At 38.6% G+C, this 57,671-nt stretch carries 55 protein-coding genes and 1 pseudogene (2 of these 56 running past the window's edge); 9 read left to right on the forward strand and 47 right to left on the reverse strand.

The genetic code is table 11. From position 1 onward, the window contains the following. The 4 genes in view from LC040_14900 to LC040_14915 are tightly spaced (at most 30 nt apart) and all read left to right on the forward strand, a layout consistent with a single transcriptional unit that may run on beyond the window. Positions 1-730, forward strand: the final stretch of a protein-coding gene (locus tag LC040_14900) for a spore germination protein (GenBank protein WLR50535.1). 854 nt of this gene lie to the left of the window's left edge; only the last 730 of its 1,584 coding nucleotides appear in the window; its start codon lies off the left edge, out of view; the stop codon is at positions 728-730. Between the two features lie 22 nt (positions 731-752). After that, positions 753-1,937 carry a Ger(x)C family spore germination protein gene (locus tag LC040_14905; protein WLR50536.1) on the forward strand — a complete coding sequence of 395 codons (1,185 nt, stop codon included), beginning with the start codon at positions 753-755 and terminating at the stop codon, positions 1,935-1,937. Positions 1,938-1,955: 18 nt separating this feature from the next. Beyond that, entirely contained in the window at positions 1,956-2,189 is a 234-nt protein-coding gene (locus tag LC040_14910) for a hypothetical protein (GenBank protein ID WLR50537.1), read from the forward strand. 30 nt (positions 2,190-2,219) lie between these two features. Then, positions 2,220-3,320 carry an endospore germination permease gene (locus LC040_14915; protein WLR50538.1) on the forward strand — a complete coding sequence of 367 codons (1,101 nt, stop codon included), beginning with the start codon at positions 2,220-2,222 and terminating at the stop codon, positions 3,318-3,320. 6 nt (positions 3,321-3,326) lie between these two features. On the opposite strand, the gene LC040_14920 is transcribed toward LC040_14915, so the two are convergent. Then, entirely contained in the window at positions 3,327-4,229 is a 903-nt protein-coding gene (locus LC040_14920) for an EamA family transporter (protein WLR50539.1), read from the reverse strand. 111 nt (positions 4,230-4,340) lie between these two features. Here LC040_14920 and LC040_14925 point away from each other — a divergent pair, with 111 nt between their 5' ends. From LC040_14925 to LC040_14940, 4 genes are all read left to right on the forward strand, one after another. After that, positions 4,341-5,777 (forward strand): PLP-dependent aminotransferase family protein, encoded by a 1,437-nt coding sequence (locus tag LC040_14925; GenBank protein ID WLR50540.1) that lies wholly within the window; start codon positions 4,341-4,343, stop codon positions 5,775-5,777. A 63-nt stretch (positions 5,778-5,840) separates the two neighbouring features. Beyond that, on the forward strand, positions 5,841-6,404 hold the full coding sequence (locus tag LC040_14930; protein ID WLR50541.1) for a hypothetical protein: 564 nt from the start codon (positions 5,841-5,843) through the stop codon (positions 6,402-6,404). Positions 6,405-6,496: 92 nt separating this feature from the next. Beyond that, a complete protein-coding gene (locus LC040_14935; protein ID WLR50542.1) occupies positions 6,497-7,177 on the forward strand; it encodes a response regulator transcription factor in 681 nt (226 codons plus the stop codon). Then, the gene (locus LC040_14940) at positions 7,167-8,591 is read left to right on the forward strand and encodes a HAMP domain-containing sensor histidine kinase (GenBank protein WLR50543.1); all 1,425 of its coding nucleotides are present in this window, start codon (positions 7,167-7,169) and stop codon (positions 8,589-8,591) included. The genes LC040_14935 and LC040_14940 overlap by 11 nt, the downstream gene beginning before the upstream one ends. A gap of 34 nt (positions 8,592-8,625) precedes the next feature. Here LC040_14940 and LC040_14945 read toward each other — a convergent pair whose 3' ends face one another. The 19 genes and pseudogenes from LC040_14945 to LC040_15035 all read right to left on the reverse strand — a co-directional run bounded on the left by LC040_14945 (position 8,626) and on the right by LC040_15035 (position 30,130). Continuing rightward, positions 8,626-9,588, reverse strand: a complete 963-nt coding sequence (locus LC040_14945; GenBank protein ID WLR50544.1) for an NlpC/P60 family protein — start codon at positions 9,586-9,588, stop codon at positions 8,626-8,628. Between the two features lie 277 nt (positions 9,589-9,865). Continuing rightward, positions 9,866-11,047, reverse strand: coding sequence for a PDZ domain-containing protein (locus tag LC040_14950; GenBank protein ID WLR50545.1), 1,182 nt, complete (start codon positions 11,045-11,047; stop codon positions 9,866-9,868). 137 nt (positions 11,048-11,184) lie between these two features. Further along, positions 11,185-12,649: pseudogene (locus LC040_14955) on the reverse strand (S41 family peptidase). Between the two features lie 188 nt (positions 12,650-12,837). Further along, positions 12,838-14,124, reverse strand: a complete 1,287-nt coding sequence (locus LC040_14960; GenBank protein ID WLR50546.1) for a peptidoglycan DD-metalloendopeptidase family protein — start codon at positions 14,122-14,124, stop codon at positions 12,838-12,840. Positions 14,125-14,166: 42 nt separating this feature from the next. Continuing rightward, on the reverse strand, positions 14,167-15,063 hold the full coding sequence (gene ftsX, locus LC040_14965) for a permease-like cell division protein FtsX (GenBank protein ID WLR50547.1): 897 nt from the start codon (positions 15,061-15,063) through the stop codon (positions 14,167-14,169). Then, positions 15,053-15,739, reverse strand: a complete 687-nt coding sequence (gene ftsE / locus LC040_14970; protein WLR50548.1) for a cell division ATP-binding protein FtsE — start codon at positions 15,737-15,739, stop codon at positions 15,053-15,055. Before ftsE ends, ftsX begins: the two co-directional genes overlap by 11 nt. Before the next feature lie 839 nt (positions 15,740-16,578). Further along, a complete protein-coding gene (locus tag LC040_14975) occupies positions 16,579-16,980 on the reverse strand; it encodes a cytochrome c (protein WLR50549.1) in 402 nt (133 codons plus the stop codon). A gap of 115 nt (positions 16,981-17,095) precedes the next feature. After that, positions 17,096-17,959, reverse strand: coding sequence for a YitT family protein (locus tag LC040_14980; GenBank protein ID WLR53312.1), 864 nt, complete (start codon positions 17,957-17,959; stop codon positions 17,096-17,098). A 244-nt stretch (positions 17,960-18,203) separates the two neighbouring features. Continuing rightward, positions 18,204-19,308 (reverse strand): peptide chain release factor 2 gene (gene prfB / locus LC040_14985; GenBank protein ID WLR50550.1). Its coding sequence is split into 2 segments (ribosomal slippage): positions 18,204-19,235 and positions 19,237-19,308, totalling 1,104 coding nucleotides; the frame shifts between segments, so codons are not numbered across the junction. 48 nt (positions 19,309-19,356) lie between these two features. After that, positions 19,357-21,867 carry a preprotein translocase subunit SecA gene (secA, locus tag LC040_14990; GenBank protein ID WLR50551.1) on the reverse strand — a complete coding sequence of 837 codons (2,511 nt, stop codon included), beginning with the start codon at positions 21,865-21,867 and terminating at the stop codon, positions 19,357-19,359. A 317-nt stretch (positions 21,868-22,184) separates the two neighbouring features. Then, entirely contained in the window at positions 22,185-22,364 is a 180-nt protein-coding gene (locus LC040_14995; GenBank protein WLR50552.1) for a YjfB family protein, read from the reverse strand. An 89-nt stretch (positions 22,365-22,453) separates the two neighbouring features. Further along, complete coding sequence (locus LC040_15000; GenBank protein WLR50553.1) at positions 22,454-23,608, reverse strand: ATP-binding protein; 1,155 nt, start codon at positions 23,606-23,608, stop codon at positions 22,454-22,456. Positions 23,609-23,924: 316 nt separating this feature from the next. Continuing rightward, the gene (gene raiA, locus LC040_15005) at positions 23,925-24,476 is read right to left on the reverse strand and encodes a ribosome-associated translation inhibitor RaiA (protein WLR50554.1); all 552 of its coding nucleotides are present in this window, start codon (positions 24,474-24,476) and stop codon (positions 23,925-23,927) included. Positions 24,477-24,615: 139 nt separating this feature from the next. Further along, complete coding sequence (locus LC040_15010; protein WLR50555.1) at positions 24,616-24,963, reverse strand: hypothetical protein; 348 nt, start codon at positions 24,961-24,963, stop codon at positions 24,616-24,618. Further along, the gene (fliS, locus tag LC040_15015; GenBank protein WLR50556.1) at positions 24,963-25,364 is read right to left on the reverse strand and encodes a flagellar export chaperone FliS; all 402 of its coding nucleotides are present in this window, start codon (positions 25,362-25,364) and stop codon (positions 24,963-24,965) included. Before fliS ends, LC040_15010 begins: the two co-directional genes overlap by 1 nt. Positions 25,365-25,394: 30 nt before the next feature. After that, on the reverse strand, positions 25,395-27,323 hold the full coding sequence (locus tag LC040_15020; GenBank protein ID WLR50557.1) for a flagellar hook-associated protein 2: 1,929 nt from the start codon (positions 27,321-27,323) through the stop codon (positions 25,395-25,397). A gap of 157 nt (positions 27,324-27,480) precedes the next feature. Next, positions 27,481-27,876 (reverse strand): flagellar protein FlaG, encoded by a 396-nt coding sequence (gene flaG / locus LC040_15025; protein ID WLR50558.1) that lies wholly within the window; start codon positions 27,874-27,876, stop codon positions 27,481-27,483. A gap of 107 nt (positions 27,877-27,983) precedes the next feature. Continuing rightward, the gene (gene pseC, locus LC040_15030) at positions 27,984-29,153 is read right to left on the reverse strand and encodes a UDP-4-amino-4,6-dideoxy-N-acetyl-beta-L-altrosamine transaminase (protein ID WLR50559.1); all 1,170 of its coding nucleotides are present in this window, start codon (positions 29,151-29,153) and stop codon (positions 27,984-27,986) included. Positions 29,154-29,188: 35 nt separating this feature from the next. Further along, entirely contained in the window at positions 29,189-30,130 is a 942-nt protein-coding gene (locus tag LC040_15035; GenBank protein ID WLR50560.1) for a GDP-mannose 4,6-dehydratase, read from the reverse strand. A gap of 54 nt (positions 30,131-30,184) precedes the next feature. Here LC040_15035 and LC040_15040 point away from each other — a divergent pair, with 54 nt between their 5' ends. Then, positions 30,185-31,165 (forward strand): sialidase family protein, encoded by a 981-nt coding sequence (locus LC040_15040; GenBank protein WLR50561.1) that lies wholly within the window; start codon positions 30,185-30,187, stop codon positions 31,163-31,165. Positions 31,166-31,195: 30 nt separating this feature from the next. Here the strand turns inward: LC040_15040 and pseI are convergent, their stop codons facing one another. The 27 genes from pseI to LC040_15175 form a co-directional block, all read right to left on the reverse strand. After that, the gene (gene pseI, locus LC040_15045) at positions 31,196-32,248 is read right to left on the reverse strand and encodes a pseudaminic acid synthase (protein WLR50562.1); all 1,053 of its coding nucleotides are present in this window, start codon (positions 32,246-32,248) and stop codon (positions 31,196-31,198) included. Between the two features lie 3 nt (positions 32,249-32,251). Further along, positions 32,252-33,304: a UDP-2,4-diacetamido-2,4,6-trideoxy-beta-L-altropyranose hydrolase gene (pseG, locus tag LC040_15050; protein ID WLR50563.1), complete on the reverse strand. Its 1,053-nt coding sequence runs from the start codon at positions 33,302-33,304 to the stop codon at positions 32,252-32,254. Further along, positions 33,305-34,030, reverse strand: a complete 726-nt coding sequence (locus LC040_15055; GenBank protein WLR50564.1) for a glycosyltransferase family protein — start codon at positions 34,028-34,030, stop codon at positions 33,305-33,307. After that, positions 34,027-34,560 carry a UDP-4-amino-4,6-dideoxy-N-acetyl-beta-L-altrosamine N-acetyltransferase gene (pseH, locus tag LC040_15060; protein WLR50565.1) on the reverse strand — a complete coding sequence of 178 codons (534 nt, stop codon included), beginning with the start codon at positions 34,558-34,560 and terminating at the stop codon, positions 34,027-34,029. The genes LC040_15055 and pseH overlap by 4 nt, the downstream gene beginning before the upstream one ends. A 13-nt stretch (positions 34,561-34,573) precedes the next feature. Beyond that, complete coding sequence (locus LC040_15065) at positions 34,574-35,788, reverse strand: acyl-CoA reductase (protein ID WLR50566.1); 1,215 nt, start codon at positions 35,786-35,788, stop codon at positions 34,574-34,576. Continuing rightward, positions 35,785-36,870 (reverse strand): acyl-protein synthetase, encoded by a 1,086-nt coding sequence (locus tag LC040_15070; GenBank protein WLR50567.1) that lies wholly within the window; start codon positions 36,868-36,870, stop codon positions 35,785-35,787. The genes LC040_15065 and LC040_15070 overlap by 4 nt, the downstream gene beginning before the upstream one ends. 5 nt (positions 36,871-36,875) lie before the next feature. Continuing rightward, entirely contained in the window at positions 36,876-38,258 is a 1,383-nt protein-coding gene (locus LC040_15075) for an AMP-binding protein (protein WLR50568.1), read from the reverse strand. Positions 38,259-38,354: 96 nt separating this feature from the next. After that, on the reverse strand, positions 38,355-39,098 hold the full coding sequence (locus tag LC040_15080; protein ID WLR50569.1) for an SDR family NAD(P)-dependent oxidoreductase: 744 nt from the start codon (positions 39,096-39,098) through the stop codon (positions 38,355-38,357). Continuing rightward, complete coding sequence (locus LC040_15085) at positions 39,095-39,334, reverse strand: acyl carrier protein (GenBank protein ID WLR50570.1); 240 nt, start codon at positions 39,332-39,334, stop codon at positions 39,095-39,097. Before LC040_15085 ends, LC040_15080 begins: the two co-directional genes overlap by 4 nt. Before the next feature lie 2 nt (positions 39,335-39,336). Then, complete coding sequence (locus LC040_15090) at positions 39,337-40,455, reverse strand: DegT/DnrJ/EryC1/StrS family aminotransferase (GenBank protein ID WLR50571.1); 1,119 nt, start codon at positions 40,453-40,455, stop codon at positions 39,337-39,339. A 39-nt stretch (positions 40,456-40,494) separates the two neighbouring features. Then, positions 40,495-41,838, reverse strand: coding sequence for a nucleotide sugar dehydrogenase (locus LC040_15095; protein ID WLR50572.1), 1,344 nt, complete (start codon positions 41,836-41,838; stop codon positions 40,495-40,497). Positions 41,839-41,869: 31 nt separating this feature from the next. Beyond that, positions 41,870-42,892, reverse strand: coding sequence for a Gfo/Idh/MocA family oxidoreductase (locus LC040_15100; protein ID WLR50573.1), 1,023 nt, complete (start codon positions 42,890-42,892; stop codon positions 41,870-41,872). An 82-nt stretch (positions 42,893-42,974) separates the two neighbouring features. After that, entirely contained in the window at positions 42,975-44,147 is a 1,173-nt protein-coding gene (locus LC040_15105) for a glycosyltransferase (GenBank protein WLR50574.1), read from the reverse strand. Between the two features lie 389 nt (positions 44,148-44,536). Further along, complete coding sequence (locus LC040_15110; GenBank protein ID WLR50575.1) at positions 44,537-45,808, reverse strand: IS110 family transposase; 1,272 nt, start codon at positions 45,806-45,808, stop codon at positions 44,537-44,539. A 136-nt stretch (positions 45,809-45,944) separates the two neighbouring features. Then, positions 45,945-47,036, reverse strand: coding sequence for a DegT/DnrJ/EryC1/StrS family aminotransferase (locus LC040_15115; protein WLR50576.1), 1,092 nt, complete (start codon positions 47,034-47,036; stop codon positions 45,945-45,947). Then, positions 47,036-47,605, reverse strand: a complete 570-nt coding sequence (locus LC040_15120; GenBank protein WLR50577.1) for an acyltransferase — start codon at positions 47,603-47,605, stop codon at positions 47,036-47,038. The genes LC040_15115 and LC040_15120 overlap by 1 nt, the downstream gene beginning before the upstream one ends. Then, positions 47,602-47,997: an FdtA/QdtA family cupin domain-containing protein gene (locus LC040_15125; GenBank protein ID WLR50578.1), complete on the reverse strand. Its 396-nt coding sequence runs from the start codon at positions 47,995-47,997 to the stop codon at positions 47,602-47,604. The genes LC040_15120 and LC040_15125 overlap by 4 nt, the downstream gene beginning before the upstream one ends. Positions 47,998-48,011: 14 nt before the next feature. Further along, positions 48,012-49,049 (reverse strand): SDR family oxidoreductase, encoded by a 1,038-nt coding sequence (locus LC040_15130; protein WLR50579.1) that lies wholly within the window; start codon positions 49,047-49,049, stop codon positions 48,012-48,014. 3 nt (positions 49,050-49,052) lie between these two features. After that, the gene (locus LC040_15135) at positions 49,053-49,784 is read right to left on the reverse strand and encodes a sugar phosphate nucleotidyltransferase (protein ID WLR50580.1); all 732 of its coding nucleotides are present in this window, start codon (positions 49,782-49,784) and stop codon (positions 49,053-49,055) included. Between the two features lie 53 nt (positions 49,785-49,837). Continuing rightward, positions 49,838-51,097 carry a glycosyltransferase family 4 protein gene (locus tag LC040_15140; protein WLR50581.1) on the reverse strand — a complete coding sequence of 420 codons (1,260 nt, stop codon included), beginning with the start codon at positions 51,095-51,097 and terminating at the stop codon, positions 49,838-49,840. 623 nt (positions 51,098-51,720) lie between these two features. Next, positions 51,721-52,740 carry a glycosyltransferase gene (locus tag LC040_15145; protein WLR50582.1) on the reverse strand — a complete coding sequence of 340 codons (1,020 nt, stop codon included), beginning with the start codon at positions 52,738-52,740 and terminating at the stop codon, positions 51,721-51,723. 15 nt (positions 52,741-52,755) lie between these two features. Then, positions 52,756-53,805, reverse strand: a complete 1,050-nt coding sequence (locus tag LC040_15150; protein WLR50583.1) for a DegT/DnrJ/EryC1/StrS family aminotransferase — start codon at positions 53,803-53,805, stop codon at positions 52,756-52,758. Further along, positions 53,805-54,560 (reverse strand): formyltransferase family protein, encoded by a 756-nt coding sequence (locus LC040_15155; protein ID WLR50584.1) that lies wholly within the window; start codon positions 54,558-54,560, stop codon positions 53,805-53,807. Before LC040_15155 ends, LC040_15150 begins: the two co-directional genes overlap by 1 nt. Positions 54,561-54,563: 3 nt before the next feature. Further along, positions 54,564-55,613, reverse strand: coding sequence for a GNAT family N-acetyltransferase (locus tag LC040_15160; protein ID WLR50585.1), 1,050 nt, complete (start codon positions 55,611-55,613; stop codon positions 54,564-54,566). A gap of 33 nt (positions 55,614-55,646) precedes the next feature. Further along, the gene (locus LC040_15165; GenBank protein WLR50586.1) at positions 55,647-56,372 is read right to left on the reverse strand and encodes a hypothetical protein; all 726 of its coding nucleotides are present in this window, start codon (positions 56,370-56,372) and stop codon (positions 55,647-55,649) included. Further along, positions 56,369-57,295 carry a formyltransferase family protein gene (locus LC040_15170; GenBank protein ID WLR50587.1) on the reverse strand — a complete coding sequence of 309 codons (927 nt, stop codon included), beginning with the start codon at positions 57,293-57,295 and terminating at the stop codon, positions 56,369-56,371. The genes LC040_15165 and LC040_15170 overlap by 4 nt, the downstream gene beginning before the upstream one ends. Beyond that, positions 57,288-57,671, reverse strand: the 3' portion of a protein-coding gene (locus tag LC040_15175; protein WLR50588.1) for a DegT/DnrJ/EryC1/StrS family aminotransferase. Its footprint extends 735 nt past the window's final position; 384 of the gene's 1,119 nt are visible here — the last part of the coding sequence; its start codon lies off the right edge, out of view; it ends in the stop codon at positions 57,288-57,290. The genes LC040_15170 and LC040_15175 overlap by 8 nt, the downstream gene beginning before the upstream one ends.

The following is a 57,671-nucleotide window of genomic DNA, read 5'->3' on the forward strand; positions in this document are numbered from 1 at the left end:
AACTGACGGAACACCGTTCGTGTTAATTGTGCCAGCACTGTTTGTTCAATTTTTTCAAGCGAATGAAGATTACTATCAGCGGTTTGATATTAGTACAGCGATTCGAATTTTACGTTTCTTATCCTTTATCTTGGCATTATTAATGCCTTCTCTCTATATTGCGGCAACAACCTTCCATCAAGAAATGATCCCAGCCCCGCTCCTTATTAGCCTGGCAGCTCAGCGTGAAGGTGTTCCATTCCCTGCTTTTATCGAAGCATTGTTAATGGAGCTTACGTTTGAAATTTTACGAGAAGCAGGCGTACGCATGCCTCGGGCTGTCGGGGGAGCCATTTCAATTGTTGGTGCGCTCGTTCTTGGAGAAGCCGCCGTTCAAGCAGGGCTTGTCTCTCCGGCAATGGTGATTGTTGTATCCATTACAGCCATTGCAAGCTTTGTTATTCCAGCGTTTAATATGAGCATTTCCATTCGCATGCTGCGGTTCGTATTCATGGGGCTTGCTGCAAGCTTCGGCTTATTCGGCATCATTCTTGGTCTTATCGCCACGTCACTGCACTTATGCAGCTTGAAATCATTCGGCATTCCATACATGTCACCACTTGCACCAATCATTCCGAAGGACCAAAAAGACGTCGTCATTCGTTTTCCACACTGGGGGCTATTTTCTCGCCCAACCTTCCTTAGCCGCAAAAATGAAAAGCGCAGCAACACTGGATTTAAAGGAAGATAATCAACTTAAAGGAGCTAATCTTATGAAGAAGTGGCAGACAACTTTATTATTCATCCTTTGTCTTACCCTTCTGACTGGATGCTGGAATAAACGTGAATTGAATGACTTAGGGGTCGCTGTGGCTGTTGGGATCGATAAAACAGAAGACGAAAACTTTAAAATTATCGTTCAGCTCATTAACCCTGGTGAAGTTGCCACACAAACACCAACAACACGACCTCCCGTTTCGACATATGAAATTGAAGGTGAAAGTGTCTTTGAAGCCTTTCGAAAGCTTACCATTAAATCTCCGCGGAAAATCTACCTATCACAACTCCGGTTAATTGTATTAGGTGAAAAGCTTGCAGAAGAAGGCATTCAAGAAACACTGGACTTCTTATATCGTGATCATGAAATGCGAACAAGCTTTTTCTTAATGGTCGCAAAAGACGAACAGATGGAAGACATCTTAAATGTTCTTACATCCTTCGAAAAAATCCCAGCAAACAAAGTTCTCTACTCGTTGCAAGCATCAGAAACAAACTGGGCTCCAACGAAAGGGGTTAATTTGGATGATGTCGTCTCTGCAATTATGAGCAAGGGAAGCGAACCTGTCTTAACAGGCATCTATATTTCCGGCGTCACGGATGGTTCAGATATTACAAATGTGCAACGAGTAAATGCACCTACCCAGCTTACAATTGATAATTTAGCTATTTTCAAAAATGATGAGCTCGTTGGCTGGCTAAGTGAAGATGAAAGTAAAGGCTACAATTATGTAAAAGGGAATGTTCACAGTACGATCGTAACTGTCCCTTGCCACAAGGATAATGGAATTATCAGCGTGGAAATGATTCGAACAGCTGCTGAATCCACTGCCATATTAAAAGATAATAAGCCATTTATTAAAGTCAAAATTACAGGTGAAGGAAATGTTGGAGATGTAGAATGCAAAATCGATTTAACGAAAGATAAAACGTTAAAAGCGATTGAAAAGAAAGTAAACAATGATATTAAAGATAAAATTAACGCTGCACTCAAAACAGCACAACAAGATTACAAAAGCGATATTTTCGGTTTTGGGGAAGAAGTACGTCGTTCAGAGCCTAAGTATTGGCACAAAGTCGAAGATAACTGGTCTAACATTTTTGCCGAAATGGAAGTGGAAGTGGATGTTGAAATCAAAATTAGACGAACAGGCACGATTATTCGATCCATTGAGCAATAAAGAAAGTGGTGACGCGGAATGTGGGCGACCCTCGGCATCTTAACGACAACAGCCATTATTATCGCGCTAGAAGTGCCTTCCATGAAGAAAAACAAAAACACAAAAGGACTTTTTTTCTTCTCGTTCTTTTTAATCATCGGAACGGTTTTAAGTCTTGCAGAAAGCAGTGGTGTTAACATCCCGAACCCGCTTGACTTTCTTCGCTTCATGTATGAGCCAATGCATACAACCATTCAAAAATTGTTTTCATAACCTGGGAAAGACAGCTGGAGGAGGGATCGAATGATCGAAAATGGCAAAATCAGCGCTCGACAGTTTATGTACTTAGTGATTTTATTTACAATTGGCAGTTCAATCTTAATTGTCCCTTCCCCACTTGTCGGCGGAGCAAAACAAGATGCGTGGATAGCAGGGTTATTTTCGGTCGGTGTCGGTCTGCTTGTTGTTCGGCTATACCATGCAATCGAAACAAATATGCCAAACAAAACATTTGTACAAATAAGTGAAGCGATTTTCGGAAGATGGTTCGGGAAGTTTCTCGCCTTTCTGTTCTTCAGCTTTACGTTCTTGCTCGCGGCTCTTGTGCTTCGAAACATTGGTGATTTCATGACGACTCAGATTCTTCCTGAAACACCGTTACAATACACGCATCTTCTCTTTCTATTTGTAGCTATCTTTGGTGTTAAGCTAGGATTAGAAGTTATCGGACGAGCATCTGAATTGTTTCTTCCATGGGTGATTTTCCTTTTGTTATTTCTGTTTGTCTCTCTAACTCCGAAATTTAAGCCGGAAAACCTACAGCCTGTATTTGAATTTGGATTTAAGCCGATTATTTCGACGTCACTTCCTTTTATTGGATCGCCATTTCTGGAGCTAGTTGTCATGCTGATGCTCTTCCCTTATGTCAACAATGTGAAAGAAGCAAAGAAAGGATTCTATCTCGGCACATTAATCGGTGGTGTTATTCTTACAGCAATTACTTTACTAAGCATTATCGTTATTGGTACTGATTTATCCGCATTGAATGCTTATCCGAGCTATGTGTTAGGAAAGAAGATCGAAATCGCTGGTTTCCTTGAAGGAGTCGAAATCATTGTCGCGGTCATTTGGATGATTACGATTTACTTCAAACTAGCTGTCTTACTCTATGCTTCTGCACTCGGAATCGCGCAAATTATAGAATTAAATGATTACAAGCCGCTCCTCTATCCGCTCGGAATGATTATGGTTGTCCTTTCGATTATCTCTTACCCGAACGTCGCCTACTTTCAAGAATTCATCGGGGAAATATGGTATTTATTCGCAGCAACTTTCGGGCTTTTTCTTCCATTTATCTACTGGATCGGTTCAGCGGTTAAGAAGCGCCGGGAGAAGAAAGCGTGACACTATTCAGCTACTAACAGCTCGGGTAGCGTCACGACTTTCTTTTTTCATTTTTCCAGGGGTTAAATGGGCAATAAGTACACCAATGATTGTAATGAGGGCTCCAATAAGCACGAAGGCTGTCGGCATTTCACCAAGCCAAATCCACGCAATTAGAAAAGCCGTCACAGGAGTTAAATACAACGAGCTTGTCGCCTCAGAAGCGCCAGAACGAGACGTCACATACGCCATCGCAAAGTATGGCAGAACCGTCGGGAAGATACCTAAATAAAGCACAGTCATGTTCACATAGTGAGAAGCTTCCGCAACCGCTTCCCATAAGCCAGGCGTAAAGATAAGCATCCACAACGTCCCTGCCCAAATTGTATACGTTGTGAAAGGAAGAAAGCCGTATTTCTTCAAATAATTCGTTTGAAAAACGAAATAAATACTTTCAGACACTGCCCCTAATAAAATAAACAACGTTCCAATATTAAATTGAAAATTCCCTCCACTTCCAAATGAAATGAAGCAAATCCCAATGAGGGCGACAATCCCTCCAATCCAACCAAACCAAGATAATTTATCCTTCAGGAACAAACTGGCAAAAGCCGCCGCAAAAATCGGTGTTGTCGAGACAATTACACTCGCCGTTCCTGCATTCACCATCGTTTCCCCGTAATTTAGCCCGATATGATAACCTGCAAACCCTAATCCACCAAGTAATAGAATAGCCGGAATATCTCTTCGCTTAGGAAGTTTCATCTTGACCATTAACGCAAAGACAAGCAGCCCAGCTGAACCGATTAACAGACGTAATAATGACAGATGTTCAGGTGTATATTCTTCTAACCCCACTCGTATGCCGGGAAATGCTGATCCCCACAATAGAATCGTTAAGGCGTGTGCGCAAATGATCCGAAAGTCCATTTCGTTTCCCTCCTTTTGCTATGCATCGTACCCTTGATTTGGTAAAATGTCTGCAACCAAATTGGATGTTTTCTAACCCAACCAATTTTATAAAAGGAGTCTTCAAATCGAATGAATTGGAAACCAACTAAGCAGGACAAAGCACCGATGTATGAGCAAATCATCAATTATATAAGAGAAAAAATCACAAATGGTGAATGGCCTGTTGGAAGCCGCCTTCCTTCTCAACGAAAACTAGCGGAACAGTTTTCGGTGAACCGAAGCACGGTTGTAACAGCGATGGAGGAGTTAGCTGCAGACGGCTTAATCGAAGGGAAGACAAGCCGCGGAACTATCGTTATTAATAATACGTGGACAATCCTCGCCGCAACACCCCCGCCCGATTGGAATGCCTATGTAAAGTCAGGAGCACATAAGCCTAACCGTCCAATTGTTCAAGAGATTAACCGCGTGGAAGCAGAGACAGAACTGATTCAACTCGGCAAAGGGGAAATCGCACCAGAACTATTCCCAACTGAAGAGTTCGCGAAGGTCCTCGGACTCGTTGCAGGACAAGTGCAATCACTCGGATATATGGAACCAAAGGGGCTGTTTCCTTTACGCCAAGCAATCAGTCATCATCTACAAACGATTGGGATTCACGCATCACCTGCTTCGATTCTTGTCGTTTCAGGCGCTCTGCAGGCTCTGCAATTGATTGCCATTGGCCTTCTGCACAAAGGCTCAACAATTCTTCTGGAAAAGCCGTCTTACCTGTATTCTGTCAATGTGTTTCAATCAGCAGGGATGCGGATGTTCGGTCTGCCTATGGATGAAAACGGAATATCACCACAACACATCTCTGAACAAAAAAGACAACGAAATGCAGCGATGTTATATACGAATCCTTCCTTTCAAAATCCAACAAGCATTTTGATGTCAGAGAAGCGACGGAAGCAGTTACTGCAGGTTTGTGAGGACGAACAACTCCCAATTGTTGAGGATGATGTGTATCGTGAATTGTGGCTCAACGCCCCACCTCCCGCTCCACTTAAGGCATATGATCGGAATGGACAAGTCTTATATGTCAGCAGCTTATCAAAGACGTTAGGCCCCGGCCTGCGGATCGGTTGGATTACTGGCCCTGAGCCAGTCATTGACAGGCTGGCAGATATTAAGATGCAAACAGATTACGGTTCAAGCTCCCTATCACAATGGACAGCAGCAGAATGGCTATCAAGCGGCTTATATGCAACACATCTTGACCACGTCAGAAAACAACTAAAGATTAGAAAGCAAACAGCAATTAAGGCTCTCGAAAAGCATGTAAATGGACTGGCAGAATGGCATGAACCCCAAGGAGGCTTCTTTATTTGGGTGAAAGCAACCTTCCCACTATCAATGGAAGCGTTATTTGAAGAAGCATTAGCACAAGGGGTACTCCTTTATCCGGGAACAATTTATGCAAGTGAGCAAACATTCCGCATCTCTTACTCATTTGCCTCCTTAGAAGACATTGAACAAGGAATTGAAATCATCGGAAATATTCTGAAGTGTTTCGCCCTTTGACATCTGCCTGACACAATACAGGTGTACATTAAGGGTGTAGGAAGTATCGAAGGAGGAAGAGAGATGAAAATAAAATTATTGAGCTTAGCAATCGGCGGACTGTTGGCACTTAACACAATGGGAGGAGCAGCATCTGCAGCAAATATCATTGCTGACACAAATACAGAGAAACCACAGCTAGAAGAGCGCGGCTTCCACCAAGGCATGAAGCAACACTTTGCCCGCGGAATGGGTATGAAAGGACAGCACGTGCAATTCCACAAAGAACATCTTCTTCAAAAAGCAAAAGAACTTGGCATTGAAACAGAAGGAAAGGAACTACAAGACGTAGCAAATGAAGTTCGTCAAGCTGCCATGAATACTGCAGCGAAGGAGCTTGGAATCGAAGTCGCTGATAAAACACCACAAGAACTCCATCAAGCAATCCATGAAGCAAAAATTCTCCAAGCAGCTGAAAAGCTTGGCGTAAAAACAGAAGGAAGAGAATTGAACGAGGTTATGGCTGACATTCACACAAACCATGCTGAAGAAGCACGTGAGATGGGATTGTTCGGCAAGATGAAACAGCACCGCATGAAAGGTCAGCACGGCAAAGGAATGGGCGGTTATTTTCAAAATCAATCATAAAAGTGTTACATAGAGGTTGCCCCAAGGGTTAACCTCTTTTCTTTTGAGTCAGCTCTTTTCGTTGTATACTTTTGTACAAGAGGTGTTTGACGATGAAAAAAATTCTAATTATTGAAGATGAAATCGCCATTTCTAGAGTGTTGAAAGCTTATCTTGAAAAAGCAAATTATGAAGCAACCATTGCCCATAATGGTGAAGAAGGCCTTCGCTTATTCCATGAAACTCCTCCGTCTCTCGTTCTATTAGATATTATGATGCCAGGAAAAGATGGCTGGGAAGTGCTAGAGGAAATACGCGAGGTCAGCTCTTGCCCTGTCATTATGCTGTCTGCCCTAGGTGAAGTTGACCATCGGCTTAACGGGCTTAACAGCGGCGCAGATGATTATATTACGAAGCCATTTGTAGCAGATGAAGTAATCGCTCGGGTAAATTCTGTGCTTCGACGCTCTGCTTATCTATTAGAACAAGAAGATGTTAAATATATTGGCAGTTTGAAAATGAACTACAAAGCGCATTCCGTCTCATTAAACGGCATTACCTTAACGCTCACGCCGCGAGATCTGTCACTACTTATCTACCTATCTCAACACCCGAACCAAACCTTTACGAGAGAACAGCTGATTGAAAATGTATGGGGGATTGATTATGAAGGAAGTGACCGCGCTGTCGATTTAGCGATAAAACGTATTCGAAAATCACTAGCGAACTGGCCTTCTTCAGAAGGTGAAATCAAAACCATTCGCGGATTGGGGTATCAACTAAGTGTTTACTAAACTAACTCACAAGCAATCCATGCTACGCTACTGGACCAACCGTTATTTGCTTACACTTTGTATCGGACTTGTCATTATCGGTTTCGTTTCTGTGCTTTGGATTCGCCATACAACACTTGAAAACCGTCTGAACCTAACCGAGATTCTAGCAGAAGAAATCGCAGACCGTGTAATTAATCAGAACGGAAGCATCCACTTCGGGCCCATTATGGACCGCGTTCTGGAGGAAAGACAAAAGCTGCTCAACCTTAACAGCGAACTAAACATCTATATTACAGACAATCACGGTAACCTATTTTTCAAAAAGCCAAAACAATTCCTCCCTTCTACTCAGCCTTTCATTGATACGGTCCTTCAGAACGAGGAACGCTTACAAAAGCTAAAAGCACGGAATGATATGGTATATGTTCAAAAGGTTCCGATTGAAAATGAAAACGGAAGACTTGGCTGGGTCATTACTGCCCAAACAAAAAGCAGCTTAACGGCAGTCAACCAAGAATATCGCTTACTTGCAATTCTCCTAATCAGTCTCGGCTTACTTGGCTGGGGTGTCATCTACTTCCTGCTACGGAAGCTCACAAAACCGATCGAAAAAGTCTCCAGTGCGGCGAAAGACATTCAAGTCGGCAACTACGACATTCAACTAACTGAATCCATGCCTGAAAAAGAACTAGATGAACTGATTCATTCATTTAAAGACATGTCACAACGCCTGCAGCAATTAGAAGACTTGCGTGCTGAGCTGTTAGCCAGCGTGACACATGAATTAAAGACACCTGTCACTTCAATCAGCGGTCTTATTCAAGCCTTGAAAGACGAGGTTGTAACAGGAGATGAAGCAAAGGAATTTCTCGATATTTCATTAAAAGAAGCAACCCGCTTACAGCACATGGTTCATGACTTACTGGAGTTCAACTCCTTTGCAGCTGGCTCTATTTCAATTCAAACCGAAACGCACAGTGTCAGCCAGCTTGTTAATGAAATTCTCTACCAATGGAACATGACAAACGAAGATAACAAAATCGAAACAGACGTGACACTCCCTAGTGAACCGATTTATGCTGAAGTTGATGCAAGCCGCCTTCAGCAGGTGCTCATTAACCTCTTTAAAAACGCTCAGCAAGCGATGGAAAACGAAGGCTACATTCATACGAAAATCCACAAGAAAAGTGAACAATACTTCTACATTGATATACAAGACAACGGACCAGGGATTCCAGAGGCTGAACAAAGCTTAATCTTTGAGCGTTTCTATCGCGGAGAAGCGAAGAAACACAAGGTACGTGGCTTAGGAATCGGCCTTCCATACAGTAAGCTTCTTGCAAAAGCAATGGGTGGCGATTTATTTCTATCTGAAACATCATCAGCCGGCACAACGTTTACAATTAAACTACCGTATACAAAAAAGCCTTAATGTTCGAGCTGAACATTAAGGCTTAAACTTTTTCTTATTTAACAGCAACTTGCTTGTTTAAGTTCAATGCACGATGAACTAATACAGCAAATTCTGATTGCTTTATTTTATCATGCGGTTTGAATGAACCGTCTGCATAGCCTGTAATAAGCTGCTGCTCAATCGCTACTGCTACTTCTGCGTAACCGCGATGTGAAGTATCGAAGTCGACAAATGTAAGCTGCTTGTCTGATTGACGTTCTTCATCAGCGAGCAATGTTTGAACGAGCATCATTGCTGCCTTCTCACGTGTTACATCATCTTTAGATGTGTAGGCTGTGTTATCAATAATCTTGCTGTTCTTTAATTTAGCAGCTGCTTGTGCATTAGAGAAGCCATTTTGTTTCAAAGATTGCTTCAGCATCTTAACAGCTTGTCCTTCTTGTAACTTTTCTTCAGGGTTGAAATTGTTTCCGTCGACAACTCCTAAACCTCTTAAGCTTTCAACGATTTCATAAGCCCAATGATTTTCATTATATTCAATTTTTGTATCTGCTACACCTTTTACTTGTTGAACAACTTGGCGTGCGCCAATGTAACGTGGCTGCCAATAGTAAGGGTTATTTATAGATGAGATTGTTACACCCTTTGTGCTTGAAGCATGAATGAACTTCCCATCTCCAAGATAAATCCCTGAATGTGAAGGACCGGACTTGTATGTTTCAAAGAAAACAATATCGCCCTTCTGCAAATCTTCCTTTGCAACAGCTTGTCCAACATTATATTGCTGAGAGGTTGTTCTTGGTAGCGAAATACCAGATTCATTATACACATGTCGTATGTATCCGCTACAATCAAATCCATTTGGTGTTGTTCCCCCAAACACATAAGGTACGCCCATGTATTTTTTCGAATTGCTGATGATATCTTCCACCGGGTTTTCTTCTGCCGATGCCATATTTGGTAGTGCTAATAACATTAGCCCCATACATAATGCTCGTGCTAATTTTTTACCCATCGTAAGACTCCTCCATAAACATGTTGTACGACCTATGATGTTTTTCTCTCTCTATGTTTACATAGACGCCTATAAGGGAAAAAGAAAATGTTGGTCTCTTTTCTCTCTTTTTCCACATTCATTATAGTAAAAATAACTCTATTAAAAAGAGGAAAGTTTCAATTAAGTTTGAAAGTTTTGTGACAATTTTAGGACCAGCTCATAAGGTCAAGTTTTAAGAAAAGAATGCTAAAAAAAGAAAGCCGCCAATGCAAAAACCTGCAATGACGGCTTTTTCTCAGCCTGTTCGGGTAACTTTCACTTTCTCATCTGGTATAAATAACAAACCAAGCTCATGATGCTCCCCTTCGAAAACAGCACTTTGAGCAAAACGCATTTCTCCGTTTAAGTCGACAACTTCCATTTTACAAAATGCAAGATTTAATTGAAGAGCTTCATAGAAGCCTTTTTCAGTGTTAACGGCTTGTCCGTTTACTTTTTGAATTCGTTCGCCAATTTGAACACCAAGCTTCTCAGCCGGTGACTTTGGAATAATGCCAGTAATGATGAGACCATCTTTTCTACTTGTAAATAGATTCGGCTGTTCATCATCTTTTCGCTTCTGTCTATACGTGATCCATTCACGACCAATAACTGCCACTGCAGCAGTTGCAACGGCTGCATATGACACCCAATAAGACGCTACTGCGATAAGTGCTAACAACATCGCAAGCCCCATTACCTGACGCCCCATTCGATTCACGACAACTGACGGCAATTCAGACGAGACGCGCTGATGAAAACCAACCGCAAACGGCACAAGCATGAAAGTATACGTCTCACCATTCCCCGCCGCAAAAACAGGCCACCATGGTAATTGGGTAATGCCATTATCAACAGGAATTAATAAAAAGAGCGGCAGCATCCATAATTTCTTTGCTTCATGAGCGCCGATCAGCTTTCCTCGTTTCCCTTTCGCTAATAATGGAGAAGTATTTCTCGCGCCGCTTCGTCTAATCAGAAAGGCCTCTGCTCCAACAAGTAAGACAAGCAGCACAGCAAGGTAAATATACGATGCGTTGCTTATTTGAAGAGCTTCTGCCCAGCTTTCATTTAACTGCGGCACAAGAAACACGACTAACAAGGCAAAGCTGACTGTGTATGCCGGTGAAAGCCAGCGTACTTGTGTCGTCAAAGCAAATAACAAGGAAAGTGCTCCCACCACAGTTAGAAACCCTTTCGAAATGGTTAGCCCAATTCCTAACGTAAGCACCGAACAAATAAGTCCAATCACAATACCAGGCAAAACCAACTGGATTAATTCCGTAACCGTATCGTGAACGCGAATATGGAAATCACGCCGTTCACGTTTCACACGCTTAAGACCGAGCAGCAAAGCCGCAATCAGAGCTCCGTAAAAAAAAGGATGCAAAAACAGCTTGCCGAACCCTTTCAATAGTTCAAACAACCAAACCTCCACGAACCGATTCACCTCCAATACTTTCACAAACACTCTATAAATCAAAAAAATATATCCGCAGTAGAACTACGGATATATTTCGACGAGGGTACGAGATTTCCTGCCGTTGTTCATAATGGGAAATCTTTCATGCCCTACTATTTTTTCTTCTGTACAAGCTTCAATGCGGTTTGAAGTTGTACATCATTCTTTTCTGATTGAACTGCTTTCATTACTTGCGCTTCAATTTTTCCTGCTGTTTCTTTATCAATTTGCCCTGTCACTGACAAGTCGTTTGCACGCTGAAATGCTTTTACAGCTGTTTCTGTTTCCTTGTTGAAATAACCGTCTGTTCTGCTTGGCTCGAATCCAAGACCTTTTAGCATAAGCTGTGCATTTTTCACTTTATCGTTATTGTCATCATACTTCAGCGCTTTTTCAATTTGCAGTGGATTTGAATAGAAATACTCCGGCTGCTTTACCTTCACTGTCGGTTCTACACCTTTTTTTGTGAATCCAGTTGCCATTTGGCGTTAACCATTTGAATAGAGTCAGCTTCAGGTTACTTCCATCTTCCATCGGAACCGCCTGTTGCACTGTTCCTTTACCGAATGACTGCACGCCGACAACTTCATAGCCGCCAGCCTCTTTCATCGCCCCTGCTAGGATTTCAGAAGCTGAAGCACTTCCTTTATCAATTAAGACAGAAATTGGATAGTCTTTCTTCTCTTTCAAAGATGAAAAATAGCGTTTCTTTTCACCATTTCGGTTTTCAATTTGCAAGTATGGCTTATCATCTGGAACGAATTGCTTTAACATCTCTTCCACACTTTGTAGATAGCCGCCCGGGTTACCGCGTACGTCGATGACTAAGCCAGTGATGCCTTTCTTCTCTAATGCTTTTAACTGTTTCTTAAAGTCATCTGCTGTATTTTCTGAAAAGCTAGTCACTTCAAGATACCCAATCTTTTCACCGTTCACGTCTTTCACAGAACTGTAGACCGTCTCAATTGGAATCTCATCACGCTTTACTTTCACGATAAGCGGCTCTGAAACACCTGCACGCTGGACTTCTAGCTTCGCTTCCGTACCTTTCTCACCGCGAATCTTTAACACAGCGTCATATAAATCAAGACCTTCTAAGCTTTCACCATCTACGCTTAAAATCTTATCATTCGGCTTCAAGCCTGCTTTCTCAGCTGGCGAACCTTTGAACGGTGAAACGATCGTCACTTTGCCATCGACCATGCTTACCTCAGCACCAATTCCTTCAAACGATGATTCAAGTGAATCAGTGAATTGCTTAGCAGTTTCTTTGTTCATATAGACAGAATACGGGTCCTCAAGCGTCTCAAGCATCCCTTGAATGGCGCCTTCAACCAATTGCTTCTCGTCTACTTCTTCGACATATGATTCGGAAATGAGACTCATTGCCCGGGTAATTTTTTCAGTACCTTGTTGAGCTTCCTCAGTAATTGTCGCTTGCTGGGAGCCTCCTTGGTTATCCATTGCAACCATTGGAACTTCACGGTCACCTGGATTTAGGAAAAGCATTGCGACTCCCGCTCCAATCGCTACAGAAAGCACCATCAGAAGCGCAACGATCCGTCCGCGAAATTTCATGTTTTTCACCTCTACCTCATAATTTCAAAAATAGGTGGCTCACACTTCTATCTTCTTCTCAGTTTGGCATACAAATGGTTGTTTTTATTCACTAAATTTTCCCTCTATTGCGAGAAAAAGCATCACACGTGCGAGTGCGATGCCTTTCCATAGACTACTATATGATGGGCTTGTTCGGTTTATGTGCGTTAAAAGTTAATGTATTTTCTAGCGTCCACAGCGTTGCTCTTCGAATAATTCCAAGAGCCTTCATGGAGCTCGAAATGTAAGTGAGGTCCTGTTGAGTGCCCAGTGTTCCCCATGTAACCAATTCGTTCACCTTTTTGCACAGCCTGCCCCTCAGATACTAGACGATTTTCCATATGCGCATACACCGTTGTATAAATTTTTCCGTCTACGTTGTGCGTAATGAACACAACATTCCCATAAGAGTTTGAGTAATAAGAACGGAACACAATTCCAGTGGCAGCAGCTACGATCGGAACATCACTTGCTGCCTTTCCGATATCAGTCCCTGCATGAAGCGTTCCCCAACGGCTACCGAAATTGGACGTGACAGGCCCATTTGCTGGGCGCATAAATGCTCCTGCAGTAACAGCTGGGGTTTGACCGCCGCTGCTTGTATGACTACTACTGCTGCTACCGTTATTCTTATTCTTTGCTTGCTGTGCTGCTCGTCTGCGCTCTTCTTCAAGACGACGCTGTTCCGCTTCCCATTGCTCTAATAAACGCTGCTGGTAAGCTTGTTGGTTATCTAAAATTTGCTTCTGCTCATTCATTGAAAGAATTTCTTTTTCAATATCTTTCTCTTTTTCTTTCAGCTGAGCCATAATTTGATTCTTCTGCTCTTTCTGCTGTTCAAGCTGAGCTTTCAATTGTTCTTGTTCTTTAAGCTTATTCTCAAGTTCTTCTAATTTGTTTGATACTTCTTCTTTCTTCTTCTCGACAAGCGCTTTTTCTTCCATATGCTGCTTTAGAATTTCTTTGTCCTGCTGCATAATAGCTGACACTGCACCTGCGCGGTCAACGAAATCTGAGAAGCTCTGTGCTCCAAGTAAGACATCTAAGTAGCTGACCATTCCACCACTTTCTTGCAATGAACGTGCTCGGTCTTTTAGAAGTGCGTCACGCTTTTTAATCCGTTTCTTTAGCACTTCAATTTCATCTTTCAACTGTGCGATTTGATGCTTTGTTTGCTTAATATCTTTTTCGTTCTGACGGATGTTTTCTTTCGTTTCTCCAACCGCCATGTCGATTCTTTTCATTTCTTCAGCAAGCTGCTGTTGCTCCTGCTCGATTTTATTTAATTGCTGTTTGGCTGCTTTTTCATCTTGTTCAATGTTTGAGCGCTTTTCCTGGATCGATTTTATATTATTCTCATATTGATTAGCAGAGGCGTCGTATGTAGCCCCGAAGACCCCTGAACTAAAAATAGCTGCTGATACTAACACCTTCAACATTCTCTCTCTGGCCAACACCGCGCTTCCCCTTTCTACTGCTTTCTCACATATAAAATTTTAAACTCTTAAGAACTTACGGACAGACATCAAGCTTCCCCATACACCAATCAAAGCCCCGATTCCAAGCAAAATACCTGCAAGCTGGAATGCATACGGATTGAATGGCAAGAGGTGCAAGAATGACTCCTGTAATTTCGGATTTAATAGCTTATATACATAATCATAACTTGTTAACAACAACGTAATTGGAATAATAGAGCCTAAGATGCCGAGCATTAAGCCTTCTACAAAGAACGGCCAGCGGATAAACCAATTCGTTGCCCCAACAAGCTTCATAATCTCAATTTCTCTTCTTCGCGCTACAATTGTTATTTTAATTGTATTAGAGATTAAGAACATCGCTGTGAACATTAGACCGATAATTAAACCGATTCCAATATTCCGAGCAACCGTCAGGACTTTAAACAAGCGTTCAACTGTTTCCTGCCCATAATTTACTTTAGTAGCAAATTGATATTTGTCAATCTTTTTTGCAACTTTCTTTGTATCTAGCTGCGGATTATTTGTCTGAACGACAAGCACATCATTCAGAGGATTCTCTTCTTTCAACGACTCGAAAGCTTTTCCCTCGTCTCCCAAACTACTAATAATCGAGTTCAGTTCTTGTTCCTTCGAGACATATTGAACGTCTTTCACCTGTGGTATTTGTTCAATCTTCTGCTGCAGCGCTTCTTGTTGTTGTTCTGAAGCGGTTAGATCTATATGAACGCGAATTTCTACATCTTTTTCAATCGTATTCGCCATTTCATTCAAATTCATCATAATAATGAGAAATGTGCCTACTAATACTAATGTTACCGTGACTGCACTAACAGATGCAAATGTCATCCAGCCATTTCTCGTAATATTTTTCATACCTTCTCTAAAATGTCGAAATAATGTTCTAATCTTCATAGCCGTAATCACCTCGAAGTTCGTCTCGAACGATCCGGCCGCTTTCAATGGCAATTACACGCTTTCGAATCCGATTTACAATCTCTCGATTATGCGTTGCCATCACCACAGTTGTGCCACGATTATTAATTTCCTCGAAAATTTTCATAATCTCCCATGACGTTTCCGGATCTAAGTTTCCTGTCGGTTCATCTGCAATCATTACCTTAGGATAGTTAATAATCGAGCGAGCAATCGATACACGCTGTTGCTCACCGCCTGATAGTTCGTCAGGAAGAAAGCGGGCTTTGTGCTTTAAGCGCACCAAGTCAAGCACTTCCATTACACGAGTCTTAATATGTTTTGGACTTTCTTCTGTCACCTCTAAGGCAAACGCGATATTTTCATAGACTGTAAGCTTTGGAAGCAGCTTAAAGTCTTGAAACACAACTCCAATATTTCGGCGCAGGTATGGAACCTTCTTTTCCTTTAATTTCGTTAAGTCGATTCCATTAATTGTGATAATGCCCTCAGATGGCTTCTCTTCTCGATAAATCATCTTAATAAAAGTTGACTTCCCAGCACCACTAGGACCGACCACATAAACGAATTCACCTTGCCGAATTTGTACATCAATACCATTTACCGCAATCACACCATTGGGGTACTGCTTAAAAACCCCTTTCATTTCTATCATAATGATCACCAAGACCTTTTGATTTTTCTGTTCGTGAAAATAGACATAGCTTGCCAACCAAACTCTAAGCCCCAGTCGTGGAGCTTAGGCTGGACTGGCGTTACAACATTTAACGCTATATTGTAAGATACGAATCTTAACATGTTCATTTCAAATTATGTACTGTAAACTGATAGGCATTCTCATACTTCGACTTAAACTGCCAATGTCCAATTACTATAACGGCCAAAAACTGCACATGTTTACACAGTTTTTATTATAACATCAAATTTTACTGTTTTTCGAAGAAAAATATGTTACTCATTCTAATTCTTTTCGAAATATGGTGAAAATGTGAAAAAAGGAAAGCGCGCGAAGACTTCAAAACAGCTATTCGCACAAAAAAGAGCATTTATGTCGAAAAGCGAAGAAAGGCGTTTAGGCTGTCCGATTGTTGGAGCCTTTTCACAGAGAAAGCCGCTCTTTGCTTTCGGCGTGAAAAGGTGAAACAATTCGCGCAGCCTGCCTTTCGCAGCTAGACATCCGCGAAAAGCGGAGGCGGGCCGCCCAGAAATATTGTTTGCTGGAGCCTTCACACATAGAGGCGCTTTTTGCCTCGGAGCATTAATAGGAACGTCGGTTAAGAACGAAACATCCTATTTCAACACCGACGCTAGCACGTCCTGTGCGTCGGAAGCAACACAAATTCCTGCCCGACACAACTAAGTGCGTCACGTCCTGTGACAACGCCTGCACTAGCACATCCTGTGCGTCGAAGGCGTTCAGGCTGTCCGATTGCTCTAGGCCTCTCACAAAATAAAAAGACTCCCTGAAATTCAGGAAGCCTTTGTCTCATTCACTTACTTTTTCTCAGCTAACCAAGCAGCAACTTTCTCTGCATCTTCACCTTGAAGAAGACCTGCTGGCATTGAGCCTTGTCCATTTTGGATGATGCTCATGATATCATCTTTTGATAAACGAGAGCCTGCATCTGCTAATTTTGGACCTACGCCGCCTTCAAGATTTTGACCGTGACAGCTAGCACAGCTTTGTTGGTAGACTTCTTCTGCACCGGCAGTATCTACAGCACCGCCTTCGCCTTCAGTACCTTCAGCTGGCTCTTCTGCTGGTTGCTCCTCTGCTGGCTGTTCTTCTGCTGGTTGCTCAGCTGGTTCTTCTGACGCGTTATTTTCGCCACCGCCGCCACAAGCACCAAGAACTAATGCCGAGCCAAACAACATAGCTAGTAACTTCTTCTTCATTAACGACTCCCCCTTACAAGGTTTTTTGACAAGTTCAGACTGATAACAAGCATGTTTATCCAGCCTGACAAAAGTGTACCATTAAAATTATGTACACTACTTCATTATAACCAAATTATTCCCGTTTAAAACCCTCACCTAACACTTCGGATGCATCCATAACAATCACAAAAGCAGAGCTATCAATACTTTTAACAAGTTGTTTCAATTTTGTGAACTCACTTTGTTCAACGACACACATCAAAACTGGACGCTCATCGTCTGTATAACCGCCCTGCGCAGAGATCCTCGTTACCCCTCGGTCTATTTTCTCTAAGACGCCTTTTCGTACTTCAGGCTCACGATCTGTAATGATAAGTGCCATCTTCGAACGTCCAAACCCAACCTGGACAATATCAATTGTTTTACTTGTTACGAATAGTCCGATTAATGCATACAGTGCCTGCTCTACATTAAAGACAAACGCTGATGTTGTGACCGTAATACCATCAATAAGCGCTACACAAGCACCTAAGGAAATGCCTGTATACTTATGTAAAATTGCGGCTAAAATTGCCACACCACCTGTGGACCCATTCCCTCTAAATACCATTCCTAAACCTAAACCAATTCCAATCCCGCCAAACAAAGCACCTAGAAGCGGTTCGGTCGTTAATGGCTCAATATTTCTCGACAAATAAACGAAAAATGGCAAAGCAAACGTCCCAAGCAATGACTTCGCACCAAAAGCGAGACCTAACGTAAGCAAGGCAAGAAAGAATAACGGCACATTTACCGCAGCCTGAAAGATCGCCGGCTCCCAGCCGAATACAGCATCCAAAATAATACTTATCCCGCTAATACCACCAGAGGCAATCTTATTCGGAAGTAAAAATAAGTTAAAAGCAAGCGCCATTATGCATGAGCCAATTAACACATACGCATAGCTTATTACCATCGTTAAAATACGATTCGGCTCCTGCCTTTTATATTTTTTCATCATCATAAACCAGCCCCCGCTTTCTGAAAAAAATAGAAAAATTTAAACCGATAACATCATAACTTCGAAAGTATATCACGGGGTATTTTCACTGTAAACGAAACTAAAATAACGCGTTAACAAGCTAAATGAGCACTGTATTAGCGCATTTCTCTACTAGGATAAGCAGCAGCTTGGCAGTTCATGCACAGAAAATTCCACTAAAAAGAGGATGACGATAATCGTCACCCTCTTTGCGAACATGTTATGCATTTATTCGTGAACGTAAATAAGCGTCGATGAACATTTCAAGGTCGCCGTCCATAACTGCTTGCGTGTTTCCAACCTCAACATTTGTACGATGGTCTTTAACCATTGAATAAGGGTGGAACACATAGGAACGAATCTGACTTCCCCAGCCGATCTCTTTCTGTTCACCACGAATTTCAGCAAGCTCTTGTTCTTGCTCTTCAATCCGCTTCTGATATAACTTCGCTTTTAACATTTTCATCGCGCGATCACGGTTTTTAATTTGTGAGCGTTCAGACTGACATGTCACGATCACATTCGTCGGCGTATGCGTAATCCGAACCGCTGAATCCGTCGTATTTACGTGCTGTCCGCCTGCTCCGCTGGCACGGTACGTGTCGATCTTCAAATCCTCTGTGCGAATATCGATTTCAATTTCATCATTGAACTCAGGCATCACTTCACACGAAACGAACGATGTATGACGGCGGCCTGATGAATCAAATGGTGAAATACGCACAAGGCGATGAACACCTTTTTCCGCTTTCAAATAGCCATACGCATTGTGACCTTTAATAAGAAGCGTCACACTCTTCACCCCTGCTTCATCGCCAGGAAGGTAGTCAAGTGTCTCAACCTTAAAGCCTTTACGCTCACCCCAGCGAGAATACATCCGCAGAAGCATGGAAGCCCAGTCTTGAGACTCCGTACCGCCTGCGCCAGGATGAAGCTCCAGAATGGCATTATTTTTATCGTAAGGCTCACTTAACAATAAGTTCAGTTCAAACTGATTCAAGCCTTTCGCTAAATCTTTAATCTCTTCTTCCAGCTCAGCACGTAAGTCTTCATCATGCTCTTCCTTCACAAGCTCATAAGAAACTTCAAGGTTTTCATAGCGCTCCTGTAAGTCTTGGAATGAATGAGCCGAATCCTTCAATGCATTCACTTCACCAATCACTTTCTGAGCCGAATCCTGGTCATCCCAAAATGACGGCTCCGCCATTACTCCTTCAAGCTCCGCGATCCGCGCCTTCTTCGTATCGAGGTCAAAGAGACCCCCTAAAGTCCGCTAAACGCTTAGCCATTTTCTCAAGTTCTTGTTTAATTTCAACAAGTTCCATATTGCTCACCTCGTAGAATGTCTTTGTTAAATTAATAGTACCCCGGTCTTAACGTCCGTGACACTGCTTATATTTCTTGCCGCTTCCGCATGGGCAAGGGTCGTTTCGGCCGACTTCGTCTTTCTTAACGAATGGCTTGCGTTTCTTTGTTTCTTCGTCTTGCTTCGGATTGACCGCTTGTCCTTCTGCAACCTTCTCACGTTGAAGGTTATTTTGAATTTGCGCTTTCATGACGTATTTTGTGACATCTTCTTCAATCGTCGCGATCATATTCTCGAACATTGAGAAACCTTCCATTTGATACTCGCGCAGCGGATCATTTTGACCGTAAGCGCGCAGGTGAATACCTTGACGCAGCTGGTCCATCGCATCAATATGGTCCATCCACTTCGTATCGACTACACGAAGAACGATTACTTTTTCAAATTCACGCATTTGTTCAGGACCAAACGCTTCTTCTTTCTCATCATATTTTGCATGCACTTTCTCTATGATAAGCTCAAGAATTTCTTCCTGTACTTTACCTGCAAGGTCGTTTTTGCTTAACGCACCTTCCTCAAGCACATTTAAGTTAATGTAATCAACAATGGCATCAATATCCCATTCTTCTTCCACTTTATCCTGCGGCGTATGAATATCGACTACACGTTCAATCGCAGACTTCATCATTCCTTCGACAATCTCACGTAAATTGTCGGAATCAAGCACATTGTAACGCTGGTCATAAATGACGTCACGCTGTTGGCGCAGAACATCATCATATTGAAGCAACGTTTTACGCGCATCAAAGTTATTTCCTTCAACACGTTTTTGCGCTGACTCAACCGCACGGGATACGAGCTTACTTTCAATCGGCTGGTCATCCTCCATGCCCAAACGCTCCATCATCGAACGCATATTATCAGAACCGAAACGGCGCATCAATTCATCTTCCATTGATAGATAGAATACAGACATACCTGGGTCACCTTGACGACCGGCACGACCACGGAGCTGGTTATCAATCCGGCGACTTTCATGGCGCTCGGTACCAATAACCGCAAGGCCGCCTACATCAATTACACCTTCGCCAAGCTTGATATCTGTACCACGTCCGGCCATATTCGTCGCAATCGTTACCGCACCTTTTTGCCCTGCGTTCTCAATGATATCGGCTTCTTTTTCATGGTTTTTCGCGTTCAGAACGTGATGTGGAATCCCTTTCTTCTTCAAGTAACGAGAAATCAATTCTGAAGTTTCGATATTTACCGTACCGACAAGAATTGGCTGCCCATTGCTGTGACGCTCTGCAATATCCTCTACAACGGCACGGAACTTGCCATCCATCGTCTTATAGATCAAATCAGGACGGTCATTACGCGCAATCGGCTTGTTTGTCGGAATTACAACAACACTCATATTGTAAATGTTACGGAACTCTTCTTCCTCAGTCTTCGCCGTACCTGTCATACCCGACAGCTTGTCATACATACGGAAATAGTTCTGGAACGTAATGGTCGCAAGTGTCATACTTTCGTTTTGAATTTGCAGACCTTCCTTCGCCTCAATCGCCTGGTGAAGACCATCGCTGTAGCGACGCCCTTTCATCATCCGGCCTGTAAATTGGTCAACGATTACAATTTCGCCATCCTGCACGACATAATCGGCATCACGATGCATGCTGACGTGAGCCTTTAATGCCTGATTAATGTGATGGGTAAGCTGCACATGGCTTATGTCAAACAAGTTATCAATTTTAAACGCACGCTCAGCCTTGTTAATTCCTTCTTCCGTCAGCTGAACATTCTTCGTCTTCTCATCATACGTATAATCGTCCTCACGCTTTAGCGTACGAACAAACCCATTTGCTTGATGATAAAGGTTCGCAGACTTCTTCGCAGACCCGGAGATAATTAATGGTGTACGAGCTTCATCAACTAAGATGGAGTCAACCTCATCAATAATCGCAAAATGGAGCGGGCGCTGAACCATTTGTTCCTTATACAGCACCATGTTGTCACGCAAGTAATCGAACCCAAATTCATTGTTCGTTCCATACGTGATATCACACTCATATGCTTCCTTCTTCTCTTCACGTGACATGCTGTTTAGGTTCAAACCAACCGTCAAGCCAAGAAAGTCATATAATTGACCCATTTCTTCCGCATCACGGCTTGCAAGGTATTCATTGACCGTAATAATGTGCACACCTTTGCCTGTTAACGCATTTAAATAGGCTGGCATTGTAGACGCCAACGTTTTACCTTCACCTGTTTTCATCTCTGAAATGTTACCTTCATGCAGCGCCACAGCACCCATCAGCTGTACTGGATAAGGACGCATACCAAGAACGCGTGTAGACGCCTCACGTACAAGCGCATACGCTTCTGGCATAATCTTATCAAGTGATTCACCTTTTTGAACGCGCTCCTTATATTCAGCTGTCTTTGCCTTCAGCTCATCATCAGACAGCTTTTCCATTTCAGCTCCTAGCGCTTCAACGTCCTCTACAACCTTCTGCATACGATTCAATTGGCGTTGATTGCCGTCACCAAACATTTTTTTCAGGATTCCAATCATATCTGAACGCTCCCCTGCTTTCTATAGTGGACAAAGGGCGGAGCTCCACGCTCTCACCGATTTTATTAGAATTTCCGCTTACCCCTCAATTAGGGTAAACGCTCTGAGCTAAATTTCACATCTATTCGTAAAACTTGGCACCCCACCAAGTTATAAAAAAAATAAAGCCTCTATATCGAAAGCCTTCGTTTTATCTAAAAGTTCTATGACAGTCCATATTATATAATAACATTTTCCTTTAACGCATTCTACTCAACCCTGTTTTAATGTAGGGATTAAAAAAAGTCATGCCCCTAAAAGCATGACCCTAACCAAGATTAACCTTTAATATCAATATTATGACCAGAAGTTGGATGTGGAGCGGATTTCTGCATCATTTCAACCATTGCATTCCCTTGCTGCTCAGCAACATTCATCGTCTTCTTCTTTAATGCAACATCTACTTGGCTGTTCGCATTCATCTGGCTCATTGCCATCGAAGCACCTGCAACATTCATCGTAAAACCTCCCTCTATCCTTCTTACTACTACCTTACCATTTAAATGTAAATTTTTATAGAATATTTATGAAAAGTTTATTAATTGCTTTAATCTGCCTCATTGGAGATCAGAGGCTTAGGATTATTTTCGATAACCGGAAATCTCATTAGAAATTTGGTGCCTTCATCTACCTTACTGTCAATATGTAAATCACCATTCATCGCATCGATAATACTGAAAACGACCATCATTCCAAGACCTGTTCCCTTCTCTTTCGTTGAGTAGAAAGGTTCTCCAAGCCGCTCTAGCTTCTCTTTGTCCATCCCGATTCCTTCGTCTTGGATTAGTACGTAAACATTGTCAGATTCTCTCGAAATGGCTAAGTCAATATTCCCACCTCTAGGCATTGCTTCGACACAGTTCTTCAAAATATTTGTTAAGCATTGCTGAAAGGTTTGGGCCTGCCCGACAATGACACACGAGCATTCTGATGGACCTGCATTTAAACGAACATCTACGCCATGCATATTGGCATAAGGCTTCATAATTGAACAGCAGCGAACAACTTCATTTGCAATATTCAATTGTTCAGGCTTTTCAATACCAGGCTTCGCGAATGAAAGATAATTCGTAATAATCCGCTCCGCATTATCAACCTCATCAAGTGCCAGTTGAATGAATTCCTCTCTCTTATTCTCCGGCAAACCCTTTTGCTTCAATAACTGGACAAACCCTCTTGTGACCGTCAATGGGTTGCGAATCTCATGGGCAAACGAAGCTGCCAAATCACTAACAACCTGCCGTTTTTCAGCTTGTTTTACCTGCTCTTGAACTTTGATATTTGACTTCATCCGTTCAATAAAGTGAAGGGTCAATAATAAACCTGCCGTTTGAAAGAAAAACACTTGGACCGTAAATAAACTTAGCACTCGGTTCATTTCATAGAAAAGTGGAAAGTAAATCAGCATCGCGACTGGTTTTAAGATAGATAATGAAAAGACAATAATGGCTTTCTGCTTCAATCCCCGCTTCTTAAAGTTCGGCTCGACATACAAGAGCATTGCAAACAAGACAACATTAACAAGTATCGCGATGTACACACCGTCTCCACCCATATATAAACGAAACGCAACTAACACAGAGAACAAAATACTTCCAGGCACACGTCCTAAATACAAAAACACAAAGATAAACGGAATTTGGCGCAAATCAAACGCGTGCCCCGGAATAATCATGATCGGAAAAGACATACACAGCAGCATTACTCCACTGCTAATGAGAACTGCAAGCAGCTTTCCCTGTCTATATAAACGCGTTTTATCTGCTAAATACAGTTGATAAACAAACAACGGTAACAATATGAATAATAGATTAATAAGAAGGTTACTAATATGGGTTCACCCCTCTTTCCACCGCTATTCAACCTTTACTTTAGCATGAACCACATTGGCATTTCTAGGTATTTCGAACTTAAAAATAATATAAAAAGCGCAACCCAAAGTGGATTGCGCTTAGACTGCCGAAAAACTCAGTCAAAACAGTTAAGATGAAGCATTGGAACAGTCTTCGAAAGGTATATTAGCTAGGCTCAATCAAGCCATATTTTCCGTCTCTTCTGCGATAAACAACGTTTGTATTGTTTGTTTCAGAATTTGTAAAGACGAAGAAGCTATGACCTAACATATTCATTTGAAGAATGGCTTCCTCAGAATCCATTGGCTTAAGGTTGAAACGCTTTGTACGTACAACATCTGCGCCTTCTTCTTCCTCAAGCAATTCATCACGCGCTTCTTTTTCCAATTCTGCAAACACATATTTCGGAGAATTGCCATCTTGACGGAACTTGCGGTTTACTCTCGTCTTATGCTTACGGATTTGACGCTCTAACTTATTTACAACAAGGTCAATCGCTGCATACATATCTACATGTGTTTCCTCAGCACGCAATAGAAGCTGAGACATCGGAATTGTAACCTCAATTTTCTGCTCTGTATGAACACTTAAATTAACATGCACTTCAGATGTAGGAGGCGTATCAAAATAACGCTCTAGTTTTCCAATCTTCTTCTCAATATACTCACGCAATGCGGGAGTAACAGTGATATTTTCGCCACGAATATTATAATTCATAAACTTACCCCTCCTTGTTTCTATGTACTACTATATTTCTACAATTCCCTTTTAAAACCCTGCTTAAACAGGAGAAAATTTTGTCGAAATTGTGGAAGTAAAAATCCCCAGACACAAAACATGAGTCTAGGGAGGTTTATTAGCTTTTTCTGTCAAGGAACATTCCATCGTTATTTACTTTGTCATATGGGTTAGAGTACCGCTGATTTTTCACTTTTCTTGCTTTCAGCTTCTTCAATTCCTGATCGAACTGTCCTTTATGCTTTTCCATAAGCACATTAATTTCGCTTTGATAATGAACAATTTTCTGAGCGATTTGTTGTTCTTGTTCATTTTTAGGTTTCCCTACGCGATTTATAATTAATTGCCTCTGGTCTAACAACTTATGCACATCTTCGACAGATTTCCCTTCTTCGTCGGAGAAACTGCCTTTTAGCAGCTTAACAAGCTCTTCGGAATTCTGTAGTAATTTAACCAAGTATTCCATTATGCCTGCCCAGTTTTCTTAAATTCTTGCTTTCGGAGCTCAAGTATAATCTGTTTCCACGTATCTCTGAACTCCGTCACATACCCTTCTGCTTCTTCTAAAATTTCAAGGCTGTTCTTCGTATTTGCTTCTACCAATCTTCTATAGATGTAATCATACATCTGCAGCATATTTTGAGCGACTTCTTGCTTCGTATCCAGCGTCACCATCAGCTCATTAATAATATCTTGAGCCTTTAGTAAATTTGTATTTCTTCCTTGGATATCTTGCTTTTCCATCGCAATTTTTGCTTGTTTAATAAATTTAATACAACCATTATATAACATTAACGTGAGCTCACCTGGTGAAGCCGTATTGACTGAGTTACTTTTATATTTTTGATAAGCTTGTGTATTGGACATAGTGCTTACGCTCCCTTAAAAACCTATTTGTTACTGGCCGCCGCCCATACCTAACTGGGACATGAGCTGTGCTGATTGCTGATTCATGCGCTGCATCGCTTTCTCCATCGCATTGAATTGGTCCCATAAGCGCTCTTCAATCATTTTCAAACGACGCTCATAAGAATCGATGTTGTCGTCTAGCCTTAAGATTTGCTTACCAATCGTATGACCATGGTTCGTTAAAGACCCTTGGCTGCCAGCTTTCTCTCTTACCTTATCCATCGTCTCATCCAATGAATCTCTTAAGCGTCGAGCAATACCTTTTTCACTATATGTGTCTCCTTCTGCCATAAATAATTCATAAATAGCTTCTGGATCCTTTTCAATTGCCTTTTTCAACTTTGCTTCATCAAGCTCTAGCTTCCCGTGTTCTAAATAATTTTTCGATGTTGTTATCCCAATTTCAGCTAATTGGTTATAATCCGAATTCGTTGTACTTGCACTTACTTCTGTGTATATATCCTGTCTTAACTTATTCATTCCACTTGAAAGAACACTATCACGACGCAACAAACCAGACTTCGCCTTTTCTTCCCAATCTTCAATTTCTTTCTCAGACATATTTGCCTTCTGCTCATCAGTAAGCGGCTTGAAAGAGCGGTAATTTTCCTCAGTAAGCTTGCCGTTAACTTTACCAATCATTTCATTGTATTTGTCTACAAAGGATTTGATTGTGTCAAAGATGCCTTCTGTGTCTGTTTTGGAACTTATGTTGACTGGATCTGTGAATTTTGATTTTAAATCTATTGTGACATCATTGATTGTGAAATTGTTTGACTTACGTGTAGTTGTTAATCCGTTCACCGTAAAGCTTGCGTCTAGACCATCCGAATACGAACCATTTCCAGTTATTGAATCGTAAGGAACAGATGGGTCCATGTTAAGAATATTTGTAAAAAAAGAAGAATTGGCATCTTCAGGATCACCGGGGTCTAAACCAGTAGTGATACTCTCAGTAAATTGAATTTCAGTTTCTGTGCCAAGATCCCCAGTCTCGGTCCTAGTAGCTACTACCCTTTGAGTTCCTTCATCATAAAACATATTAACCCCAGCATTAGAACTATTAATTTCTTCAAACATTTTGTTTAAAGATGTAGAGCCTGAGAATTTAAAACCACCGTCTACTGATTGTCTCGTACCGTCTGCTTTATTTGTTTCGATATTGAAGGAAAGGTAGTTATGATCATAAGTTACAGAAAACTCACTTCCAGCTGCTAATTCTTCCCCAAATTCTAATAACCCTGTCTCAGTATTTAAAAACACTCTATCTGCTTTTGTTGCAGCATCATATCCGTCCCAGGTCGTCTTATCAGTTACAATTGTATAATTTTTTGATGTAGTTGGTGAAGATGGAACTGTTGGATCATTAGGTGTTGTTACTGAAATAGTATCATCAGCTCCAATACCACTCACTGCTCCTTTAGATAATTGAAATTTCTTCATCGTTGAATCATCCGGAACTGTAAAACCTTCTTCAATACCTGATTCTTGCTTCCAAAAGCCTAGTAAAGGATCAGTTGGTGATTGGAATTGTGACCATAAACTTTTACTAGGATCAATACTTCCTATACTACTACTACTCATCAAACGAGCTGGCTTAGCCAATTGTGAAACATTCTCTAATGTAAAAGAAACATCTCCCTTACCTGCCGCTACTGTAGCTGAAACTAAATCTTCATTAGAAGAGGTCACCGTTCGTTTCAACATATTTGCTTGTCGAGAAATTCCATCGAAAATAAATTGATCGAATTCTTTTAATAACTTACTCATTTCACGGTACTCGCTTCGTTGCCATTCAAAGGTTTGCTTGTCTGCCTTTAACCGATCTAATGGAAGCCTTCTTGCTTGCATCATTGAATCGACAATACTTTGTGTATCCATACCACTGGCTAGACCTGTGAATTTAATTGACTCCATTGCATAGCCTCCTTGCAAAATGGTTTATATTTAATGCATCATTATATTTAACCTTAAACTATCCTTAATATCGGAAGGTTTCTTAAAGTTTCCATATAAAAAAGGAAAAGACAAAAAAAGAAAACTCGGCAATCGCCAAGTCTACTTGAAAACATCATTAAATTTTCTCATCTATTATAAGGCCCATAAATTCCCACATACGACCCATCATATCAAGAAACTTTTCAGGAGGAACTTCGCGGACAACTTCCTTCGTTCCTTGATCAACTACTTGCACGTAATACCTATCTGTTTTTTCATGTAACTTAAAGCTAAGTGTAGTATAACTTGCTTCAGCAAGTTTGTTTAGTTCCTCCACTTGCTTACGTAGTACCTCTTTGCTTACCGACAGCTCATTACTTTGTTGCTTTTCTTGATTACCGAGATAAATAATATTTTCAACTTTAGTACTTTTTGCTTGAGAGACAGCATTGTTCGACCCAATATTAGTGATTTGCTTGGTGTTAGGGTAATTAGCTAACAAATAGGTATTGTTAGATGCCTGAGTAACCATTCCATCACCTCATCATTTTCGAAATACCGTTATTTCATACTATATCGGCCTTCTTTTTTATTATTTTATGGGTCGATCTTCTTAAAGTTGATAATTTTCTTACAAATTTATTTTTGTATCACTTTTTTAACCGCAGCAATGACTGATTCCACATCACCTGTGCTCATTTTAGGAAACAACGGCAAGGTAAGCGCTGTTTCATACCAATTTTCTGCAATTGGGTAGTCTCCTTTTTGGTAGCCAAGCTGCTGATAATAAGGCTGTAAATGCACGGGGATATAGTGAACATGAACACCTATATTTTCTGCCCGCAAAGCATCAAAAATCTCTCGACGAGACATGCTTAACTTATCTAACTCAAGCTTTAGCATATATAAATGCCAACTCGAATCTCCATCTGGATGCTGATAAGGAGGTTGGACACCTTCAAGTTCTTGAAATGCTTCTGTATACATTGCAGCCCACTTTCTACGTAAATCTACAAAGGTGTCTAATCGTTTTAATTGAGAAACTCCAAGTGCAGCTTGGAGGTCTGTCATCCGGTAATTCATACCTAAATCATGCATTTCATAATACCAAGGCCCTTCATCCTTGAGCATCTTATCCTTCGTAATTCCATGAGAGCGAAATAATCTAAGCTTCTCTGCATGTTCTGCATTATTCGTTACAATCATTCCGCCTTCTGCAGTTGTAATGTGCTTAACAGGATGAAAGCTGAACATCGTCATATCAGCTTGTGTACCAACTTTCTTCCCTTTGTACTCAGCGCCGATTGAATGTGCAGCGTCTTCGATAAAGACTAATTGATTAGCATGACAGATTTCTTTAATACGATCCAAGTCAGCCGGTTGTCCCGTATAATCAACAGCTATTACAGCTTTTGTTCTGCTTGTTATTTTCTTTGCAATTTCATCTGGAGAAATATTATAAGTGTGTTGATCAATATCAGCGAAAACAGGCTTTCCACCAGCATAAAGGATACTATTACTAGTCGCGACAAACGTCATTGGTGTCGTAATCACTTCATCGCCTTCGTTAATACCTGCAGCATAGCAAGCACCGTGAAGCGCCGCTGTTCCATTACAAAAGGCCACAGCATATGTTGCACCGACATAATCTGCAACCGCTTGTTCAAACTCTTCTATCTTTGGTCCTTGAGTAATAAACGGACTTTTCAATGTTTCTAAGACAGACTGAATATCTTCCTCATCAAGCCATTGTTGTCCATAAGGAAGAAAATCTTCTCTTACAGGCTTACCTCCGTGAATTGCTAACAATTATTATTCCTCCCTCTGTAAAAAGAAGCCACCTCTTAGTCGAGATGACCTTCCTTAATCCATTCTTCTGTACGTTTAATCCCTTCTTCTAACGTTACTTGTGGTTCCCAATTCAATAGATGTTTTGCTTTTTCATAGTTACATAGAAGCTTCTGGATTTCACTTTGGGGATGGATATGTTCAACATGCTGAATTCTTGTTTCATCTTCTACAATTAATTTTGCTAAATCATTCACCGTAATATCTCGGCCAAGCCCTGCATTTACAATTTCCCCATTTACAGCATCTGAATAGCCTGCTTCAACAACAAAGCGCGCACAATCTTCTACATATAACAAATCACGTGTTTGTGTTCCTTCACCATAAATATTTAATGTTTCACCATCAAGCTTTCGTTTAATAAAAATAGCCACTACTCCGCCTTCACCACCTGTTTTTTGAAAAGGTCCATATGTATTAAATGGGCGGATAACAACAGTCGGAAGACCGTAAGCATAATAATAAGACAATACCATATTTTCAGCAGCAATTTTTGCACCTGCATAGGGGGATGCTGGCTTAGTTGGATGTTCTTCTGTAATACCACTTTCCTCACTGCAGCGGTCATAAACCATGCATGTACTCATAAAGACAACTTTCACATTGTGCTTACGGCATTCTTCTAGTATATAAAACGTTCCAAGTGTATCATTATTAAACGTTGTTTCAGGGTCATCAATTGAATCTTGGACATTAATGGATGCACCAAGGTGATAGCAAACATCAAATTCCTCATCATTAAAGAGCTTTTGAAGCAAACTTTTATCTTTAATATCCCCAACGATAAATTGCTTTAATTGCCCTCTAAATTCTTCAATATTTTCCTCTCGCCCGTTTGATAAATCATCTAATATTGTAACGTGATGTCCATCATTAAGTAACTTCTTAGCAGTCCAACGACCGATAAAGCCGGCACCGCCTGTTAAAAGAATATTCACTATTCTATACCTGCCTTTCTAAATTTTGCTACACTAAAGGAAGAGGTGATCCAATTGAAAAAGAAAACGATTATTCCACGAAAACCGTTTACCTATTCATCATTCCCTACTATTACAATGCATAATGACGATGTTTTCCTTTACTATCGTCAAGGCCGAACAAGCCGTTCATTTGTACATGGCTATGAAGGTTCAGTAAAGCGCTGGAAAATAAATAAAAACCGTCTAATCGAAAACTTTGAGAATGATCGATTAATTGTTCATGACCGCGGCTATGAAACTACGACATTCGAAAATAGAAATGAAAATGAGCTTGATGCCATTGTTTCAAAACTCGATGATAATCTCTATTCACTCGTCACTCGGTGTTATTTGCCAAGGAAGCTAAACCAGCCTTATGTATCAATTTCAACTACTCCAGAATTTGATAAACGCACACCAGTCAAGGTACCCGAAGTACAGTGGTGCGTGTTATATGGTAAAGCCTTCAGTTCCGAGCATGGCTATGTATTCCCTGCATACGGTTCATTACGAAATGAGCCTGGCGAACGCGCTTTCTTACTTGTTACAGAGGATGGAAAGCACTGGTCTGTATTAAGTGCTCTTCCGCTTAACCCAAAAGAGTACATCTTAAATGAAAGCTCTGTCACCTGTGATGGTGAACAATATACCATTTACATGCGAAGCAACAAGTTTCCTTTTGCAATTTGGAAATCCCATTCAGACGATTTAATAGAATGGACCCTACCTGAAAGAGCAATCGAAAAGGCACAAGCTCCAATGGCAATTACTTATCAACATAATACGTATGTAACTTACCGTGATTTCTCAATTTCTCATCGTTGGGCGACATCTCTTAAAGTCAACGACAACTCACCAATCCGTCTAGAAGAATATGTAGGCAACCCATATGATGGCGGCTATTCAGATTTAATCATGCTCAATGACAAGCAACTCTTTGTAACCTACTACAATGGAAATCAAGCTGCTGAACCTTTCATAAGAGGAGCGCTACTTCATATAGATGAACGCTAGAGGCTGAACGTTATCAGCCTCCTTGCTTTTCTACAAAAATAGCTCCCAAGAAACCGGCGTCCCTTTTTTCACAGCTTTCTTTACACTCTTGCCTAGCAGCATATCATAGTATTTCGGCGGCAAACCATGCCCTGGACGAATGGCTCGTAAGTTATCCTTTGTTAATACATCACCTGCAATCAAGTCTTCGGCAATGTACAACGAGCGACGATGTTCCATTGATGGCTTTTCTGCCTCGGTTGGACCATACTGAACAGTTCCAATACTTTGCCAAGCTCGTTCTGTTTCTTCTACAAGCATTTTCATTTCATGCGGCTCTAGCGAAAATGCCGCATCAACCCCGCCTTCAGCACGTGAAACGGTAAAGTGCTTTTCAATCACAGTTGCACCAAGTGTTACACTTGCAACTGCAGTGCCAACACCTAACGTGTGATCAGACAGACCAACTTCACAGCCGAATAACTCACGCATATGAGGAATCGTCGCCACATTTGAATTCTCAGGTGTCGCAGGATAAGTGCTTGTACATTTCAGTAAAATAATATCCTTACAGCCAGCTTCTTTCGCCGCCTTCACGGCTTCATCAATTTCAGCGACCGAAGCCATCCCTGTGGACATAATCAGCGGCTTTCCTGTTGCTGCCGCTCTTCTAATCAGCGGCAAATCTGTATTTTCAAAGGATGCAATTTTGTAAGCTGGAACATCTAAGCTTTCCAGAAAATCAACTGCACTCGCATCAAAAGGCGAACTAAAAGCAATCAAACCTAATTCCTGGCAACGATTAAAAATTTTCTCGTGCCACTCCCAAGGTGTATAAGCCTTCTGATAAAGGTTATAAAGTGATTCACCTTTCCACAGGTTACCTTCTTGATTAATGAAAAATTCACCTTCATTAATATCAAGCGTCATCGTCTCAGCTGTGTATGTTTGTAGCTTTAACGCATCCACCCCAGCCTCCGCAGCCGCTTCAACAATTTCGAGCGCTTTATCTAGTGATTGATTATGATTTCCTGACATCTCTGCGATAATAAAAGGTTTATGTTTCTGACCAATCATACGATCAGCGATTTGTACTGCGCACATCGTCTAGCTCCCTTTCAACATTTGGTCAACAGCTGGATGAACCTTTTGCTGACCATTGCTATTCATTAATTCAATTGAACGTAACGAAAGTTCTTTTAATTTTTCAGGTTCTTTCAAAGCTCTTTGAATCACACCTGCATAATCGGATTCCTTAATATCCTCATGCCAACCAAGGTTCCAAACCGCTCCTGCTGCTGCAGCTGCTTCTGTTGAGGCTTTTTGATTTTCTGCGACAATCGTTACAATAGACGGCAAGCCTAGAAAGCATCGCTCCCACATTGTCACACCGCCAGCACCAAACGCCACATCTGCTTGAGAGATTAAGTCTGCAAGATAGTTAATTTGACAATGATAAGTGAAGCGTGATTCTTTACACAAATGCTCAACATTGGTCCTGTTTGGGTTAGCCGTTCCAGTCACAACATCAATATGAATATCTTGTATCTTTAATTGTTGAAAGGCCCGTACTACTTTCTCCGTTTCATTCGTCGGGTCACTTCCACCATAGAAAATAAGGATACGTTTCATAGAGCCATCTCGAATGTCCACTTTATCCTGTGCCTCTAGAAACTCATCACGAAGCAATAAGTACTGCGGTCCTAATAACTTCAAGCAACCTTCTGGAACAAGGTGTTCATAGCGTTCTAGGTAATCTGTATAATAGTTTTGATCAAGAAGAAGATCACATGTATGAAGACGATTTGCTAGATCATCAATTACCATTAACTGATGTGCCTTTCCACTTATTATCTGTTCCCATTGCTGGTCGAACTGATAATGATCAACAACCCCCCAATCAACAACACTGAAGTTTGTTTTAATAACATGAGCGGTTTCTTGCGCATCTTGCTGTTGAATAAGTGGTGTTTCTGCATGTAAGCGAAAAACTCGGAATCCTTCTTGTTCAATATAATCACATAAGTTCCCAGCCTCTTCACGGCAAATAAAAGAAATAGATGCACCTTTTTGCTTTAATTGATGGGCTAGCGTTAAGCAGCGCATAACGTGGCCTGTGCCGATTTTGGAAGAGGCGTCAACACGGAATAAAATATTCACCTACTTCACCGGCTTTTGTTCAATATGTGCATTTATCTTTGCCACTTCAGGATGGGCCTCCAAGTATTCCACTACTTTTGCAGAAGAAATCAATTTATCACCATTGAAATGCTCCGCAACCTTTGTACATAATTCATAATCCTCTTCTGTATCAAGAGTGATGCGCAAGCTTGGATTTTGAATTTCTTTCGGCGCTTTCAACGTGACATGCTGAAACTCATCTGAAAACTCGTATGCATAATAAGTAACATGTTCTCTATGTCGCTCCTCGTTCCCATGTTCATGCATATATTCTAAAGCACTGAAAGCAAACATTTCAGATGTCAACCCACGCGGTAGGCTACCCACTACTTTCACATAATCAACAGGCTGCACCTTCATGGTTTCAATAATCTGCGCCATTAACTCAAAGTCAACAAACGGACAATCTGATGTCACCCGAATTACATAATCTGGTTGATAAGGCTTAGCTGCTTCATAGTAACGCGATAGTACATCATCTTGAGAGCCGCGGAAGCAAGTTACTTCATTTTTCTCGCACCAAGCTTCCACTGCATTATCTTGCGGCAGGGTTGATGTTGCGACAATTACATCGAACACACCGTTTACTTTCTTACAGCGTGAAAAGACATAATCTAGGACAACACTTTCCCCTAATGGCTTTAATATTTTACCTGGCAGACGGGTTGAGCCCATTCGCGCTTGGATAATGACGAGCGTTTTCATTCGAATTCTCCTTGATATCGTTTATATTTCTTTTGCTGTTGTTGCCAATCCTTTGCTAACATTTCATAAAGATACACATCATGCCATTCACCGTACTTATAAATGTGGTCTTTGTAATAGCCCACTTCTCTACACCCATGCATTTTATGCGTTTTTCTCACATTTTCATTTTGTGACATGACTTCTCCCATCAACTTCTTCAAACCGAGCTCCGAAAAAACATAATTATACAAGTAAGGTCCAATCATTGGACCAACCATACTATATGCCGGCTCCCCGATATAGTAAGCCCAGGTTGCCCGCTTGTTTTGCATATCAATTTCATGCAATGATACTAGCCCAATCAGTTGATCTTTGAATTCAATCACCCAATACTTCGAGTTTGTATCCTGCTTAACTTTTGCAAACCATTGTTTCTGCTTTTCAAGATTATCTTCAATATCTGTGTACATATATTTTGTGACATGCTCACTTGTACGCCACTTTAACACTTGTTCCAAATGCTCTTCTCTTAATTTTATAAAACGCATAACAACCTCCGCCTTACCGAACAACTACTTCTCTAGTAAAATACGTTAAGAAATCATAACCATCCCACACCGAATTGAAATCCAACGCCTGACCTACCGATACAATACGGTCGATCCCGCGATTGGGAAGGTTCTCGACAAGCTCATGTAATTGTGTTTTCTCAAATCCGAAATACGACAATGTTTGATCCTTATGGCTAAATAGAGATGCTGCTTCACTCAATGTTTGCACTGATATTTCAAGGAACAGACCTGCACCGCAATGCATTTCTCTATCCATATCAGTCAAATTCTCCAATTCTATTCGCTGAAAGCCTTCACTACCTACATTTGTAACCGATTTCGTATGCTCCTGAGCCCCATAGAAACAGCTTGTTGCAAATCGATTTATATTTAAAGCAGGTGCTATAGAATGCTTTTTCTGTTTCAAATACCCTTCTAATTCTGTCCAGAACTTTTTCTTAACAGCATGGATTTCATTTTCCTTACCAAGCCACAGAACAAGCCTAGGAGAGGAACAAGCCATTTGGTCAAACCAAAATGCATCATTATAAAATTGATGAACAAACTGCCCAAGTGCTCTGCTGTCCAACTGATTAATTTCTTCTGCAGCGAGCAGCACACTTGAAAACCTATCCGCAAAAACTAACTCTGTTGCCATCGGAGGCAGTGGTAACGAACGAATCTTTTGAATCGTCGTATCTCCTCCCCAAATGACACGGACGTCGCAATAGCTAGAAAGATAGCTCGTTATAGCATCATCGTGTTCATAGCTTACGATCAACGTCCGTTCAGCAATTTTCGAAAACTGTTCTTTTGTTAATTCTTCCGCAATGACATTTAATAAAAGGTTGAGTTGTTCATTCTGTCGCTGTGATAAACGTAAAATGTTTTTATTACCTGCAAGCATTGATAATACCCATGAATATAAAAAGATCGAATCCACATTTGAAGGCGCAAAATGAAGTACCGTTCCACGCGGTAGTAATAACTTCTCTGCCTGCTCGAACTCTGCTTTCAGCTGATAAATGTTTGCTTTCCGAAGCCAATAGCCGACTGCTACTAATTCTGGATATTGACGTAATGAACGTTCTTTCAATAATCGACTCGAAACACTCTGAAGAAATTGAAGAACTTCTTCTGAGAAAGGCTTTAACATCTTTTGTGAGGATACGGAGCGTACCTCATCTTTCCAATCACTAGTTTGACGTGGCAATAAGAATATCATCGTAATGCACCTCTTTGGTCGAAAGCATGTGTGTCACTGCACCCACGAATCTCTGCTTTTGGAAGCCGACCTTCAACTGTAAAATAACGCCCTTTTCTTCCACACGAACAATCATCTTCACCAATGATTTCACCAAGATCCTCAGTTAACAAGCTATGGCCAGGGTAGCTTTTGGGAAGAATACTCAAAACTTGCAGCAATCCTTTCTCCTTATAAGAAAGAACCTCTAAACTATTCATATCACGTACAAGGACATCTGCAAAATGAGGTGGATGAAAATACCCATGCTCACACTCCATAAAGATCGAACCGACCTGCTCAACCATTCCGTAATAATTATGAATCCGCGCAAGTCCAAATTGTTCTCGCAACGCTGCTTTAAAGTCATCATTGCTCACTGCTTCATCCTTTAGCTTCTTCCATCCGCCACCGTGAATGAGTAAACCATCGGATAAATTGAAATTCAAACCTCGTTCACGACAAACTTGATAGAAGTATTGCCATACCATAAACGTGAAGCCAAACAGAAGAATTTGCTCTCCTTGGTGCTTATCCAAGAATGCTTGTAATCCTTCCTCATCAAGCTCCATGCTGTCATTTAACGCATAGAAATGATTACGACCGAAGTTTGAGAAACCAAGAATCCCAGCTCCTCTTGCACTAAACGATTTACGATTTTTAATAACACTCTTCGAATCAAGGATAATCATTGGTAACCGCTTCTTACCCACAAATGATTGCACGATATTAATTAATGCCCGTGACTGTAACATTGATGTTTCTTTATCTAAAAAGATCTTCGACACCACTTGTGAAGTCGTTCCGCTCGACGTTAATGTTTTAAGGATGTTCTCTTTTGGTACTGAGTAAAGCTCTAACATTTTAAAAAGTTGAACCGGTAAAAAAGGAAGTTCATGCAACCGTTCAGCCGAAGTAAACAGCCTCATATTCTCAAGGATATTCTTATACTCTTGGCAATTCTCTGTGTGAAACTGGGTTAGTCTTGACATTTCTTGTACTAAATACGCTTCCTTTTCTTGCTTTTCCATCTCAAACGGATTTGCTGAAAACTGTACTGTCATACCTATCACAATTCCTTTAACTTTGAATAATCGACTTTTCCATTTGAAAGCCGCGGCATCTGTTCTAGCTCAATCACTTTATACGAGCGAGGATGCAGCTTAAATGTGTCACGAATAAAATGACTCACTTGCTCACTCTTAGTGTCTTCTAATGCTACAACCATTTTCTCATCATCACCTGTACATGCCACTGCAAGACCAAGCTGCCGTTCAATCGACTTTTCCACATCATCTAAGCTAATTCGTAAGCCAAACAGCTTAATGAACCGTTTCATCCGCCCCTTGATGTAGAAGAAACCATCCTCATCTTGCTCAGCAACGTCTCCTGTACGAAGAATTCCTTGCAACTCATCACCTTTCGCCAAATCAGCTCGACTATGTGCATAACCAAGCATGACATTATCTCCTTCATAAATCAGCTCGTTTGTTTCTGCATCCAAATGTAATCTCCCGCCTGGAATAACTTTTCCGATTGAACCAACCTTTCCAGAAAGTTCTTGCGGTGAAACATAACTGATACGCGCAGTTGCTTCTGTCTGTCCATACATCACGTAAAAAAGGTAATGATTAGCTTCAGCTATTTCTTGAAAATAACCGATCAACTTGTCCGATAACCGACCACCAGCTTGTGTGAAATAACGCAAGGAAGGAAGCTCCATCCGCTCAAACCGTAAACGTTGTAACATTTGATAAGTGTACGGAACTCCTGAAAAAGATGTTGCCTCATGTTGCTTGAAAAACTCCCAAAACCCTTTTGAGAGTATACTTTCACTTGTTAAGAGAAGTGTCCCTTCAGCATGTAAATGACTATTAATAACCGACAAGCCATAAGAATATTGCATGGGCAGTGTTGTAATCGGTCGCTCTTTTTCATTTAATTCTAGATACTCTACAATTGATTCTGCATTTGATTGAAGGTTTTGATAAGATAGGCGAACAAACTTACTGCTTCCTGTCGTTCCTGAAGTGCTTAGTAATAGAGCTAAATCAGGATGTAGCTCACCTTTGCTTTCGCTAATCTTATGGTAAAGAATATACTCTTGCTCAATTTCAGTTTGTTGATAGTTTGTAAGACTATTAAGCTCTTTAAAGGTCATAATCCAATCTGGTTGATATTCTGCTAGCACCTGCTTAAATAAACCTTCGTTCATTTGAGCATCAAGAAGCATGACAGCATCTCGAACCTGCAAGCCTGCAAGATAACCCGCTAGTGAATAGACATGGTTATCACACAGTACAATACCTAACTTCTTATTTTTGCTAGTGATTTCCTGTTTCATCTGATCAATAAGTTGTTGTAGTTGTTTATATGTAAATGAGCCGTATTTCTGATCAATAATTCCTATTTTGTTTCCTTTTTTTATACTCCAAAATGACAATGAAAACACTTCCTTAGATGATCGTCATCTTTTTTATCGGAATAAACAGAGCTTTTTCCAATAAAAAAAGAGAAAGCCTATTTGCTTCCTCCATTTTACTAATAATCAAACAACCATTCCACCATCCACACCAATCACTTGACCAGTAACATAGGATGAGAGATCAGATGCTAGAAATAAAATTGTATTTGCAACTTCCTCTGGTTGTCCAATACGTTTCATTTTAATACTGTTAACCCTTTCTTGAAACTTATCCTCTGGAATACTCTTGGTCATATCAGTTTCAATAAAACCAGGTGTAATTGCATTCACCCGAACATTTGCAGATGCAAGTTCCTTCGCTGCTGATTTTGTTGCTCCTATCAGTGCTGCCTTACTCGCTGAATATACAACTTGTCCTGACTCACCATTTGTCCCAAAGATCGAGCTGACATTAATAATGGAACCAGAGCGGTTACGCATCATAAGGCGAGCGGCATATTGCATATGATAAACGGCTGCATTCGTATTCACAGCCATCGTTTGTTCAAGCTGTTCAGGTCGAACCATTCCTAACAACCCATCAGCAAGCATTCCTGCATTATTCACAAGAATATCTAAGCGTTTATATTCTTTTTGAATCGTTCGAAATGTCTCTTTCACAGCATTTAAGTCGGTAACATCATAAGCAAATATTTTTGCTACTCCGTCAGTTTGCTCATTAACTTCAGCAGCTAGTCTATCTAACGCCTCTTCATCACGTCCATTTAACAATACAGTTGTCCCATAACGAGCTAATACCAAAGCAGTGGCCTTACCAATCCCTTTCGAAGCACCCGTAATGAATGCAACTTTCCCATCAAGCCTCATTCAAACTCTACTCCATACTTAGTAAGAATTTCTTTTGCTTTTCCAAATGAGCTCATATCAATAACATCTTCAGTATCCATCATGATATCGAACTGTTCATCAATATCAGCTATTAATGCCATATGGGCAATGGAATCCCATTCTTCAATGGAATTGTATTCGAGTGAATCGGTTACTTTCGATTCGTCTATGCCAAGTGATTCCGCGAAGATTGTGCGGAGTTTTTGTGTGTTCATATCTATTCTCCTTTATAAAACTCAAAGATTTTTCCAATTATGTATTGTTGCTGCTCATATGTTAACTCCGGGTACATTGGTAAAGATAATGCCTCTTGACAAGCCTTCTCTGTTTCAGGTAAATCTCCTTCATTGTATTCAAGGTGTGAAAAAACAGGCTGGAGATGTAACGGGTTAGGATAATAAATCATCGTCTGTACGCCATGCTCTTTTAAAAAACTTTGTAACTCATCACGTTGTTCCGCTCTTATTGTATATTGATGAAACACATGCCGACGATTATCAAGTACGGCAGGTGCTTTAACAACCTTTGATAGCCCAGCTTCATCAATCAACTTGCTATAGTGAACAGCTTTTGTTTGACGTAATTTATTCCACTCTTCTAGGTAAGCAAATTTAACATTGAGAATAGCAGCTTGGATCTCATCTAAACGACTGTTATAACCAAGTACATGATGATAATACTTTGGTTTACTACCATGAACACGTAAAACTCTTAAGTTCTCAGCTATCTCCTCGTCTTTCGTGACAACCATTCCACCATCGCCATAAGCTCCCAAATTTTTCGTTGGAAAAAAGCTAAAACACGCTGTTGTTCCTAATTCTCCTACACGTTGCCCTTTATATTCAGCTCCTATAGCTTGAGCTGCATCTTCAATGACAATTAAATTATATCTTTTTGCTATTTCGTTTATTGGTTCCATTTCAGCTGTTTGCCCGTATAAGTGCACAGGAATAATGGCTTTCGTTTTATTCGTGATTACTTCTTCAATTTTATTAGGATTTATGTTAAATGTAACTGGTTCAATATCAACAAATACGGGTTTTGCACCGACCCTTGCCACAGCCCCAGCAGTAGCAAAGAAGGTGAAAGACGGTACTATAACCTCGTCCCCCTCTTTCACACCACAAGCTAGTAATGACAAATGGAGTGCATCACTTCCACTTGCCACTCCGATACCATATTCTACATTGCTATAACTTGATACTTGTATCTCTAATTTGTTAACATTTTCACCTAGTATAAAATGCGAAGAAGACATTACTTTTTCTAATGCCTTACTAATATCACTTTTCAACTCTTTATATTGGACTGATAAATCCAGCATTGGTACCTTCATTTTTTTATCACCCCGTTAATAAATTGACACTACTTAAACCTATAACTTGTAATATGACTTATTATTTATGTGCTTTATGGCATTTCTAGTGTCAAAAATGGTATTTGCTTTTTGGTCTATCATCTCATAATTAAAGCAACTATGGTCTGTAGCAATTAGAGTTAAATCTGCTTCTTCTAATAGATTTTCACTTAATTCACATACTGTTTCTATTATTTTACCATCCATTTTAAATTCATTGACATAGGGGTCTACAACTGTCCAATCTGCCCCTCCATTATCAAATTCTTTAATTATCTTCAATACTGGAGACTCTCGATAATCATCAATATCTTTTTTGTATGCAACACCTAATATAAGTACCTTCGAACCATTTAAGGCCTTGCCTTCTTTATTCAAAATTTGCATACATCGGTTAACAACAAATTCAGGCATACTATTATTAATTTCCCCGGCTATTTCAATTAACTTAGTATGGTAATTATATTCACGGGCTTTCCATGTAAGATAAAACGGGTCAATAGGAATACAATGTCCACCCAATCCTGGACCAGGGTAAAAAGGCATAAACCCATACGGCTTTGTTGATGCGGCATCAATTACTTCCCACACGTCAATGTTCATTTTGTTACAAAGGATGGCCATTTCATTTACTAATGCAATATTAATGTTCCGAAATGTATTCTCAAGTATTTTCTCCATCTCTGCAACTGCTGGACTTGAAACTTCATGGACAGCACCTTCTAATACATTTCTGTACATAGAAGCAGCCACAGCAGTACAAGCCTCAGTTACCCCTCCAACTACTTTAGGAGTATTTTTAGTATTAAAGCTCTTATTCCCCGGGTCTACTCTTTCAGGTGAATATGCTAAAAAGAAGTCTTCTCCACAAACTAAACCGGTTTGTTCTAAAATGGGCTTTAACAATTCTTCTGTGGTTCCCGGGTATGTTGTACTTTCCAAAACAACTAACATCCCTTTTTGTAAATGCTTAGCTATTTCTTTAGCAGAACTTTCTACATATGAAGTATCAGGCTGCTGGTATATATCTAATGGAGTAGGCACACAAATAGCCACCGCATCTACTTCTTTTATAAACGAATAATCCGTAGTGGCAATTAGTTTTTGATTCTTGGTGATCGTTTTTAAGTCTTCTGAAACGACATCTCCTATATAATTGGTGCCTTCATTAACCATGTTGACTCGTTCTTGTTGAACATCAAACCCGATAACTTTATAGCCTGCTTTTGCTTTTTCTACTGCGAGTGGTAATCCTACATAGCCAAGTCCAACAACCCCAATAATTGCCTGCCTTGCTTCCATTTTTTCTATTATATTATTTGCTAAAGGTTGATTCTTGATTTCTTTATAAGTGGAACTCATAACTATAAACCTCCTGCCCAACAATACAAACCTATAATTTTTTGAGCTTTACTGCTTGTCCTGTTTCAGCAGCTTCATACATAGTAGTTACAAATTGAAGAGCTTTCATTCCATCCTTACCATCAACTATTGGTTCACGATTATGTATAATTGCATTTACCATATCTTCTACAATCCACTGATGCCCAGGTTTTCCAAATGGACTGCTATTGACTTTATTAATAATTTCTTTCGTTGTTATCTTATCTATAGAATCAATTGCACAATGCTCAATATAACTGGCAGTTGGTCCCCCAATCTTTATCGTTCCTTTTTCCCCAAATATACTAATCGTCTCTTCTAAATTTTTAGGATAAATAGTAGTAGCTGCTTCTACCACTCCAAGGGTGCCATCACTAAACCTAATCACTCCTGTTGAAACATCTTCTGCTTCAATATCTCGAAAACGAGTAGCACTCATACTGTACACTTCATCCAGCTCACCGATTAGCCATAGGAGTAAATCTAAATTATGAATTGCTTGATTCATCAAAACTCCACCATCATGCTCTTTAGTTCCCCGCCATGGTGCTTGGTTATAATAATCTTCATTTCGATTCCAACGAACTGTAGCATTGACATGACTTAACTTACCAAAACAGCCATCTTCTAAGAGTTTTTTTAATTCAAGCATAGCTGGTCGAAATCGATTAGGGTGTAATACTGCTAATTTTACGTTGTTAGATTTACAGGTTTCTATCATCAATTGAGCATCTTTAACATCTAAAGCAATTGGTTTTTCTACTATAACGTGTTTCTTTGCTTCAGCTGCACTTACTGTTATCGGGGCATGCGAACCACTAGGAGTACAAATATTTACTACATCTACCTCTTCTTGTTGAAGTAATAAGTTTAAATCTGTATAAGGTTGTACACTATATTTCTCTACGTAATAATTCATTTGATTTTCAATTTTGTCACATACTGCAACTAGCTTCGCATTTTGGGTATTTCGAATTGCTTCAGCATGTTTTTTGGCAATATGACCGCAGCCGATGATTGCGAAGTTAACCATTTTATTCCCCTTTATTTAAAATGAAATGTAAAAATACACTTATTAATGTAAAGTACTAATAGAATTAATTAATCCATCCCTATCAATTTATATATTCCCTTCGTTTCACAATACTGCTTGAAAGTATTCTTTCTGTAATTTTCAATGAATTTCCCACAACACCTTTTTGGATATATTGTAAATTATTTTGCCCATCTATATAGTTAGGTTCAATGGCTACACTTTTCTTAAATAATGCCAAAGCTTCTTCAAGATCACTTCGCAACTCGAAAACTAAAACCCCTATGTTATTTAAGGTACTTGGATTATTAGCTTTAAATTCAAGCGCCCGTTTAAAATAGTTATAACTCTCTTCCTTTTTATTTATTTTATAAAGTGCTACTCCTAAGTAAAAATTATTTTCAAAATTAATTTCTATTTCTTTCGATATATCATCATAAGCCTTTAATAAGTAATAGTATCCGTCTTCCACATTATCTCGAAATAATTCAAAGACCCCCAAAGATACATATATTTCCTTTGAAGTGTATCCTCTTTTAAATAACACCTTTTCAAAACATAAGATGTTATAAGACTTTAAAGCTCTTACCGTTTTTTTATAAAGCTTTCTATTGTTATTAGAAATATTACTCTCATGAATGCGATATTTTATTAAAAAATCATTAACAATATGAATGTCATAACCAGCTAAAATATATTCTAAACTAACTTGATAATCATCAATTATTTCTAAAACGCCTTCCTTTAAAACCAAATCTATATCCTTTTTTAACGCCATTGTAGCCCCTAAACAATAATTTCGTTTTAATTGATTAAGAGAAAGGTTTTGATTATTAATCTTAGCGTCAATTACATAAAGTTCTCCTGTTAACTCTGACTTAGAATTGATTATCTTGGCATTTGAGATGATTAGCCCAACACTTTTGTTAGAATCAAATACTTCTTTACAAACTTTGAGTCTGTGGGGTTCAGTGATATCATCTGCTGCAGCAAAAATAACATAATCACCTTTGCTTTCTAAAATGCCTTTCTTTTGATTTTGGGCTGCTCCCAAATTTCGTTTATTTCGGATTAATCTTATACGTTCATCTTTCATTTGATACTGTAATGCGATTTCAAAAGAAGAATCTTGACTACAATCATCAATAATAAGAAGTTCAAATTCTTTATAACTACTCTTTAATACACTTTCGATTGCTGGACGTAAATACTTCTCATTATTGTATACAGGCATAACTACTGTTATAGAAGACATCGTCAACCTCCCTCTATAAATATTGATATATCAACGGTTTGAGCCGTCGTAGGGGTGTCAAAAAATTTTTTTATGACACCTGATCTTACAGTATTATTTAAATATGTGAAACTCTAACAGTCTAAGGGTGCGCTACGCGGTCGCAACTGGATATAATTGGTTGCGTTATGCCATCTATATTGATGCACATTGGATCTCTGCATAGCTTATGATGACGTACCCTCCCATGTCTCTGGACATCTAAGTGCCTACATTCCTTCGTTCGGTCTAGTCATAAGGCAGAGGCCAGCGAAGCTCCTTTAGGGACTCAAGGTCGAATGGTAAAAATAGTGCCGGCTTCTCCGTATCATCCTGTTGTCTAGGGTTCAAAAAAATGTGTTCACTTCGTTTCATCCTTCGAGAAGAGGAATGTCATGCATCATTCGCTTTGCATCAAACGCAATATGCTTCGTGCTAATCGCATGTAAAACTTTCAGTAACTTGCCGCATAGAACAACGATTGACTGCTTCTTGCGTAACGGGTTTGTGGTTCTGTTTGTATAATAATCATGCAGCTCACGAAAGGCTGCGTTATGACGAATCATCGGCATCATGACACGGAAGAGAAGGGCGCGCAGCCGTCTTCTTCCACGCTTAGAGATTCGCTTCTGTCCTTTGTGCTGACCGGATGAGTTCTCTCGCAACGTTAACCCCGCAAGTTTGAGTAGTTGGCGTGGGTGTTGGTAATGAGAGAAACTGCCGATTTCAGAGAGCAGTTCGACAATGGTCGCATCTCCGAGACCTGGTACAGTCGAAAGCCATTCATATTCGACAGATGTTCGGACAAGCTCTGTTAACTGATCCGTCAAGGACGCAACCTCTTGTTCAAGCTGGCGGTAACGGCGGACAAGTGTGGCGATTTCAACACGGGCCATCTGTTGTCCTTCTGTTACGCCAATCGAGTGGTGAGCGACGTTAATGAGCTTCGCTACTTTTGGCGCTTGGGGTGATTTCATCCCTTCAACCTGCCGAAGTTCATCCAATAGCTCTTCGGCTTCTTTTTGTGCTAGGTCGCATGGAAAGGGCGATGTTTCCAGTACAGCGAGCGCCATTTTGCCGAAGGTCGGGAAAACTTGCGTATACTCTGGAAAGTAACGATCCAGCCAGCGAATCATCTGATTCCGGACGGCCCCTTGTTCCTCTATGAGCTTTGAACGAAGCGTTGAACCAACGCGCAGCTCGGCTTCCATGCCTTTAAGAATTCGCGGATAGCTGAATCGTCCGTCTTTCACAAGGCGGGCAATCACCAGCGCATCCTTGGCATCATGCTTCGTTGGAAGGTTGTCATCCAGCTCTTTGGAACGCTTCACATGCATTGGATTCGTCATCACCAGAGAAATGCCTCGGTCATCAAGGAAATACGCCAGGTTAAGCCAGTAGTGACCGGTCGGCTCAATCCCAAGAATGACTTCCGTTTTCCGATGTTCCTTCATTGCTTTCAATATTCTTTGATACAGTTTTTCAAAACCACCGTGGGACTGAGAAACCGGAAAAGCTTTTTTAAGCACCCTGCCCCGTTCATCGACAAAGCATGCGTAATGTGTGCGTTTTGCAATATCCATACCGACAACGAGTGTTTGTTCGGTGACTTGATTAATTTTATTGTTTTGAGTAGAATTCATATTGAGTCCTCCTTGGTATCCAAATTAGGGGTCATTTCGTCCGTGAATTGACACCCCGCATCATACCAAGAGGGCTCTTTTTATTTCAAGTCCCCGAAAAAGCTTCTAACAGGAATGCTCCTTTCTCAATTATCCACTACTTAAAATGGTTTAAAACCATTACAACTTTTTCATATTCAGATTTAGTAAGTACTGGACTCATAGGTAAACTGAGTACTTCATTATGTAACTTTTCTGAAATAGGCAAATTTAAATTTCCCCATTTTTTATAGGCCTTTTGTTTATGCGGAGGGATTGGATAATGAATTAGAGTTTGTACACCATGCGACATTAGAAATTTTTGAAGTTCACCTCTATTTTTTGCCCGTATAACAAATAAATGCCATACATGAGCTTTACTATCTGTAATGACATTGGGTTTAATAATAGATGGATTAGTTATATTCTCGAGGTAAAAATTTGCAATGTTTCTTCTTTTTTGATTGTCACTATCAAGGTATTTGAGTTTAACCCTTAAAATAGCTGCTTGAATTTCATCAAGTCTACTATTTTCTCCTTCATACATGTGAACATACTTCTCTTTAGAACCATAATTACGTAACATTCTAATCTTTGCTGCTATATTGGGCTCATTTGTAGTAACTGCTCCTCCATCACCTAAAGCACCTAAGTTCTTTCCTGGAAAGAAACTAAAAGCTGCTACATCACCGATACTCCCAACTTTTTGCTTATTATATACAGCACCATGAGCTTGTGCTGCATCTTCAATAATTACCAGATTATATTTTTGAGCAACCTTTTTAATAACTTCCATATCAGAGCATTGGCCATATAAATGTACAACCATAATCGCTTTCGTTCTTTCAGTAATTTTTTCTTCTATTAAAACAGAATTTATATTGTAAGATGTTATATCAGGCTCTACAAATACTGGTGTTAGGTTATTTTTGGTTATTGCTAAAATTGTTGCAATAAAAGTGTTAGCTGGAACAATAACCTCATCCCCTGATTTAAAGTCATATGCATTTAAAATTAGTGAAAGTGCATCTAAACCACTTGAAGTGCCAATACAATGTTTTACTCCACAATAAGATGCAAATTCAGCTTCAAATTGTTGCAATTCGTCACCTAAAACATACCACCCAGATTTTATTACTCTTTGAATTGCTTCATTAATTTCATCACTGTATTGTTCATTTATTTTTTTTAAATCTAAAAATGGAATCATCAAGAATTCTCCTTGAGCATGTCTTGTAATTTACCATCCTCTAATTGAAACCTAATTTTACAATTGTTACAATATAAATCTTTTGAGTGCAACTTTTCTCCACAGTAACAAACGTAACCTCTTAATTCAGCTGGATTCCCATACCATAAGGTGTGAGGCGGAATATCTTTAGTTACTACTGAGCCAGCTCCAATCATTGCATACTTTTCAATAGTAATTCCAGCAAGAATAGTTGCATTTGCTCCGATAGACGCGCCTTCCAAGACTTTTGTCACAATACTCTCAGCCTTGTATAGCTTGGATCTTGGTGTTTTGTCATTTGTAAAAGTAACATTAGGACCGATAAATACATTATCAGCAATTCTAACTCCATCCCATATATAAACGCCTGATTTTATTGTTACATGATGACCAATAATAACTTCATTCTCAATAAAAGTATGATCACAAATATTACAATTTTCTCCTAATACTGCATTAGGGAGAATATGCGCAAACGCCCAAATTCTAGTGTTATTACCAACATTTTTAGATTCATTTATGGCTTTAGGGTGCACAAAATAACTCAACTTACTTCCTCCAAAAACAGATTATAATCCTTAATGTAATCCTCTTGATCATAGAGTTCGCTCGCAATTACTAATAATACACACCCTTTTGAAAAGTTAAACATTTCTCTCCAAACCATATTTCCAATATATAAGGCTTTATTAGGATTATCTAATGTTGCAATCTCTTTAGTTTTTCCATCATCCGTTAAAACATCGCAAGAACCATTAACACAAATCAGAACCTGTTCTAAATGCTTATGTGCATGTTTACCACGAACACAATCAAGTTCATTATTAAAAATATAATAAATCCTTTTTATTTCAAAAGGGATTTCTTTATGTTGCTCAAGGGCAATTAAGGAACCTCTTTCATCATTAAACATGTTAAAGTCTAGTTTTTTTACATCCATTAAAAATCACCACTTTAATCCTTATCAATTTCAAGTATTCCACCGTATAGTTCAACTTCCTTTATAATGCGATGCCATTTTATTAATTCTTTATACCAATTTAAAGTAATATTCTCATTTGTATTATTTATTTGTCCGGTCTCCAAAGCATTAAAAACTTCCTTAGCACCAGCATAAACATCCCATTTTGCCTTCCATCCAAGTGTATTTTCAATCTTATCAAAATTCACTCGATAAGAACGATGATCAGGATCTCCGTACCACTCAATAGAAACATCGTGGGATACTGCTTCTATTATTTCTTTTGCAAGTTGTTCAAGTTGGTAGTTGTTTTCATTGGCACCTACATTAAAGATTTCCCCATTAATTAATTGAGCATGGGTATTAAGCAGAAGAACCATAACATCTGTTACATCTTGCACATGAGCCATGGGTCTCCATTGAAAACCGTCTCTCATTAATGGAATAACACCATTCTTCCATGCACCATGTGTCATCCCATTTACAGCTAAATCAAATCTCATCCTTGGTGAAACCCCAAAAACAGTTGCTTGACGCAATATCGTTACAATATAATTATCATCTGCTAAAGGAAGAATTTCTTGCTCAGCTTTTTCATTGGCTTTTGCATAAGTCGTTAAAGGGTTTGTTGAAAATTTCTCGTCCACAATAACATGTTTTTCTTGAAAACCGTAAATGCTACATGAAGATGGCAGTATATATTGTTTAACACCTTGTTCTTTAGCCATTTTTGCAGTATTCACTCTTGATAAATAATTAATTTCATATGTAATATCTTTAAACAATTCCCCAATAGGATCATTCGAAATCGCTACTAGGTCGATTACTGCATCAACATTCTCAAAGACTACTTCTTTCATACGACGGCAATCTTCTTGTACCATTTCAAGTTTTGGATGTGGCTTTACTTTATCCTTACCAAAAAAATATCGATCCACTGCTTTTACACAGTAGCCATGTTCTAATAGTTTATGAACAAGCACACTCCCAATATACCCACCTGCACCTGTAACTAATACTGTTTTTTCCATAATTTAACCCACCTGAATTTGGTTTTTTACTCTAAGCATTATTTCATTGGCTAATTGTAACGACTGAATTGTCCCAGCATCTGTCCAGCTTCCATCATGAATACCGTATTTCAATTCATTTTTTTGTATATATATATTATTAACAGAAGTAATTTCAAGTTCACCACGTTCTGAAAAGTCTATATCTCGAATAAAATCAAACACTTTATTATCGTACATATAATAACCAATTACTGCAAAATCTGATTTAGGCTGTTTCGGCTTTTCTTCAATCTGAATAACTTTCCTTTCATCAATTGCTGCTACACCATACCTTTCAGGATCACCTACTTTTTTTAATAGTACACGAGCTCCTTTTTCTTGTTTGTTAAAGCTCTCTACAAATGGTTTGATAGACGTGTCAGAAATATTATCACCTAGAATAACTACTATTTTCTCCCCATTGGAAAAGTTTTCTGCTAATAGAAGAGCATCTGCTATACCTTTCGCTTCATCTTGAACTTTGTACGTAAAGCTACACCCCATACTTGTACCGCTACCTAATAAGTTAACAACATCCCCCATATGCTCCGTACTTGTCACTATTAGAATATCTCTAATATCGGCTGATATTAATTGTTTTATTGGGTTGAATATCATAGGTTCCATCCCAACCGGAAGTAAATGTTTATTTGTAACCTTCGTTAATGGATACAACCGTGTACCTTTTCCTCCAGCTAAAATTACACCTTTCAAAATGCATACTCCTTTACTAAGTTATTTACATATCTAATTTGCTTTCAAATTATCTAGCAGAATTCAGTATATAATTTCAATAACTTTTCCCCTTCCTTTTCCCAGTTATAACTTGATTCAAATGCGATTCTAGAATTCTTTTTAAAATAATTTAATAAACGAGATTGTTCAATTAAATTTATCATTGCATTTGTTAAAAGGTTTGAATCTAACTTATTAATGAGAAGCCCACAATTTGCATTTTTCATCACACTAGAAATTTCTTTATAGTTCATTCCAATGACTGCTAATCCTGCTCTCATATAATTAAATAGCTTATTGGGAAGCGCAACCTGACAGTTTGGAATATTATTCAGTAGCTGCAATCCTATATCACACTTGCATATTTCTTCATGGGCTTTATCTGGTGTTAGCCATCCTGTTTGGATAATGTTATTATGTAAATCTCTTTCTTCTATTTCTCTATCTAAATAGGACTTTTCATCCCCAACTGCCCCACCTATGAATACCAGCTTAAACTCTGGATATATAGTTTTTAGTACAGAACAACTTTCCATAATTTCTCTCAAACCACGTTCAAATCGTATATACCCTTCATAGCATATAATTGGCATATCATTTTCAATTTTCTCATAGCTTGGACCAAGTTTAGTAGGAACATTTCTAATCAAATCAATGTAAGTATTTTTATTTAATGACTCCAAATATTCTTTTATTGAATTAGATACCGTTACTACTAAATCACAATACGGTAAAACTGTTTTTTCAAATTCAATAATCATTTCTTCATATTTCTTTTTATAAAAATCAGTTTTTGCTACTGTATCTCTATATATACTTGGGAAAAATTCGTGAACATCATAAACGACCTTTATTTTTTTCCCTTGTACAGCTTTCAATTGTTTAATTTTAACAGCAGCATAAACAGAAGATATTTCATGAGCATGGTAAATATCTGCATCTATTTCCATTCCGAGATTTATTAAGTTTATCTCTAAATCATCTATATTTTCATTATTAATATTTGAAATAAAATCCATATGAATGTCATATCTCAGTTCATCTATGTTTTTATTTACATCTTTTCTAAAAGTTTTATGATATCCATAAACCTCAATTTGTTTTTCAATAATCTTATTACTTTGTGGTTTAAACGTCGGTTGATTGGAATTATTCAAAAAATAACCATCTTTATTAACTGGAGCGATAACCGATACGTTATAACCATTCTCTTGTAAAGTTCTTGCTTCCTTATAAAAAATCCGGTTGTCATTATATAAATGACCAGATGTTAGCATGCAAACTTTTTTCATGAGATAAACTCCTTAATTGTTATGAAGTTATAGCTTATAATCTCAAAATCGCAATATAAATTTTTTATTTTTCTCTTCTAATAACTATTATCGACATATTGATATTTTTATTAAGCTTTTAAAAATGTACTATAATAAGTGAAATGTATTAGAACTATATCAATAAAATGAAGATGATAAACAGAGGAAAAACGATTGAAGACATATAATTGGTTGATGAGTAAATAATAAAAAATAGTGTAACCGACATTTGCTCTTTGTACTACTCCACAAATTAATATTAAATATTCAATAGAAACAAAAATGCCGTTAAACCCTGCTAATACAATTGTTTGGTAGATGGGGTGCATACAATTTTAAATTATGTAATTAGGCTATTCCACTACTAAACCGGCGGAGAACCTATTCATTTTGAAGTAAGTTCCATGCCATTTTCAAGATCCCTTATAACAGTTCGCAATTCAAATATGTGAGGTTTAGGCAATGGCTTGTTTGGTTTAGCGATTTAATTTGCAAGACCCATTGCCACTTACGTTTCAATGCTTGTTGCTTGCTTTGTACAGACGTATTGCTTTTGGTGAATAATTTTTTATATAGGCTTATTCTCTGTTTTATGAAGCAAATTATCCTATATATATATCTATTAATTTATTTGCAACTATTTTTGCATCGTGGACTCTTTCAACATATTCCCTACTTTTAACACCTAGTTTATAACGTTCTTCATGCTTTAAAATCCATTCTTCAAGGATCAGCTCTATTGTATCTGGATTAGCGTTAATAATAGGGAACCCTTTATTATATGTATTTATAAGTTCTGGAAGTATATAACAAATGACTGGTTTCCCCAAAGCCATTGCTTCGCAAGCAAATATCCCATGCGAACCTGCACATAATTGATCAACAATAATATCTGCTTTGCTATATAGTTGGAGTGCTTCTTCATTTGGCTTGTTTGTAATTTCTAAATATTCAAACTCTAAGCCTTTCTTTTTAAGATTCTCTACAGCCTTTTGAAGAAAACTTGTGCCTTTAAAGGCTTTTAAACTTGGTGCATGAACTACTAACGGAACTTTATTGTCAGGATTCGGAAATGAAGGAGAGAAATTTTCTATTTCTATTCTTTGACCCACAATGTTAATATCATCAAAATATTTCTCTAAAAATATATTAAAAGAGTGGTCAGCAACAATAACTTTCCCTTCAGTAATATCAGCCCATTTTTTCATTTTTTCAATATTAATTTCATCAGATAAATTATATGGATCTACATAAAAAGGATTTCTCTTTTTTTCTAATTTAGGTAATCTTATATCATTCCCCCAAAATTCTATAAATAACTTTTTATTCATTTTTTTTAAGAGTTTTGTATCAAAATAATAACCTTTATATCTATAAAATGGTTCTGCAAAATGAAAATGATAAACATCATAATCTGTTAAATAACTTTTTAAGAAAATGCCTTTTTTAAACCATCTAGAAATATGACCTTCTTCTTTTCTATGGATATAAATATCATTTTTATAATTATATCGATTTTTAGAATGAACTGCAGAAACGCTAGCATATCCCACCGCTCTTTGAGCTCTAGCAGTAATACCTACTTGTCCTGCTATTTCAATAGGTCCATGTATTATTTTCATCCTAACCCACCTATATTATCCAAATATTTTATTCGTTACCTTTATTATCTTATCTATTTCATCCTCTTTCAAGGCTGGATATAAAGGAATCGAGATAGTTTTTTCAAAAATTTCCCTTGATGTGGGGAATTCCCCTTCTATTGAAAGTAATTCATTTAGTAAGTTATCAACAGGCTTTCGAATAACAACTCCATTTTCATAATACTTTTTTTGTATATTTTCAAATGATACATCCCCGACTAATTTTATCGGAAATCTATGCCATGAGTTTTCTTCTAAGAATAAGGGTAAATCAAAATTTAAATTTTTAAATGAGTTCAAATAGTTGATAGCTATACTTTTTCGCTTACACACAAAAACATCCATTTTATCCCATTGACTCAACACTAAAGAGGCTGTTAAATCAGACATACTAAATAATAAAGGAGGATAAAATTTGTCGGCACCACTAAGGAAGTTTTTGATATTTTCCTTTGATTTTGGAGTATTTAAAATTAAAGCTCCTCCTTCCCCTCCTCCCAACATTTTTATAGATTTAAAAGATAAGAGTGAAACATCGCCAAATTCCCCAGCATTTTTATTACCTATTTTTACCCCTAATCCTTGTGATAAATCTTCTATAATTGGGAGGTTAAACTTATTTAAACCTTTAATCATACCCGGAAAGCCAAACATATGAGGAAAAATAATCCCTTTTACTTTTGAATTAATTTTTTCTTCAACTGTTAAATTGTTTAAAGTGTACGTGTTGCTTTCTACATCTGCTAAAACAGGGGTAATTCCCAGAAACTTGACTGCATCATATACCTCTCTACAAATATAGTTTGGAAGTATAACTGATTCACCTGGCTTTATTCCTATTGCTATTAAAGCCAATATTAATGCGGTGGTTCCAGAAGAAGTTAACATAACTAAATCAGAATTATAATATTTTTCAAGCTTCATTATTAAAAATTTTGAAGCAGGGCCTCCTGAAGCAGTATAATAACTGTCCAAACATTGCGCAACAGCATTATAATCTTCAACTGAATAACATGGCTTTGAATGTGGTATTACACTAGTCATTATAATAAATCCTTTTCTCCTTCAGGTTTTTCGGGTCTCCATAATTTAATACAAACCCTTTGTCCTTCATATTCAAAAAATGCAGGATATAAATTTGGATCACAAGCACGAATTTGATGAAATAATTCTAAAATTGGCTTCGATGGGTCAATTTTAGAATCTTCTGGAGTTCTTAACCCTTTATAAAGTGTTGCCTCTTTTTCATTTTGTTTTATCCTTTGGAAGTTTACCCCGTCTTTAAAGTCAGTTACCACTTTTAAAAGCAACTCTGCTTCCAACTCTCGACTTTTTTTGTACATTGATCTTGGAGTATCAAAGGAAGATAACTTGAATTTTCCTTGTGAAATAATATCTCCTTCATCTATTTCAGATGATAAAAAATGAATAGTTACGCCACTTTCTTTTTCATTATTAGCCAATATATACCATCCGGAGTGCGCTCCTCTATACTTAGGAAGCAACGTAGGATGCACGTTAATAAAATTTTCTGCCGAATTTAATCCTTCTTTATGTATTAATAAAGGAAAACCTATCGTTACAGCAAGTTGGGGATTAAGCTTTTGTAGTAATGGAACTAACGTTCCTTTATCTATAATTGATAAAGGAACATTTAATTTTTTGCATGCTTCTTCCCATGAATCTAGTCTACTTTTTTGTCCGGCAAATGCAATCACATGATCAATTTTTATACCTGCTCCGCAACACCTATATAGGCATAATTCCCTGTTATTCCCGACAAGAAATACTATACTCATTTTTTACTCTCCCCATAAATTATAAGGTAATATATAAATCCCTTTATATTCCTTCTTCACTTTATTAACATCTTTAGATAAAATATTGGAAGCGTCACCTATAACTTTAGTCATATATATATGTTTTCCCTCTTTAGCTCCCCAACGTGCTTTATAATTATATACCCCTGATTTTTCAGGGCTTGATTCCCAATTGTATAGTTCATACTTATTTTGTATTAACCAATTAAAAATACTGTCTAGAACTACCGTATTTGAAAAAACATTTAAATTTCCTCCTGTATATGCAGAAGCAAAGTAATCAGCAATTTTGTTACCTAAAAGGATTAAAGTACCGCCTATCATTTCTCCTTTATTATACCCACAAAAAAGCTTTGCCTTATCTTGTGAAACAAGCTCTTCATAAATTTTTAAAAATAATTCTTTTGGATATGGGTTTGCTCCTACTTCCTTATACCTTTCAAAGTAGATTTTATACCATTCATTCCATTTATCCATAGAATTTTCTATACTTATTGTAATTCCACTGAGGTTACCTCTCCTTATTTCATTCTTAAAAGCAGCTCTCCTTTTGGCTCTTAATTTTTTAACTGGATGGTCATTTAACAAACTATATTGATAAAAATTACTATAACAGTAATCAGGTTTAAAAACCTCCTTATACATTTCAAGATTAACTTCTTGAAATGGAGGTGTACAAAGTGTTACTGTTATACAATCTTCATTTATAGCAATTTGAAATAGCTTATCTATCAATTTGCGCCATACTAAAAAATCAACTACTGGAAAACCTCCATACACAATAAAGGGATTACAGTGTATAACACTTCCATATATTCCATTATATTTAACAAAAAAGAAAAAGTTTTTAATTTTTCCTTTTTCATGGGCAATTAGAAGGTTGCAATTAAAATGCTTGAAAGATTGAAAAACCTTAAACCAAACTGGACTTATCTGTGGGATTATACTTTTTTGTTTAATTATCCACTTTTCAATTGTTCTTTCCCATTCAGAAAAATCCTTATCACTTTTTATTTGAACAATGGATACCAAAGTATAACACTCCCTCTCTATTAAAATGCATTATTAAATATATATATCATCTTCTTCTAATTTTTTAAATATTTTATTATTTTTACTCTTAATAAAGGCATTCATAGCATCCGCCATTGTTACCCCAGGATAAGCCCAAATAATAGGATGCAATAATATTGAAAGTTTAGAGTTGCTGTCAATATTAAACCAACTCTCCGGACTTCCTTCACGCCAAATTCTATTAGAGTCAGAGAGGTACTTTATTTCTTTAAAAAAAGATTCATTATATGTTGAATAAAATCCTTTGTAGTTTTTTCCCAATATTGAACTTGGTGGGTTATGGAATGAGACCACCTTATCAAAGGTATCAGGGTACATTACACTTAATAAGGAGAAGTCTTTTTCAACTTTGTCAATAACATAATCATTTTTTACTTTTTTATCTCTTATAACCTCTAAATCACAATGAAGTCCAACCCTATGTCCTAATCTCTTCACCAAATTAATAGTCTCTCTACCTTCTATTGAAAAAATATTATAAAACCAACTATTAGTCATAAAAAAATAAGTAGATTTAATACCTTCTTCATACTCGATCTTAGCCATTTTTTTGACTGCAGGTAACTCTATATCAACATCATGTCTCCATAAAATGAAAGGTTTATTTACTTTTTTTTCTTCCCCAAAAAATATATCCAGGTACCCATTTTTTTTTGAATATCTATATAAATTTCTTAACCTTTGCTCTGAAAAATCTATTTGGTTATAACTATTCATTCTAACAATTCACCTACTTTTGGAGGACGTTCCGCAGAATATTTTGTAATTAAAAGAGAACCATTTAATGTTTTCACCACAAATTCCTTTTCATTATAAGAAATAAAAACAACTTCGCCTTTTTTTGCCGAATTAAACAAGTCATTAGTAAATGGTTGTGCTTCCCACACCATAACCTTCCCTTTATCTTCCTTATAATAACAAAAAGCCCCTGGATATGGGGATGTTACTGCTCTAACAAGCCTGCATATGCTATTTGCTTCTAACTTCCAATTTATATGTCCATCTTCTGGAGTTCTTTTTTGATAATAAAACGGTTCACCTATCTGAGGAAAGGTCGGAAATTTCCCTTGAAAAAGTAGAGGCAAAAACTTTCTAATTAATTTAGCTTGTGCAATACTTGTTTTATAATAGAGTGAACGACAAGTATCCCATTGATTAATATCATACGCCTCCATACCAATAATATCACCATCATCAATACCGGGATTAATAAAAAACATATGTAAAATAAAACGGGTTTTGTTTTCCAAAATACTCCAATTTATTGGTGACCTACCTCTCCCCCATGGAAGAAAATTACTAGAACCATGAAATCCGATAGTACCAATATTTATACATTCTAATATCGATTCAGGAATCAATCTTTGCCAACCAATAACCATTAATATATCGGGATTAATATTGCGTATAGTTTCTTGATCATTAACATCTTTGAGGTCATAGTATTCTACGTACGAGCATGGAATGTTATTTTCTTTTGACCAATTTGTTAAATCAACATAATTTGTAACCTTATTTATATTCACATTTTCTTGTTTTAAAGTAATAATATGGTCAGGCTTACACCCATACATTATTAAGGCATTTAATGTATCAACAGTTTCCTCCAAACAACCTATTACAACAAACTTTTTATTCATATTTTGATATTATCTCCTTAAAAGATGTGGTAATATAATTTACATCTTCTTCACTTAATTGTGGATGTAAAGGTAATGCTAAACCATTTTGATATAACCTTGAGGCATTAGGGAAGTCTCTAGGTATATAACTGTATTTATTTTTATAGTGATACATCAAATGAACAGCCTGTGCCCCAAGATTTGATTCAATCCCTTTGTCCTTAAGCTCAGAAATGATTTTACTTCGTTCAAAGATATCACTAAGCAAAATCATAAAGGTTTGCCAAGCATGTCCTTCTACTTTCTGAGGAAGAAAAATATTTTCCAAATTATTTAATCCTGCTAAGTATTGTTCTACAATTAATCTACGCTTTTGAATTAACTTCTCATAGTC

The sequence above is a fragment of the Bacillus tianshenii genome, assembly GCA_020524525.2.
Taxonomy (GTDB): Bacteria; Bacillota; Bacilli; order Bacillales; family Bacillaceae_N; genus Bacillus_AV.

Coding starts and splice junctions, on each gene's coding strand:
- LC040_14905 (WLR50536.1), top strand. CDS start 753: ATGAAGAAGTGGCAGACAACTTTATTATTCATCCTTTGTCTTACCCTT.
- LC040_14910 (WLR50537.1), top strand. CDS start 1,956: ATGTGGGCGACCCTCGGCATCTTAACGACAACAGCCATTATTATCGCG.
- LC040_14915 (WLR50538.1), top strand. CDS start 2,220: ATGATCGAAAATGGCAAAATCAGCGCTCGACAGTTTATGTACTTAGTG.
- LC040_14920 (WLR50539.1), bottom strand. CDS start 4,229: ATGGACTTTCGGATCATTTGCGCACACGCCTTAACGATTCTATTGTGG.
- LC040_14925 (WLR50540.1), top strand. CDS start 4,341: ATGAATTGGAAACCAACTAAGCAGGACAAAGCACCGATGTATGAGCAA.
- LC040_14930 (WLR50541.1), top strand. CDS start 5,841: ATGAAAATAAAATTATTGAGCTTAGCAATCGGCGGACTGTTGGCACTT.
- LC040_14935 (WLR50542.1), top strand. CDS start 6,497: ATGAAAAAAATTCTAATTATTGAAGATGAAATCGCCATTTCTAGAGTG.
- LC040_14945 (WLR50544.1), bottom strand. CDS start 9,588: ATGGGTAAAAAATTAGCACGAGCATTATGTATGGGGCTAATGTTATTA.
- ftsX (WLR50547.1), bottom strand. CDS start 15,063: ATGAAGATTAGAACATTATTTCGACATTTTAGAGAAGGTATGAAAAAT.
- ftsE (WLR50548.1), bottom strand. CDS start 15,739: ATGATAGAAATGAAAGGGGTTTTTAAGCAGTACCCCAATGGTGTGATT.
- LC040_14975 (WLR50549.1), bottom strand. CDS start 16,980: ATGAAGAAGAAGTTACTAGCTATGTTGTTTGGCTCGGCATTAGTTCTT.
- LC040_14980 (WLR53312.1), bottom strand. CDS start 17,959: ATGAAAAAATATAAAAGGCAGGAGCCGAATCGTATTTTAACGATGGTA.
- secA (WLR50551.1), bottom strand. CDS start 21,867: ATGATTGGAATCCTGAAAAAAATGTTTGGTGACGGCAATCAACGCCAA.
- LC040_14995 (WLR50552.1), bottom strand. CDS start 22,364: ATGAATGTTGCAGGTGCTTCGATGGCAATGAGCCAGATGAATGCGAAC.
- LC040_15000 (WLR50553.1), bottom strand. CDS start 23,608: ATGCTGCTGTGTATGTCTTTTCCGATCATGATTATTCCGGGGCACGCG.
- raiA (WLR50554.1), bottom strand. CDS start 24,476: ATGAATTATAATATTCGTGGCGAAAATATCACTGTTACTCCCGCATTG.
- LC040_15010 (WLR50555.1), bottom strand. CDS start 24,963: ATGGAATACTTGGTTAAATTACTACAGAATTCCGAAGAGCTTGTTAAG.
- fliS (WLR50556.1), bottom strand. CDS start 25,364: ATGTCCAATACACAAGCTTATCAAAAATATAAAAGTAACTCAGTCAAT.
- LC040_15020 (WLR50557.1), bottom strand. CDS start 27,323: ATGGAGTCAATTAAATTCACAGGTCTAGCCAGTGGTATGGATACACAA.
- flaG (WLR50558.1), bottom strand. CDS start 27,876: ATGGTTACTCAGGCATCTAACAATACCTATTTGTTAGCTAATTACCCT.
- pseI (WLR50562.1), bottom strand. CDS start 32,248: ATGTGCGCAGTACAAATCGCTGATCGTATGATTGGTCAGAAACATAAA.
- LC040_15055 (WLR50564.1), bottom strand. CDS start 34,030: ATGAAAACGCTCGTCATTATCCAAGCGCGAATGGGCTCAACCCGTCTG.
- pseH (WLR50565.1), bottom strand. CDS start 34,560: ATGCGTTTTATAAAATTAAGAGAAGAGCATTTGGAACAAGTGTTAAAG.
- LC040_15065 (WLR50566.1), bottom strand. CDS start 35,788: ATGATATTCTTATTGCCACGTCAAACTAGTGATTGGAAAGATGAGGTA.
- LC040_15070 (WLR50567.1), bottom strand. CDS start 36,870: ATGACAGTACAGTTTTCAGCAAATCCGTTTGAGATGGAAAAGCAAGAA.
- LC040_15080 (WLR50569.1), bottom strand. CDS start 39,098: ATGAGGCTTGATGGGAAAGTTGCATTCATTACGGGTGCTTCGAAAGGG.
- LC040_15085 (WLR50570.1), bottom strand. CDS start 39,334: ATGAACACACAAAAACTCCGCACAATCTTCGCGGAATCACTTGGCATA.
- LC040_15090 (WLR50571.1), bottom strand. CDS start 40,455: ATGAAGGTACCAATGCTGGATTTATCAGTCCAATATAAAGAGTTGAAA.
- LC040_15095 (WLR50572.1), bottom strand. CDS start 41,838: ATGAGTTCCACTTATAAAGAAATCAAGAATCAACCTTTAGCAAATAAT.
- LC040_15100 (WLR50573.1), bottom strand. CDS start 42,892: ATGGTTAACTTCGCAATCATCGGCTGCGGTCATATTGCCAAAAAACAT.
- LC040_15105 (WLR50574.1), bottom strand. CDS start 44,147: ATGTCTTCTATAACAGTAGTTATGCCTGTATACAATAATGAGAAGTAT.
- LC040_15110 (WLR50575.1), bottom strand. CDS start 45,808: ATGAATTCTACTCAAAACAATAAAATTAATCAAGTCACCGAACAAACA.
- LC040_15115 (WLR50576.1), bottom strand. CDS start 47,036: ATGATTCCATTTTTAGATTTAAAAAAAATAAATGAACAATACAGTGAT.
- LC040_15125 (WLR50578.1), bottom strand. CDS start 47,997: ATGGATGTAAAAAAACTAGACTTTAACATGTTTAATGATGAAAGAGGT.
- LC040_15130 (WLR50579.1), bottom strand. CDS start 49,049: ATGGAAAAAACAGTATTAGTTACAGGTGCAGGTGGGTATATTGGGAGT.
- LC040_15140 (WLR50581.1), bottom strand. CDS start 51,097: ATGAAAAAAGTTTGCATGCTAACATCTGGTCATTTATATAATGACAAC.
- LC040_15145 (WLR50582.1), bottom strand. CDS start 52,740: ATGAAAATAATACATGGACCTATTGAAATAGCAGGACAAGTAGGTATT.
- LC040_15150 (WLR50583.1), bottom strand. CDS start 53,805: ATGACTAGTGTAATACCACATTCAAAGCCATGTTATTCAGTTGAAGAT.
- LC040_15155 (WLR50584.1), bottom strand. CDS start 54,560: ATGAGTATAGTATTTCTTGTCGGGAATAACAGGGAATTATGCCTATAT.
- LC040_15165 (WLR50586.1), bottom strand. CDS start 56,372: ATGAATAGTTATAACCAAATAGATTTTTCAGAGCAAAGGTTAAGAAAT.
- LC040_15170 (WLR50587.1), bottom strand. CDS start 57,295: ATGAATAAAAAGTTTGTTGTAATAGGTTGTTTGGAGGAAACTGTTGAT.